General features: G+C 60.7%; 61 protein-coding genes (2 of these 61 cut by a window edge). 38 read left to right on the top strand and 23 right to left on the bottom strand.

What is annotated here, in order from left to right:
* The 5 genes from kdgD to AC07OV_RS12170 form a co-directional block, all read left to right on the top strand.
* Positions 1–546: the 3' portion of a 5-dehydro-4-deoxyglucarate dehydratase gene (gene kdgD / locus AC07OV_RS12190; protein ID WP_017138261.1), read on the top strand. Its footprint begins 366 nt before the window's first position; 546 of the gene's 912 nt are visible here — the last part of the coding sequence; the start codon falls outside the window, past its left edge; its stop codon occupies positions 544–546.
* 54 nt (positions 547–600) lie between these two features.
* Positions 601–2,046: an aldehyde dehydrogenase family protein gene (locus tag AC07OV_RS12185; RefSeq protein WP_494996558.1), complete on the top strand. Its 1,446-nt coding sequence runs from the start codon at positions 601–603 to the stop codon at positions 2,044–2,046.
* A 202-nt stretch (positions 2,047–2,248) separates the two neighbouring features.
* Complete coding sequence (locus AC07OV_RS12180; protein ID WP_176995098.1) at positions 2,249–3,613, top strand: MFS transporter; 1,365 nt, start codon at positions 2,249–2,251, stop codon at positions 3,611–3,613.
* 11 nt (positions 3,614–3,624) lie between these two features.
* Complete coding sequence (garD, locus tag AC07OV_RS12175) at positions 3,625–5,178, top strand: galactarate dehydratase (protein WP_495092308.1); 1,554 nt, start codon at positions 3,625–3,627, stop codon at positions 5,176–5,178.
* A gap of 231 nt (positions 5,179–5,409) precedes the next feature.
* The gene (locus tag AC07OV_RS12170; protein WP_495092307.1) at positions 5,410–6,351 is read left to right on the top strand and encodes an AEC family transporter; all 942 of its coding nucleotides are present in this window, start codon (positions 5,410–5,412) and stop codon (positions 6,349–6,351) included.
* A 109-nt stretch (positions 6,352–6,460) separates the two neighbouring features.
* Here AC07OV_RS12170 and AC07OV_RS12165 read toward each other — a convergent pair whose 3' ends face one another.
* From AC07OV_RS12165 to gatC, 6 genes are all read right to left on the bottom strand, one after another.
* Positions 6,461–6,844 carry a carboxymuconolactone decarboxylase family protein gene (locus AC07OV_RS12165; protein WP_053254400.1) on the bottom strand — a complete coding sequence of 128 codons (384 nt, stop codon included), beginning with the start codon at positions 6,842–6,844 and terminating at the stop codon, positions 6,461–6,463.
* The gene (locus tag AC07OV_RS12160) at positions 6,841–7,887 is read right to left on the bottom strand and encodes a calcium/sodium antiporter (protein ID WP_495092327.1); all 1,047 of its coding nucleotides are present in this window, start codon (positions 7,885–7,887) and stop codon (positions 6,841–6,843) included. Before AC07OV_RS12160 ends, AC07OV_RS12165 begins: the two co-directional genes overlap by 4 nt.
* Positions 7,888–7,945: 58 nt before the next feature.
* Complete coding sequence (locus tag AC07OV_RS12155; RefSeq protein WP_176995095.1) at positions 7,946–8,317, bottom strand: septal ring lytic transglycosylase RlpA family protein; 372 nt, start codon at positions 8,315–8,317, stop codon at positions 7,946–7,948.
* A gap of 165 nt (positions 8,318–8,482) precedes the next feature.
* Positions 8,483–9,928, bottom strand: a complete 1,446-nt coding sequence (gatB, locus tag AC07OV_RS12150) for an Asp-tRNA(Asn)/Glu-tRNA(Gln) amidotransferase subunit GatB (protein WP_495092306.1) — start codon at positions 9,926–9,928, stop codon at positions 8,483–8,485.
* Between the two features lie 10 nt (positions 9,929–9,938).
* Positions 9,939–11,390: an Asp-tRNA(Asn)/Glu-tRNA(Gln) amidotransferase subunit GatA gene (gene gatA, locus AC07OV_RS12145; protein ID WP_176995093.1), complete on the bottom strand. Its 1,452-nt coding sequence runs from the start codon at positions 11,388–11,390 to the stop codon at positions 9,939–9,941.
* A gap of 16 nt (positions 11,391–11,406) precedes the next feature.
* The gene (gene gatC / locus AC07OV_RS12140; protein WP_495092305.1) at positions 11,407–11,694 is read right to left on the bottom strand and encodes an Asp-tRNA(Asn)/Glu-tRNA(Gln) amidotransferase subunit GatC; all 288 of its coding nucleotides are present in this window, start codon (positions 11,692–11,694) and stop codon (positions 11,407–11,409) included.
* A 210-nt stretch (positions 11,695–11,904) separates the two neighbouring features.
* On the opposite strand from gatC, the gene mreB reads away from it, so the two are divergent.
* The 8 genes from mreB (at position 11,905) to tldD (ending at position 23,094) form a co-directional block, all read left to right on the top strand.
* Positions 11,905–12,942, top strand: coding sequence for a rod shape-determining protein MreB (mreB, locus tag AC07OV_RS12135; protein ID WP_002555108.1), 1,038 nt, complete (start codon positions 11,905–11,907; stop codon positions 12,940–12,942).
* A gap of 140 nt (positions 12,943–13,082) precedes the next feature.
* Positions 13,083–14,183: a rod shape-determining protein MreC gene (gene mreC / locus AC07OV_RS12130; protein ID WP_494996575.1), complete on the top strand. Its 1,101-nt coding sequence runs from the start codon at positions 13,083–13,085 to the stop codon at positions 14,181–14,183.
* Positions 14,183–14,671 carry a rod shape-determining protein MreD gene (gene mreD / locus AC07OV_RS12125; protein ID WP_003171788.1) on the top strand — a complete coding sequence of 163 codons (489 nt, stop codon included), beginning with the start codon at positions 14,183–14,185 and terminating at the stop codon, positions 14,669–14,671. Before mreC ends, mreD begins: the two co-directional genes overlap by 1 nt.
* Before the next feature lie 51 nt (positions 14,672–14,722).
* Entirely contained in the window at positions 14,723–15,319 is a 597-nt protein-coding gene (locus tag AC07OV_RS12120) for a Maf family protein (protein ID WP_495092304.1), read from the top strand.
* Positions 15,320–15,389: 70 nt separating this feature from the next.
* Positions 15,390–16,847, top strand: coding sequence for a ribonuclease G (rng, locus tag AC07OV_RS12115; RefSeq protein WP_010213134.1), 1,458 nt, complete (start codon positions 15,390–15,392; stop codon positions 16,845–16,847).
* 75 nt (positions 16,848–16,922) lie between these two features.
* Positions 16,923–20,738, top strand: a complete 3,816-nt coding sequence (locus AC07OV_RS12110) for a YhdP family protein (protein WP_495092303.1) — start codon at positions 16,923–16,925, stop codon at positions 20,736–20,738.
* Between the two features lie 48 nt (positions 20,739–20,786).
* Complete coding sequence (locus AC07OV_RS12105; RefSeq protein ID WP_494996562.1) at positions 20,787–21,635, top strand: carbon-nitrogen hydrolase family protein; 849 nt, start codon at positions 20,787–20,789, stop codon at positions 21,633–21,635.
* Between the two features lie 16 nt (positions 21,636–21,651).
* A complete protein-coding gene (gene tldD, locus AC07OV_RS12100; RefSeq protein ID WP_017529090.1) occupies positions 21,652–23,094 on the top strand; it encodes a metalloprotease TldD in 1,443 nt (480 codons plus the stop codon).
* A gap of 46 nt (positions 23,095–23,140) precedes the next feature.
* On the opposite strand, the gene yjgA is transcribed toward tldD, so the two are convergent.
* Positions 23,141–23,662: a ribosome biogenesis factor YjgA gene (gene yjgA, locus AC07OV_RS12095; RefSeq protein ID WP_176995088.1), complete on the bottom strand. Its 522-nt coding sequence runs from the start codon at positions 23,660–23,662 to the stop codon at positions 23,141–23,143.
* A 108-nt stretch (positions 23,663–23,770) separates the two neighbouring features.
* Between yjgA and pmbA the strand changes: the two genes are divergently transcribed.
* From pmbA to AC07OV_RS12065, 6 genes are all read left to right on the top strand, one after another.
* Positions 23,771–25,117, top strand: coding sequence for a metalloprotease PmbA (pmbA, locus tag AC07OV_RS12090; protein ID WP_494996563.1), 1,347 nt, complete (start codon positions 23,771–23,773; stop codon positions 25,115–25,117).
* A 147-nt stretch (positions 25,118–25,264) separates the two neighbouring features.
* A complete protein-coding gene (locus AC07OV_RS12085; protein WP_178922688.1) occupies positions 25,265–25,660 on the top strand; it encodes a FagA protein in 396 nt (131 codons plus the stop codon).
* Positions 25,653–27,029, top strand: a complete 1,377-nt coding sequence (locus AC07OV_RS12080; RefSeq protein ID WP_495092302.1) for a class II fumarate hydratase — start codon at positions 25,653–25,655, stop codon at positions 27,027–27,029. The genes AC07OV_RS12085 and AC07OV_RS12080 overlap by 8 nt, the downstream gene beginning before the upstream one ends.
* Before the next feature lie 27 nt (positions 27,030–27,056).
* Positions 27,057–27,500 (top strand): DUF2753 family protein, encoded by a 444-nt coding sequence (locus AC07OV_RS12075; RefSeq protein ID WP_495092301.1) that lies wholly within the window; start codon positions 27,057–27,059, stop codon positions 27,498–27,500.
* Position 27,501: 1 nt separating this feature from the next.
* The gene (locus AC07OV_RS12070) at positions 27,502–28,113 is read left to right on the top strand and encodes a superoxide dismutase (protein ID WP_176995083.1); all 612 of its coding nucleotides are present in this window, start codon (positions 27,502–27,504) and stop codon (positions 28,111–28,113) included.
* Positions 28,114–28,145: 32 nt separating this feature from the next.
* Positions 28,146–29,039: a ZIP family metal transporter gene (locus AC07OV_RS12065; RefSeq protein ID WP_494996565.1), complete on the top strand. Its 894-nt coding sequence runs from the start codon at positions 28,146–28,148 to the stop codon at positions 29,037–29,039.
* 106 nt (positions 29,040–29,145) lie between these two features.
* Here the strand turns inward: AC07OV_RS12065 and AC07OV_RS12060 are convergent, their stop codons facing one another.
* From AC07OV_RS12060 to AC07OV_RS12015, 10 genes are all read right to left on the bottom strand, one after another.
* Positions 29,146–29,418, bottom strand: coding sequence for an HPr family phosphocarrier protein (locus AC07OV_RS12060; protein WP_395609136.1), 273 nt, complete (start codon positions 29,416–29,418; stop codon positions 29,146–29,148).
* 16 nt (positions 29,419–29,434) lie between these two features.
* Positions 29,435–30,292, bottom strand: a complete 858-nt coding sequence (rapZ, locus tag AC07OV_RS12055; protein ID WP_495092300.1) for an RNase adapter RapZ — start codon at positions 30,290–30,292, stop codon at positions 29,435–29,437.
* A 2-nt stretch (positions 30,293–30,294) separates the two neighbouring features.
* Positions 30,295–30,759 (bottom strand): PTS IIA-like nitrogen regulatory protein PtsN, encoded by a 465-nt coding sequence (gene ptsN, locus AC07OV_RS12050; RefSeq protein ID WP_048723965.1) that lies wholly within the window; start codon positions 30,757–30,759, stop codon positions 30,295–30,297.
* A 10-nt stretch (positions 30,760–30,769) separates the two neighbouring features.
* Positions 30,770–31,075, bottom strand: a complete 306-nt coding sequence (gene hpf / locus AC07OV_RS12045) for a ribosome hibernation-promoting factor, HPF/YfiA family (RefSeq protein WP_003171804.1) — start codon at positions 31,073–31,075, stop codon at positions 30,770–30,772.
* 75 nt (positions 31,076–31,150) lie between these two features.
* Entirely contained in the window at positions 31,151–32,644 is a 1,494-nt protein-coding gene (locus tag AC07OV_RS12040) for an RNA polymerase factor sigma-54 (protein WP_176995080.1), read from the bottom strand.
* Positions 32,645–32,828: 184 nt separating this feature from the next.
* The gene (lptB, locus tag AC07OV_RS12035) at positions 32,829–33,554 is read right to left on the bottom strand and encodes an LPS export ABC transporter ATP-binding protein (protein ID WP_016974288.1); all 726 of its coding nucleotides are present in this window, start codon (positions 33,552–33,554) and stop codon (positions 32,829–32,831) included.
* Positions 33,554–34,087, bottom strand: coding sequence for a lipopolysaccharide transport periplasmic protein LptA (gene lptA / locus AC07OV_RS12030; protein ID WP_176995079.1), 534 nt, complete (start codon positions 34,085–34,087; stop codon positions 33,554–33,556). The genes lptB and lptA overlap by 1 nt, the downstream gene beginning before the upstream one ends.
* Positions 34,074–34,646, bottom strand: a complete 573-nt coding sequence (lptC, locus tag AC07OV_RS12025) for an LPS export ABC transporter periplasmic protein LptC (RefSeq protein ID WP_176995078.1) — start codon at positions 34,644–34,646, stop codon at positions 34,074–34,076. The genes lptA and lptC overlap by 14 nt, the downstream gene beginning before the upstream one ends.
* Positions 34,647–34,654: 8 nt before the next feature.
* The gene (locus AC07OV_RS12020; RefSeq protein WP_494996567.1) at positions 34,655–35,179 is read right to left on the bottom strand and encodes a KdsC family phosphatase; all 525 of its coding nucleotides are present in this window, start codon (positions 35,177–35,179) and stop codon (positions 34,655–34,657) included.
* Complete coding sequence (locus AC07OV_RS12015; protein WP_495092299.1) at positions 35,180–36,154, bottom strand: KpsF/GutQ family sugar-phosphate isomerase; 975 nt, start codon at positions 36,152–36,154, stop codon at positions 35,180–35,182.
* A gap of 310 nt (positions 36,155–36,464) precedes the next feature.
* Between AC07OV_RS12015 and AC07OV_RS12010 the strand changes: the two genes are divergently transcribed.
* The 10 genes from AC07OV_RS12010 to hisC all read left to right on the top strand — a co-directional run bounded on the left by AC07OV_RS12010 (position 36,465) and on the right by hisC (position 44,484).
* Positions 36,465–37,274, top strand: coding sequence for an ATP-binding cassette domain-containing protein (locus tag AC07OV_RS12010; protein ID WP_017738751.1), 810 nt, complete (start codon positions 36,465–36,467; stop codon positions 37,272–37,274).
* Positions 37,274–38,071 carry a lipid asymmetry maintenance ABC transporter permease subunit MlaE gene (gene mlaE / locus AC07OV_RS12005; RefSeq protein WP_176995075.1) on the top strand — a complete coding sequence of 266 codons (798 nt, stop codon included), beginning with the start codon at positions 37,274–37,276 and terminating at the stop codon, positions 38,069–38,071. Before AC07OV_RS12010 ends, mlaE begins: the two co-directional genes overlap by 1 nt.
* The gene (gene mlaD / locus AC07OV_RS12000) at positions 38,071–38,538 is read left to right on the top strand and encodes an outer membrane lipid asymmetry maintenance protein MlaD (RefSeq protein WP_005784855.1); all 468 of its coding nucleotides are present in this window, start codon (positions 38,071–38,073) and stop codon (positions 38,536–38,538) included. The genes mlaE and mlaD overlap by 1 nt, the downstream gene beginning before the upstream one ends.
* 11 nt (positions 38,539–38,549) lie before the next feature.
* Positions 38,550–39,200, top strand: coding sequence for an MlaC/ttg2D family ABC transporter substrate-binding protein (locus AC07OV_RS11995; RefSeq protein ID WP_176995074.1), 651 nt, complete (start codon positions 38,550–38,552; stop codon positions 39,198–39,200).
* Positions 39,197–39,502, top strand: a complete 306-nt coding sequence (locus AC07OV_RS11990) for an STAS domain-containing protein (protein ID WP_457404552.1) — start codon at positions 39,197–39,199, stop codon at positions 39,500–39,502. The genes AC07OV_RS11995 and AC07OV_RS11990 overlap by 4 nt, the downstream gene beginning before the upstream one ends.
* Before the next feature lie 114 nt (positions 39,503–39,616).
* The gene (locus tag AC07OV_RS11985) at positions 39,617–39,856 is read left to right on the top strand and encodes a BolA family protein (protein WP_495092298.1); all 240 of its coding nucleotides are present in this window, start codon (positions 39,617–39,619) and stop codon (positions 39,854–39,856) included.
* Between the two features lie 23 nt (positions 39,857–39,879).
* Positions 39,880–41,145, top strand: a complete 1,266-nt coding sequence (gene murA, locus AC07OV_RS11980; RefSeq protein WP_178922713.1) for a UDP-N-acetylglucosamine 1-carboxyvinyltransferase — start codon at positions 39,880–39,882, stop codon at positions 41,143–41,145.
* A 196-nt stretch (positions 41,146–41,341) separates the two neighbouring features.
* Positions 41,342–41,977, top strand: coding sequence for an ATP phosphoribosyltransferase (gene hisG, locus AC07OV_RS11975; RefSeq protein WP_003188599.1), 636 nt, complete (start codon positions 41,342–41,344; stop codon positions 41,975–41,977).
* A gap of 128 nt (positions 41,978–42,105) precedes the next feature.
* Positions 42,106–43,428 carry a histidinol dehydrogenase gene (gene hisD / locus AC07OV_RS11970; protein WP_176995071.1) on the top strand — a complete coding sequence of 441 codons (1,323 nt, stop codon included), beginning with the start codon at positions 42,106–42,108 and terminating at the stop codon, positions 43,426–43,428.
* Between the two features lie 3 nt (positions 43,429–43,431).
* Positions 43,432–44,484, top strand: coding sequence for a histidinol-phosphate transaminase (gene hisC / locus AC07OV_RS11965; RefSeq protein ID WP_494996568.1), 1,053 nt, complete (start codon positions 43,432–43,434; stop codon positions 44,482–44,484).
* A 126-nt stretch (positions 44,485–44,610) separates the two neighbouring features.
* Here hisC and AC07OV_RS11960 read toward each other — a convergent pair whose 3' ends face one another.
* Both AC07OV_RS11960 and upp read right to left on the bottom strand, forming a co-directional pair.
* A complete protein-coding gene (locus AC07OV_RS11960; RefSeq protein ID WP_176995069.1) occupies positions 44,611–45,885 on the bottom strand; it encodes a uracil-xanthine permease family protein in 1,275 nt (424 codons plus the stop codon).
* Between the two features lie 2 nt (positions 45,886–45,887).
* Positions 45,888–46,526 (bottom strand): uracil phosphoribosyltransferase, encoded by a 639-nt coding sequence (gene upp / locus AC07OV_RS11955; protein WP_105520868.1) that lies wholly within the window; start codon positions 46,524–46,526, stop codon positions 45,888–45,890.
* 164 nt (positions 46,527–46,690) lie between these two features.
* Between upp and AC07OV_RS11950 the strand changes: the two genes are divergently transcribed.
* The 4 genes from AC07OV_RS11950 to AC07OV_RS11935 all read left to right on the top strand — a co-directional run bounded on the left by AC07OV_RS11950 (position 46,691) and on the right by AC07OV_RS11935 (position 48,719).
* Positions 46,691–47,248, top strand: a complete 558-nt coding sequence (locus tag AC07OV_RS11950; RefSeq protein WP_176995068.1) for a hypoxanthine-guanine phosphoribosyltransferase — start codon at positions 46,691–46,693, stop codon at positions 47,246–47,248.
* Between the two features lie 3 nt (positions 47,249–47,251).
* Complete coding sequence (locus AC07OV_RS11945) at positions 47,252–47,719, top strand: WbuC family cupin fold metalloprotein (protein WP_495092297.1); 468 nt, start codon at positions 47,252–47,254, stop codon at positions 47,717–47,719.
* 35 nt (positions 47,720–47,754) lie between these two features.
* On the top strand, positions 47,755–48,240 hold the full coding sequence (locus AC07OV_RS11940) for a hypothetical protein (protein WP_495092296.1): 486 nt from the start codon (positions 47,755–47,757) through the stop codon (positions 48,238–48,240).
* 191 nt (positions 48,241–48,431) lie between these two features.
* A complete protein-coding gene (locus AC07OV_RS11935) occupies positions 48,432–48,719 on the top strand; it encodes a PA4642 family protein (protein ID WP_495092295.1) in 288 nt (95 codons plus the stop codon).
* Positions 48,720–48,788: 69 nt separating this feature from the next.
* On the opposite strand, the gene mqo is transcribed toward AC07OV_RS11935, so the two are convergent.
* A complete protein-coding gene (gene mqo / locus AC07OV_RS11930) occupies positions 48,789–50,297 on the bottom strand; it encodes a malate dehydrogenase (quinone) (protein WP_494999177.1) in 1,509 nt (502 codons plus the stop codon).
* A gap of 728 nt (positions 50,298–51,025) precedes the next feature.
* Positions 51,026–51,259 (bottom strand): hypothetical protein, encoded by a 234-nt coding sequence (locus tag AC07OV_RS11925; protein ID WP_176995064.1) that lies wholly within the window; start codon positions 51,257–51,259, stop codon positions 51,026–51,028.
* Positions 51,260–51,441: 182 nt separating this feature from the next.
* Between AC07OV_RS11925 and AC07OV_RS11920 the strand changes: the two genes are divergently transcribed.
* Positions 51,442–52,029: a YajG family lipoprotein gene (locus AC07OV_RS11920; RefSeq protein ID WP_176995063.1), complete on the top strand. Its 588-nt coding sequence runs from the start codon at positions 51,442–51,444 to the stop codon at positions 52,027–52,029.
* A gap of 57 nt (positions 52,030–52,086) precedes the next feature.
* On the opposite strand, the gene AC07OV_RS11915 is transcribed toward AC07OV_RS11920, so the two are convergent.
* On the bottom strand, positions 52,087–52,296 hold the full coding sequence (locus AC07OV_RS11915) for a hypothetical protein (protein WP_176995062.1): 210 nt from the start codon (positions 52,294–52,296) through the stop codon (positions 52,087–52,089).
* A 182-nt stretch (positions 52,297–52,478) separates the two neighbouring features.
* Between AC07OV_RS11915 and AC07OV_RS11910 the strand changes: the two genes are divergently transcribed.
* Positions 52,479–52,736: a hypothetical protein gene (locus AC07OV_RS11910; protein ID WP_176995061.1), complete on the top strand. Its 258-nt coding sequence runs from the start codon at positions 52,479–52,481 to the stop codon at positions 52,734–52,736.
* A 118-nt stretch (positions 52,737–52,854) separates the two neighbouring features.
* Here AC07OV_RS11910 and AC07OV_RS11905 read toward each other — a convergent pair whose 3' ends face one another.
* Entirely contained in the window at positions 52,855–54,018 is a 1,164-nt protein-coding gene (locus tag AC07OV_RS11905; protein ID WP_176995060.1) for a 1-acyl-sn-glycerol-3-phosphate acyltransferase, read from the bottom strand.
* A gap of 132 nt (positions 54,019–54,150) precedes the next feature.
* Between AC07OV_RS11905 and AC07OV_RS11900 the strand changes: the two genes are divergently transcribed.
* The 3 genes in view from AC07OV_RS11900 to AC07OV_RS11890 are tightly spaced (at most 37 nt apart) and all read left to right on the top strand, a layout consistent with a single transcriptional unit that may run on beyond the window.
* Complete coding sequence (locus tag AC07OV_RS11900; protein ID WP_494999176.1) at positions 54,151–54,333, top strand: CPXCG motif-containing cysteine-rich protein; 183 nt, start codon at positions 54,151–54,153, stop codon at positions 54,331–54,333.
* An 11-nt stretch (positions 54,334–54,344) separates the two neighbouring features.
* Entirely contained in the window at positions 54,345–54,605 is a 261-nt protein-coding gene (locus AC07OV_RS11895) for a putative signal transducing protein (protein ID WP_178922731.1), read from the top strand.
* Between the two features lie 37 nt (positions 54,606–54,642).
* Positions 54,643–54,998, top strand: partial view of an SOS response-associated peptidase gene (locus AC07OV_RS11890; RefSeq protein ID WP_176995057.1) — the 5' portion only. Its footprint extends 265 nt past the window's final position; the window shows 356 of its 621 coding nt (coding positions 1–356); its start codon is at positions 54,643–54,645; the stop codon falls past the right edge of the window.

The raw sequence follows: 54,998 nt of genomic DNA, 5'->3' as shown, positions 1-54,998 counted from the left end.
GTTGCCGCCCACGTTGAAGCCGTGTGCAAGTCGGTAAAAATCGGTGTGGTGGTGTACAACCGCAACGTCTGCCGCTTGACCGCGCCGCTGCTGGAACGCCTGGCCGAGCGCTGCCCGAACCTGATCGGCTACAAGGATGGCCTGGGTGACATCGAGTTGATGGTGTCGATCCGCCGTCGTCTGGGCGACCGTTTCAGCTACCTCGGCGGCCTGCCGACTGCAGAGGTTTACGCCGCTGCCTACAAGGCCCTGGGCGTGCCGGTGTACTCCTCGGCGGTGTTCAACTTCATCCCGAAAACCGCGATGGACTTCTACCACGCGATTGCCCAGGACGATCACGCCACCGTCGCCAAGATCATCGACAACTTCTTCCTGCCTTACCTCGACATCCGTAACCGCAAGGCCGGCTATGCCGTGAGCATCGTCAAGGCTGGCGCCAAGATCGCCGGCTACGACGCAGGCCCGGTGCGCACTCCGCTGACCGACCTGTTGCCGGAAGAATACGAAGCCCTGGCCGCGCTGATCGACAAGCAAGGTCCGCAGTAACTCATCAACAAGGCCGCTGAGCGATCAGCGGCCTTTTGCGTCAGGAGAAGATTTGTGTCCCAAGCCAAACGTTTTGATAACTACATCAACGGCGAGTGGGTGGCCGGTGCCGACTACTGCGTCAACATCAACCCGTCGGAGCTTTCCGATGCGATTGGTGAATACGCCAAGGCGGATGTAGCCCAAGTTAACGCTGCCATCGATGCGGCACGCGCTGCCTTCCCAGCCTGGTCGACTTCCGGCATCCAGGCGCGCCATGACGCCCTGGACAAAGTCGGCAGCGAAATCCTCGCTCGCCGCGAAGAGCTCGGTACCCTGCTGGCCCGGGAAGAGGGCAAGACTCTGCCCGAAGCCATTGGTGAAGTGACCCGTGCTGGCAATATCTTCAAATTCTTTGCCGGTGAATGCCTGCGCTTGTCCGGTGATTACGTGCCGTCGGTACGCCCGGGCGTCAACGTCGAAGTCACCCGTGAAGCCCTGGGTGTGGTTGGCCTGATCACCCCGTGGAACTTCCCGATTGCCATTCCCGCGTGGAAAATCGCCCCGGCCCTGGCCTACGGCAACTGCGTGGTGATCAAGCCGGCCGAACTGGTACCGGGCTGCGCCTGGGCCCTGGCAGAGATCATCTCCCGCGCCGGTTTCCCGGCCGGTGTGTTCAACCTGGTGATGGGCAGTGGCCGCGTGGTCGGTGACGTGCTGGTTAACAGCCCGAAAGTCGACGGTATCAGCTTTACCGGTTCGGTCGGCGTGGGTCGCCAGATCGCTGTCAGCTGCGTGTCGCGTCAAGCCAAAGTGCAGTTGGAAATGGGCGGCAAGAACCCGCAGATCATCCTCGACGACGCCGACCTCAAGCAGGCCGTCGAGCTGTCGGTACAGAGCGCGTTCTACTCCACCGGCCAGCGTTGCACCGCGTCCAGCCGCCTGATTGTGACTGCTGGCATCCATGACCAGTTCGTCGCGGCCATGGCCGAGCGCATGAAGTCGATCAAGGTCGGCCACGCACTCAAAAGCGGCACCGATATCGGCCCGGTGGTCTCCCAGGCCCAATTGGACCAGGACCTGAAATACATCGACATCGGCCAAAGCGAAGGCGCGCGGCTGGTCAGCGGTGGTGGCCTGGTGACTTGCGATACCGAAGGCTACTTCCTGGCGCCGACGCTGTTTGCCGACAGCGAAGCCGCCATGCGCATCAGCCGTGAAGAGATCTTCGGCCCGGTGGCCAACGTGGTGCGGGTGGCGGACTACGAGGCGGCGCTGGCCATGGCCAACGACACCGAGTTCGGTTTGTCGGCGGGTATCGCCACCACTTCGCTCAAGTATGCCAACCACTTCAAGCGCCACTCCCAGGCCGGGATGGTGATGGTCAACCTGCCGACCGCCGGCGTGGACTATCACGTTCCGTTCGGTGGCCGTAAAGGCTCATCCTACGGTTCGCGTGAGCAAGGTCGCTATGCGCAAGAGTTCTACACCGTGGTGAAGACCAGCTACATCGGTTCGTAATACGCAGTACCTGTAGGAACCGGTTCCTCTGGGAGCTGGCTTGTGTGGGAGCTGGCTTGCCTGCGATAGCATCACCGCGGTGTCACAGACACACCGAGGTGCCTGCATCGCGGGCAAGCCCGGCTCCCACATAAAGCGGTTCCCATGCTGAAAACAGAAAACCATTACCCGCAAAAAAAATAATTAGTGGGAGTACACCTTCATGCAAGCGACCAAGCCGACCCACGTCCGCTATTTGATCCTGCTCATGCTGTTCCTGGTGACCACGATCAACTACGCCGACCGGGCCACCATCGCCATTGCCGGCTCCAGCCTGCAAAAAGACCTCGGTATCGACGCGGTCACCCTCGGTTATATCTTCTCTGCATTCGGTTGGGCCTACGTGGCCGGGCAAATCCCCGGTGGGTGGCTGCTGGACCGTTTCGGCTCGAAAAAAATCTATGCCTTGAGCATCTTCACCTGGTCGCTGTTCACCGTGCTGCAAGGCTATGTGGGCGAGTTCGGGGTCTCCACTGCGATTGTCGCGCTGTTCATGCTGCGCTTTCTGGTGGGCTTGGCCGAGGCGCCTTCCTTCCCGGGAAATGCCCGTATCGTCGCAGCGTGGTTTCCTACGGCGGAGCGCGGCACCGCGTCGGCGATTTTCAACTCGGCGCAGTACTTCGCCACCGTGTTGTTCGCCCCCCTGATGGGCTGGATCGTCTACACCTTCGGCTGGCAGCACGTGTTTATCGTGATGGGCGGCATCGGCATCCTGTTCTCGCTGATCTGGCTGAAACTGATCCACGGCCCGCGCCAGCATCCGATGATCAACGAAGCGGAGTTCAACCACATCGCCGCCAATGGCGCGATGGTTGATATGGACCAGGACAAGGGCAAGGGTAAGAAAACCGACGGCCCGAAGTGGGATTACATCCGCCAGTTGCTGACCAATCGCATGATGCTCGGCGTATATCTGGGCCAGTACTGCATCAACGGCATTACCTACTTCTTCCTGACGTGGTTCCCGGTGTACCTGGTGCAAGAGCGCGGCATGACCATTCTCAAGGCTGGTTTCATTGCCTCGTTGCCGGCGATCTGCGGCTTCATCGGCGGCGTGCTCGGCGGGGTGATTTCCGACTACTTGCTGCGTAAGGGGCATTCCCTGACCTTCGCCCGCAAAGCGCCGATCATCGGTGGCCTGTTGATTTCCAGCAGCATCGTGGCGTGCAACTACGTGGATATCGAGTGGATGGTGGTGGGCTTCATGGCCCTGGCCTTCTTCGGTAAAGGCGTGGGCGCACTGGGTTGGGCGGTGGTGTCTGACACCTCGCCAAAACAAATCGCCGGCCTCAGTGGCGGTCTGTTCAACATGTTTGGCAACCTGGCGTCTATCAGTACGCCTATCGTGATCGGCTACATCATCAGCACCACCGGCTCGTTCAAATGGGCCCTGGTGTTTGTGGGCGCCAACGCGTTGCTGGCGGTGTTCAGCTACCTGGTGATTGTCGGCCCGATCAAGCGCGTGGTGCTCAAAGAGCCGCCAGCCAAGGGCCCTCAGTTGACTAACCTTACCGAAGCGCATTCCTGAGGGGCGATGACATGCAGTTGATTGAACATGCCGACTCACCGCGCTCGATTCGTTTGCACCCGCGCGACAACGTGGTGATCGTAGTGAACGACCAAGGCGTACCGGCCGGCACCGAGTTCCCGGACGGGCTGGTCACCGTGGACTTCATCCCCCAGAGCCACAAAGTGACCCTGGAAGATATCCCCGAAGGCGGGCAGATCATTCGCTACGGCCAGACCATCGGCTACGCCCTGGCGCCGATCCCGCGCGGCAGCTGGGTGCAGGAAGACCAGTTGCGCATGCCCACCGCGCCACCGCTGGACAGCCTGCCGCTGTCCACCGAAGTGCCGGAAACCCAGGCGCCGCTGGAAGGGTTTACCTTCGAGGGGTACCGCAACGCCGACGGCACTGTGGGCACGCGCAATATCCTCGGCATCACCACCACGGTGCAGTGTGTCACCGGGGTGTTGGACCATGCGGTCAAGCGCATCAAGGACGAGCTGCTGCCCAAGTACCCGCATGTCGATGACGTGGTGGCGCTGACCCACAGCTACGGCTGCGGCGTGGCGATCACCGCGACGGATGCCTACATCCCGATCCGTACCGTGCGCAACCTGGCGCGCAACCCGAACCTGGGCGGCGAAGCGCTGGTGATCAGCCTGGGCTGCGAGAAACTGCAGGCCGGGCAGGTGATGCACGACAATGACAGTTCGGTGGACCTGAGCGAGCCGTGGTTGTATCGGTTGCAGGATTCCAGCCACGGCTTTACCGAAATGATCGAGCAGATCATGGAACTGGCTGAAGCCCGCTTGAAGAAACTCGACCAGCGCCGCCGTGAGACCGTGCCGGCGTCGGAGTTGATCCTCGGTATGCAGTGCGGTGGCAGCGATGCGTTTTCCGGTATCACCGCCAACCCGGCGCTGGGCTACGCCTCGGACTTGCTGCTGCGGGCCGGGGCGACGGTGATGTTTTCCGAAGTCACGGAAGTACGTGATGCCATCTACTTGCTGACCTCGCGTGCCGAGACCAAGGCAATCGCCGAAGAATTGGTCCGGGAAATGGACTGGTACGACCGTTACCTGGCCAAGGGCGAGGCGGATCGCAGTGCCAACACCACGCCGGGCAACAAGAAGGGCGGGTTGTCGAACATTGTCGAGAAGTCCCTGGGCTCCATCGTCAAGTCCGGCAGCAGTGCGATCAACGGCGTGCTTGGCCCGGGTGAGCGTTTCAAGGGCAAGGGCCTGATCTTTTGTGCGACGCCGGCCAGCGACTTCGTGTGCGGCACCTTGCAACTGGCGGCCGGGATGAACCTGCACGTGTTCACCACCGGGCGCGGCACACCTTACGGGCTGGCGATGGCGCCGGTGGTGAAGGTGTCGACGCGCACGGAGTTGGCACAGCGCTGGCCGGACCTGATCGACATCGACGCGGGGCGAATTGCCACCGGGCGGGCGAGCATCGAGGAGCTGGGCTGGGAGTTGTTCCACTTCTACCTGGATGTGGCCAGCGGCAAGAAGCAGACGTGGGCGGAGCGCCATAAGCTGCACAACGACATCACCCTGTTCAATCCTGCGCCCATCACCTGATGGCTGGCACGGACCCTGTGGGAGCTGGCTTGCCTGCGATAGCGGTATATCAGTCGCAGATGTATCGGCTGACACACCGCCATCGCAGGCAAGCCAGCTCCCACATTTAAAGGTATTCACACATCAATAATGTGGGAGCGGGCTTGCCCGCGAAGGCGTCTTACCAGACGCTACAGGTCAGCATGGCTTATCATTAGCCACCTAACGACGCTCACCAAGGTTCTCCCCGGCATGCTGGCAATTTTCCTCACCACCCTCACCATCACCGCGCCGGTGTTTGCCATGCTGTTCCTGGGCGTGCTGCTCAAGCGTGTCAACTGGATCAACGACAACTTCATCCATGTGGCGTCGTCCCTGGTGTTCAACGTCACCATGCCGGCGTTGCTGTTCCTGGGCATCCTGCATGCCGACCTGCATTCGGCGCTCAAGCCGGGCCTGCTGATCTATTTTGCCGTCGCCACCCTGTTGAGCTTTGCCCTGGCCTGGGGCTGGGCGATCTTTCGCTGCCCGCGTGAAGACCGCGGCATTTATGCCCAGGGCGCGTTTCGTGGCAACAACGGGGTGATCGGCCTGGCACTGGCGGCCAGCATGTACGGCGACTACGGCATCTCCCTCGGCGCGATCCTCGCCGCGTTGGTGATTCTGTTCTACAACACCCTGTCGACCATCGTGCTGGCGGTGTACAGCCCAGTGATCAAGTCCGACCCGTGGAGCATCTGCAAAAGTGTGGTGGCCAACCCGTTGATCATCAGCGTGTTCGCCGCCACGCCCTTTGCGGTGTTCCAGATCGGTTTGCCCGGTTGGCTGGAGTCGTCCGGCCGGTACCTGGCGGACATGACCTTGCCGCTGGCGCTGATCTGCATCGGCGGCACCTTGTCTCTGGCGGCGTTGCGCAAAAGTGGCAGCATGGCGCTGAGTGCCAGCCTGGTGAAGATGATCGGTTTGCCCGTGTTCGCAACGCTGGGCGCGTGGCTGTTGGGGTTTCGCGGGCCGGAACTGGGGATTCTGTTCCTGTACTTCGGCGCACCCACTGCGGCGGCGAGTTTCGTGATGGCCCGGGCGGCGGAGGGCAATCATGAACTGGCGGCGGCAATTATCGTGATCACCACCTTGATGGCGGCAGTGACCACGAATATCGGGATCTTTGTGTTGCAGGCGGGTGGTTGGATCTGAGTTTTGCGCCGTCCTTGAGGGCCCATCGCCGGCAAGCCGGCTCCCACATTTTGATTTGTGAACACATTCAAAGGTGGGAGCTGGCTTGCCTGCGATGGCTATCTAACAGTCACTGCTGGTCAGCCTGATACGCCTCGATCACTTCCTGCGCCGCCCGAAACGCATCAATCGCCGCCGGCACACCGGCATACACCGCGCAATGCAGCAGCGCTTCACGAATCTCTTCTACGGTGCAGCCATTGTTCAGCGCCCCGCGCACATGGCCCTTGAGTTCCTGTGGGCACTTGAGGGCGGTGAGGGCGGCCAGGGTGATCAAGCTGCGGGTTTTAAGTGGCAACCCTTCGCGGTTCCACACACTGCCCCAGGCGTGCTCATTGACGAAATCCTGCAGCGGCTGGGTGAATTCGGTGGCGTTGCCCAGCGCACGGTCGACGAACACATCGCCCATGACCTGGCGACGCATCTCAACCCCGGGCTTCTTTTGATCGGTCATTGCGATTCCCTCTTGTGTTGGCGGCGCCAGGCTCGCAGCGTGCTGAACAACAGAAAAGCCACCAGCACTGGCAGGACGTAATACAGCATCAGGTGTTCAAGCTTGGTGGCCAGGGGCATGCCGGTGGTGAACGCCATCACATGCAGGCCATACGCCAGGTATAACCCGAGCAGCACCAGGCCTTCGGCGCGGGTCACGCGGTAGCCGCTGTAGAACACCGGCAGGCACAGCACCACCACACCGAGCATTACCGGCAGGTCGAAATCCAGAGCATTGGGCGATACCGACAGCGGTGAAGGCGCAAGCAGTGCGGTCAGCCCCAATACGCCCAGCAAGTTGAACAGGTTGCTGCCGATCACGTTGCCCACGGCGATTTCGCGCTCACCGCGCAGGGCGGCGATCAGCGATGTCGCGAGGCACGGCAGCGAGGTGCCGACGCCGATCAGGGTCAGGCCGATCACGCGCTCCGACAGGCCCAGGTCGCCGGCTACATCCACCGCTGCGCCGAGCAGCAGATGCCCGGCCAGTACCAGGATCAACAATCCGCCGAGCATCAGCAGCACGCTGCTCAGCCACGGCGCGCGGGCCACGGTGTCCAGTGTGCGCGGGCGGCGTGAATGGCGCGTCTGGTAATGCAGCACGCCAAGGTAGGCGACCAGCGCGACCAGCAGCACCAGGCCATCGGCCGGCGTCAGCTCTTCATTGGCCGCCAGGGTGAACACCAGCAGGCCGGCGAAGATCATCACCGGGATGTCCAGGCGCACCAACTGGCGCGAAACGCGCAATGGGATGATCAGCGCCGACAGGCCCAGGGTCACCAGGATGTTGAAGATGCTGCTGCCGATCACGCTGCCCACGGCGATGTCGGTGTTGCCGGCCAGGGTGGCTTGCAGGCTGACGGTCATCTGCGGCGCGCTGCTGCCGAAGGCGACGATGGTCAAACCGATGATCAGCGGTCGTACCTTGAGGCTGGCGGCCAGGCGCACGGCGGCGCGCACCAGGATTTCGGCGCCGACGATCAGCAGCACCAGGCCGCTGACCAGTTCCAGCAGGCTCCAGGGCGAGAGGGCGGTTAATCCGAAAATGGCCGGTCCTCCATCTTCAATTGCCCAGGGCTTGCACACGCACGCGCGCGGTGCCGCTGCTGATCATGCCCAATTGCTCGGCGGCCTTGCGTGAAAGATCGATCAAGCGTCCACGGGTATGCGGGCCGCGATCGTTGATGCGGACAACCACGGATTTGTCATTGTCGAGATTAGTGACCTTGACCTGGGTGCCAAAGGGCAGTTGCCGATGGGCGGCGGTCAGGGCGTTCTGGTTGAAGGGTTCACCGCTGGCGGTCTTGTTGCCATGGTGCTTGGCGCCGTAATAGGAGGCGGTGCCGGTTTCGTCGTAGCCGTTGGGGTTGATAACGCCGCTGGCGCAGCCGGCCAGCAGGGAGAACAGGGCCAGGAGGCCAAGTAGACGCTTCATGCAAGGTATCCTCCCGAATAAGTGGTCCCTGTAGGAGCTGGCTTGCCGGCGATGCAGGCACCTGGGTCTATCTGGAGCACACAGGTGATGCGATCGCTGGCAAGCCAGCTCCTACAGGGGGGGGCGGGTGGGAAGTGAAATTTCCGCCCGGCCCCTTCATTGCTGTCAGCCTTCGAGCTTGCTTTTGAGCAATTCGTTCACCTGTTGCGGGTTGGCCTTGCCCTTGGAGGCTTTCATCGCCTGGCCCACAAAGAAGCCGAACATCTTGCCGCGCTTGGCTTCGTCTGCCGCACGGTATTGCTCGACCTGCTCGGCGTTGGCCGCGAGCATTTCATCCAGCACGGCCGAAATCGCGCCGCTGTCGGTGACTTGCTTGAGGCCGCGCTTCTCGATGATTTCGTCGGCACTGCCTTCGCCTGCAGCCATCGCTTCAAACACGGTCTTGGCGATCTTGCCGGAAATGGTGTTGTCCTTGATGCGCAGCAGCATGCCGCCCAGTTGCTCGGCGGTCACCGGCGCTTCGTCGATTTCCAGGCCCTGCTTGTTCAGCAGGCTGCCCAGTTCAACCATCACCCAGTTGGCCGCCAGCTTGGCGTCGCCGGCAATGCTCAGAACCTTTTCAAAGTAGTTGGCTTGTTCACGGCTGGAGGCCAAGACGCTGGCATCGTAGACCGACAGGCCGAACTGCTCCTGGAAGCGCTCGCGTTTCTGCTGCGGCAGTTCCGGCAGGGTGGCGCGGATGTCGTTGAGGTACGCGTCCTCAAGCACCACCGGCAGCAGGTCCGGGTCGGGGAAGTAACGGTAGTCGTTGGCTTCCTCTTTACTGCGCATGGCGCGGGTTTCGTCTTTGTTCGGGTCGTACAGGCGGGTCTGCTGGATGACCTTGCCGCCGTCTTCGATCAGCTCGATCTGGCGACGCACTTCGGTGTTGATCGCCTTCTCGATGAAGCGGAACGAGTTGACGTTCTTGATCTCACAGCGAGTGCCGAACTCGACCTGGCCCTTTGGCCGTACCGACACGTTGCAGTCGCAACGCAGCGAGCCTTCGGCCATGTTGCCGTCGCAGATGCCCAGGTAACGCACCAGTGCGTGGATGGTCTTGACGTAGGCCACGGCTTCCTTGGCGCTGCGCATGTCCGGCTCGGAGACGATCTCCAGCAGCGGCGTGCCGGCACGGTTCAGGTCGATACCGGTGGCGCCCGGGAATTCTTCGTGCAGGCTCTTGCCGGCATCTTCTTCCAGGTGCGCGCGGGTCACGCCAACGCGCTTGATGGTGCCGTCTTCCAGCGGGATGTCCAGGTGGCCCTTGCCGACGATTGGCAGTTCCATCTGGCTGATCTGGTAGCCCTTGGGCAGGTCCGGGTAGAAGTAGTTCTTGCGTGCGAACACGTTGTGCTGGCCGATCTCGGCGTCAATCGCCAGGCCGAACATCACGGCCATGCGCACCGCTTCCTGGTTCAGCACCGGCAGAACGCCAGGCATGCCCAGGTCGACCAGGCTGGCCTGGGTGTTGGGCTCGGAGCCGAACGTGGTGGCGCTACCGGAGAAAATCTTCGATTGGGTGGCGAGCTGGGTATGAATCTCCAGCCCGATCACAACTTCCCATTGCATAGTGTTCTCCTCAGAAGCCGGTAGGGGTGCGGGTGTGCCAGTCGGTGTGCAACTGGTACTGGTGCGCCACATTGAGCAGGCGGCCTTCCTGGAAATACGGGGCGAGCAGTTGCACGCCAACCGGCAGGCCATCGACGAAACCGGCAGGCATGGACAAGCCCGGCAGGCCCGCGAGGTTGGCGGTGATGGTGTAGAGGTCTTCGAGGTAGGCAGCGACCGGGTCGCCGTTCTTGGCGCCGAGCTTCCAGGCCGGGTTCGGCGTGGTTGGGCCGAGGATCACGTCGACTTCTTCGAAGGCGGCCATGAAGTCGTTCTTGACCAGGCGACGGATTTTTTGCGCCTTGAGGTAGTACGCGTCGTAGTAGCCGGCCGACAGGGCGTAGGCACCGACCATGATGCGGCGCTGCACTTCAGCACCGAAACCTTCGCCACGGGAGCGCTTATAAAGGTCGGTGAGGTCTTTCGGGTTTTCGCAGCGGTAGCCGAAACGCACACCGTCGAAGCGCGACAGGTTGGAGGATGCTTCAGCCGGGGCGATCACGTAGTACGCAGGAATCGCGTGCCCGTTGTTCGGCAGGCTGATTTCCTTGATCACGGCGCCGAGCTTCTCCAGCTCCTTGACGCTGCTGTGCACCAATTCAGCGATGCGTGGGTCGAGACCGGCGCTGAAGTATTCCTTCGGCACGCCGATGCGCAGGCCCTTGATCGAGGTGTTCAGGCTGGCGCTGTAGTCCGGCACCGGCTCGTCGATGCTGGTGGAGTCCTGTTTATCGAAGCCGGCCATGCCTTGTAACAATATTGCGCAGTCTTCGGCAGTGCGTGCCAACGGGCCGCCCTGATCAAGGCTGGACGCGTAGGCGATCATGCCCCAGCGGGAAACGCGACCGTAGGTCGGCTTCAGACCGGTGAGGTTGGTGAAGGCGGCAGGTTGGCGGATCGAGCCGCCGGTGTCGGTGGCGGTAGCGGCCGGCAGGAAGCGCGCAGCCACGGCGGCAGCCGAACCACCCGACGAACCACCGGGCACGTGCTCCAGGTTCCACGGGTTTTTCACCGCGCCGTAGTAGCTCGACTCGTTGGCCGAGCCCATGGCGAATTCGTCCATGTTGGTCTTGCCCAGGGTCACGGCCCCGGCCGCCGCCAGCTTGGACACCACGGTGGCGTCGTAGGGCGCCTTGAAGTTGTCGAGCATCTTCGAGCCGCAGCTGGTGCGAATGCCCTGGGTGCAGAACAGGTCTTTGTGGGCGATAGGCGCACCCAGCAGCGGGCTGTTTTCACCGTTGGCGCGACGTGCGTCGGCAGCCTTGGCCTGGCTCAGGGCCAGTTCTTCGGTGAGGCTGATGAAGCTGTTGACCTTCGGATCGTGCTCGGCGATGCGCGCCAGCAGGGTCTTGGTCAGCTCTTCGGAAGAAAACTTTTTGTCGGCGAGACCGCGGGCGATCTCGGCCAGAGTCATGTGATGCATGAAAGGCTCTTTCCCTTTAGTCGATGACTTTCGGAACCAGGTACAGGCCGTTTTCGACCGCTGGCGCGATGGACTGGTAGGCCTCGCGATTATTAGGCTCGGTCACCACGTCTGCGCGCAGGCGCTGGCTGGCTTCCAGCGGGTGAGCCAGGGGCTCGATGCCGTCGGTGTCCACGGCCTGCATTTGGTCGACCAGCCCGAGAATGCTGTTCAGGGCTGCGGTGGTCTGTGGAAGATCGGCATCATTGAGGCCAAGCGAGGCCAGATGCGCGATTTTTTCCACGTCGGAGCGTTCAAGCGTCATGGGAATCTCCAGTGGAAAACAGAACGGAGGCTGTCCGTGTGTTAGATTGTCGGAACACTACCGCATTTCTACGGTCTTACGGCCGCGATTGTGGGGTTAGGTGCACAGAAAGTCGGCCAATTTAGCACATTGGCGCCTTGCCCAAAATCCCTGTCGTTGTTAGAGTTTGCCGCACTTTTTTACCCACGCGTTGCCTAGGGTCCCTTTCCCATGTTCAAGAAACTGCGTGGCATGTTTTCCAGCGATCTTTCCATTGACCTGGGCACTGCCAACACCCTTATTTACGTGCGCGAGCGCGGTATCGTCCTGAATGAGCCATCGGTTGTGGCTATTCGGACGCACGGTAACCAGAAAAGTGTCGTTGCCGTCGGCACCGAGGCCAAGCGCATGCTCGGCCGTACACCGGGCAATATTGCCGCCATTCGTCCGATGAAAGACGGCGTGATCGCCGACTTCAGCGTCTGCGAGAAGATGCTGCAGTACTTCATCAACAAGGTTCACGAAAACAGTTTCCTGCAGCCCAGCCCTCGTGTGCTGATCTGCGTTCCGTGCAAGTCCACCCAGGTTGAGCGTCGTGCCATCCGTGAGTCGGCCCTGGGGGCCGGTGCCCGTGAAGTGTTCCTGATCGAAGAGCCGATGGCGGCTGCGATCGGTGCCGGCCTGCCGGTTGAAGAAGCGCGCGGTTCGATGGTGGTGGATATCGGTGGTGGTACCACTGAAATCGCCCTGATCTCCCTGAACGGTGTGGTGTATGCCGAATCCGTGCGTGTGGGCGGCGACCGTTTCGACGAAGCGATCATCACTTATGTGCGTCGTAACTACGGCAGCCTGATCGGCGAATCAACCGCCGAGCGCATCAAGCAGGAAATCGGCACCGCTTACCCGGGTGGCGAAGTTCGCGAAGTTGATGTTCGCGGTCGCAACCTGGCCGAAGGCGTTCCACGTGCCTTCACCCTGAACTCCAACGAAGTGCTGGAAGCTCTGCAAGAGTCCCTGGCCACTATCGTTCAGGCAGTGAAGAGCGCCCTGGAGCAATCGCCACCGGAGCTGGCTTCCGATATCGCCGAGCGTGGCCTGGTGTTGACCGGTGGTGGCGCCTTGCTGCGTGACCTCGACAAGCTGCTGGCCCAGGAAACTGGCCTGCCGGTGATCGTCGCCGAAGACCCGCTGACCTGCGTTGCTCGTGGCGGCGGCCGTGCACTGGAAATGATGGATAAACACACCATGGACCTGCTCTCCAGCGAATAAGTCGTTGCTGGTTAGCCCATGTTTCGCCCGCAGGCAGCACTTTGCAGTGCTGCCTGTTGGCGTTTATCTTCTTCAATCTGCATCCAGGCCGGTTAGATGCCGTATGAATAAAGAGAACATTTGCCTGGGAGGAGCGGCTTATTAAACCGCTTTTCGCCAAAGGCCCCTCATTGGGCGTGCGCCTGCTGGTGCTGGTCGTGCTTTCGGTCGCGCTGATGGTGGTCGATGCCCGCTTTGCACTGCTCAAGCCCGTGCGCAGCCAGATGTCGCTGGTGTTGATGCAGACTTACTGGATCACCGACCTGCCGCAACGTCTCTACCAGGGCGTGGCCAGCCAATTCGGCAGCCGCACCGAGCTGGTTGCCGAGAACGAAAAACTCAAGACCGAAAACCTGCTGCTGCAGGGGCGCATGCAAAAGCTGGCGGCCCTCACCGAGCAGAACGTTCGGCTGCGCGAGTTGCTCAATTCTTCCGCGTTGGTCAACGAGAAGGTCGAAGTGGCCGAGCTGATCGGCATGGACCCCAACCCCTTTACCCATCGCATCATCATCAACAAGGGTGAACGTGACGGCGTGGTCCTCGGCCAGCCGGTGCTCGATGCGCGTGGCCTGATGGGCCAGGTGGTGGAGCTGATGCCCTACACCTCGCGGGTTCTGCTGCTGACGGACACCACCCACAGCATCCCGGTGCAAGTGAACCGTAACGGCTTGCGTGCGATTGCCAGCGGTACCGGCAACCCGGAACGCCTGGAGTTGCGCCACGTGGCGGACACGGCGGATATCAAGGAAGGCGACCTGCTGGTCAGCTCCGGCCTTGGTCAGCGTTTTCCGGCCGGCTACCCGGTGGCGACGGTCAAGGAAGTGATCCACGATTCCGGCCAGCCCTTCGCCATCGTGCGTGCCGTACCGACGGCGGCCTTGAACCGCAGCCGCTACCTGCTGCTGGTGTTCAGCGACAACCGTACGCCTGAAGAGCGAGCCAATGACGCCGCCCAGGCCCAGGAAGCGGAAGACAAGCAAAACGGTGTTGCGCCGATCGTGCCTGCAACCGTGCCAAAGCCGGCATTCGTGGGGCCGCCTGCGCCCGCACCTGCTGCGGCGGCACCCGTAGCCACTCCCGCCAAGCCTGCGGCTCACAGTACACGTGCGGCTAAACCGGCAGCGACCAAGCCACCGGCAGCGACGCCTGCGGTCAAGCCTGCGGCGACCGCCCCGGCAACCACACGGCAGAGGGAGGAATAATGGCCGGTACTCATTCGCGCAACGGCTGGATCGTCTGGCTGACCTTTGCCATCGGCTTGCTGCTCAGCGTTTCGCCACTGCCGCAATTCATGGAAATCCTGCGACCGCTCTGGCTGGCGCTGCTGCTGGCCTTCTGGTCGCTGAACCTGCCGCACAAGGTCGGCATGGTCACGGCGATGTTCCTGGGCTTGGCGGAAGATGTGCTCTATGGCACCTTGCTGGGGCAGAACGCGTTGATCCTCACGCTGATCACCTTTCTGGTGCTGTCGTTGCAACAACGGTTGCGCATGTTTCCGATGTGGCAGCAGTGCCTGGTGATCCTGGTGATCTTCGGCCTGGCGCAGTTGGTGCAGCTCTGGCTGAGCGCCTTGACGGGTAACCGTCAGCCAACGCTGGCGCTGGTATTGCCGGCGCTGGTCAGTGCGCTGCTGTGGCCTTGGATCAGTTTTGGCCTGCGTGGGTTACGTCGTCGCTATAAGATCAATTGAATGGATTGCGAGGCTCTGCCTGGTTATCGAACCCTACAGGGAGAGTCTGGAATGAATTCGCTTTATCTGGCCTCGGGCTCTCCGAGACGGCGTGAACTGCTGACCCAGATCGGTGTGCCCTTCACCGTGGTCAGCGCCGCTATAGATGAAACTCCTCTCACAAACGAACCTGCCGTTGCCTACGTCGAGCGCCTTGCGCGCGGCAAGGCGGCGGCGGGTTTTGCTGCGCTCGAAAACACCTCCGACGCTTGCGTGCTGGGGGCTGACACGGCCGTGATTGTCGATGGGAAGATCCTCGGCAAGCCCGTGGATCAAGCGGATGCCCTGGCCATGTTGATGGCGTTGGCGGGGCGTGAACATGAAGTCCTCACCGCCATAGCCCTGACTGACGGCCAACGTAGCGAAACTGTTTGTGTAAGCAGTCGTGTACGGTTTCGCGATATTTCTGTCGAAGAGGCTACAACCTACTGGCACATTGGCGAACCCCAGGATAAGGCAGGCGGCTATGCTATCCAGGGCTTGGGATCGGTGTTTGTGGTTGGGCTCAACGGTAGTTATTCCGCCGTGGTCGGCCTGCCCGTGTGTGAAACCGCGCAACTGCTCGGCCAATTCGGCATACCCTGTTGGCAAAACCTTACCGTGCGTTGAACGCCGTATTCCAGCGCCAAGCCTTTAGCGATCGGTCACTATTGTGAAAACGCCTGAACGAGACCCAGCCATGAGTGAAGAGATTCTGATCAATATCACGCCGATGGAATCACGCGTGGCGGTGGTAGAAAACGGTGTTCTGCAAGAAGTGCACGTTGAGCGCACCCAGAAGCGCGGGATCGTTGGCAACATCTACAAAGGCAAAGTCGTGCGCGTCTTGCCGGGCATGCAGGCGGCATTCGTTGATATCGGCCTGGACCGTGCCGCGTTTATCCATGCTTCGGAAATCTCCTTGCGTGAAGGCCCTGCGGTAGAAAGCATCAGCGCCCTAGTGCACGAAGGGCAGAGCCTGGTGGTACAAGTCACCAAGGACCCCATCGGTTCCAAGGGGGCGCGGCTGACGACGCAGCTGTCGATTCCCTCGCGCTACCTGGTGTACATGCCGCGCACCGCCCACGTCGGCATTTCGCTGAAGATCGAAGACGAAGCTGAACGCGAACGCCTTAAAAAAGTGGTCAGCGACTGCGTGGCCGCCGAAGGCATCAAGGAAGCCGGTGGGTTTATCTTGCGCACTGCTGCCGAAGGTGCCGGCGCTGATGAAATCCTCATGGACATCCGCTACCTGCGGCGCTTGTGGGACCAGATTGGTGCGCAGATCAAGACCATCGGCGCGCCCAGCGTGATCTATGAAGACCTGGGCCTGGCCTTGCGCACCCTGCGCGATCTGGTCAGCCCCAAGATCGAGAAAATTCGCATCGACTCGCGGGAAACCTTCCAGCGCACCACGCAATTTGTCGCCGAGCTGATGCCGGAAATTGCCGACCGCCTGGAACATTACCCGGGCGAACGGCCGATCTTCGACTTGTATGGCGTCGAAGACGAAATCCAGAAAGCCCTGGAACGCAAGGTGCCGCTCAAGTCTGGCGGCTATTTGGTGGTAGACCCGGCCGAGGCCATGACCACGATTGACGTCAACACCGGCGCGTTCGTGGGGCACCGCAACCTGGAAGAGACCATCTTCAAGACCAACCTCGAAGCGGCGACTGCGATTGCTCGCCAGCTGCGCCTGCGTAACCTGGGCGGCATCATCATCATCGACTTCATCGACATGGAAGATGAAGAGCACCAGCGCCAGGTACTGCGTACGCTCGAGAAGCAGTTGGAACGTGATCACGCCAAGACCAACATCATCGGCATCACCGAGCTGGGCCTGGTGCAGATGACCCGCAAGCGCACCCGCGAAAGCCTGGAGCAGGTCCTGTGCGAACCGTGCAGCAGCTGCCAGGGCCGCGGTAAATTGAAAACTCCGGAAACCGTTTGCTACGAGATTTTCCGGGAAATCCTGCGTGAGGCGCGAGCCTACCAGGCCGAGGGTTATCGGGTGCTCGCTAACCAGAAAGTGGTAGATCGGTTGCTGGATGAAGAGTCCGGTAACGTTGCCGAACTGGAAGGGTTTATCGGGCGCACGATACGCTTTCAGGTCGAAACCATGTATTCCCAGGAACAATACGACGTGGTGCTGCTCTGATCCCCATTCGCTTACTTCCACGAGACCGGCAGACCTTGATCTGCCGTCCGCCTACTGCCTTGAGGGTCGCCTGACATGGAGCGTCTGATACGCTTTTTTGCCGCTTTGACCCGTTGGGGCCTGGGCCTCTGTGCGTTGCTGCTGGTGTTGGCGGCGGTGTACGTGAGCCTGGGGCGTGAATTGACCCCACTGGTGGCCGAGTACCGCGCCGAAATCGAAGCCAAGGCCCAGGCTGCGGTGGATATGCCCTTGCACATCGGCAGCCTCGAAGGGCGCTGGAGCGGTTTCGCCCCGGTGTTGCTGGCCCACGACGTGATGCTGGGCGAGGGCAGCAGTGCCTTGCGCCTGGATCAGGTCGAAGTGGTGCCGGACATGTGGGCCAGCCTGATGGCGCGCGAAGTGCGTATCGCCCATCTGGAAGTCAGCGGCCTGCAATTGAGCGTGAAGGAAGACAAGGACGGCCACTGGGCGCTGCAAGGCTTGCCAGTGCAGGACGACCAGCCGCTCGACCCTGAGCAACTGCTCAAGCGCATGCAAATGATCAAGCGCGTGTCGTTGCTCGATAGCCAGGTGACCTTGCAGCCGTTCGACCAGGCGCCCATGACCCTGACTTATGTCGGCATGAGCCTGCACACCGGCATGACCCGCCAGCGCCTCGACGCCCGTCTGACCCTGCCGGACGGCCAGCCGCTGGCCGTGAGCCTGCGCACGCGCATACGCGCCAGCCAATGGAAAGATGCAGAGGTGCAGGCCTACCTCAGCTTGCCGCAGAGCGATTGGGCCAAATGGGTTCCGGCCAAGCTGACCCAGCAATGGAAACTTACCCAGTTCAAGGCAGGCGGCGAGTTCTGGCTGACCTGGGCCAAGGGCACTGTGCAAAGTGCCGTAGTACGTCTGAACTCACCCCAGGTGAAGGGCAGCTACGCCGACCGCAAGCCGGTCCACATTGAAAACCTCGCCCTCACCGCCTACCTGCAACGCAGTGACACGGGCTTGAGCGTGCTGTTGGATACGCTGGCGATGAACCTGGGGCAAACCCGTTGGGAATCGCGCGTGCAATTGCGGCAAACCCTGGCCACCGACAAAGACCTGGAGGTCTGGAAGCTGCAGGCCGATCGCCTGGACCTGACCCCGATTACGCCGCTGCTCAACGCCCTGGCGCCTCTGCCGGAAGGCTTTGCCAAGACCATCGACCACCTGAAGGCCACAGGCTTGCTGCGTAATGTGCTGGTGGATTTCCGTCCTCAAGACACCACCGATCAAAAAGTCAGCTTTGCCGCCAACCTTGAGCGGGTGGGCTTTGATGCCTACTTCGGTGCCCCTGCGGCGCGTAACGTGTCCGGCAGCATCAGCGGTGACCTGGGCCATGGCGAGTTGCGCATGGACAGCAAGGACTTTTCCCTGCACCTGTTTCCGATTTTCGCCAAGCCTTGGCAGTACATCCAGGCCAATGCGCGGCTGACCTGGAAGCTGGACAAACAAGGCTTCACGCTGATCGCGCCGTATATCAAGGTGCTGGGTGAAGAAGGCAAGGTGGCCGCCGACTTCCTGATCCGCCTGCATTTTGACCATGACCAGGAAGACTATATGGACCTGCGGGTCGGCATGGTCGATGGCGATGGCCGTTTCACGCCCAAGTACCTGCCAGCCGTCTTGAGCCCGTCATTGGATGAATGGCTGCGTACGGCGATTCTCAAAGGTGCTGTGGACCAGGGGTTCTTCCAGTACCAGGGATCGCTGAACCACGACGCGCTGCCGGCTGCGCGCAATATCAGCCTGTTCTTCAAGGTGCATGACGCCGAACTCGCGTTCCAGCCGGGCTGGCCACATGTGAGCAAGGTCAACGGCGAAGTGTTTGTCGAGGAGAGCGGCGTGCGCATCCTGGCCAGCAAGGGCCAGTTGCTCGACACCAAGGTCAAGGACGTCTACGTCAATATTCCTCACGCGCCTGCCGGCAAAGACAGCCATTTGTTGCTGACGGGTGGGTTTTCCGGTGGCTTGGGCGATGGCCTGAAGATTCTTCAGGAAGCGCCGATTGGTACGGCGTCGACCTTTGCCGGCTGGAAGGGCGAGGGCGACCTGCAGGGCAAGCTGGACCTGGACGTGCCTTTGGCCAAGGGCACCGAGCCGAAGATCGTGGTGGATTTCCAGACCGACAAGTCGCGCCTGCAACTGGCGGAGCCGACCCTCGACCTGACTCAGCTCAAGGGTGACTTCCGTTTTGACAGCGCCAAGGGCTTGAGCGGGCAGAACATCACGGCCCAGGCATTCGACCGACCGATCACTGCGCAGATCTTTGCCGATGGCAAGCCGGGCAATCTCAGCACCCGCGTGGCTGCCAAGGGCCAGGTCACGGTCAAGCGATTGACTGACTGGTTGAAGATCAGCCAGCCATTGCCGGTGTCGGGTGATATTCCGTACCAATTGCAGCTCACCCTGGACGGTGCCGACAGCCAGTTGATGGTCAGCTCCAACATGAAGGGTGTGGCCGTTGACCTGCCAGCGCCCTTTGGCATGCCTGCCAGCCAGGGCCGCGACAGCGTGTTCCGCATGACGTTGCAGGGCGCCGAGCGGCGCTACTGGTTTGATTATGGCGAGCTGGCGAACTTCACCTTTGCTTCGCCGCCGGACAAGTTCAACGACGGCCGCGGCGAGTTGTTCCTGGGTGATGGCGATGCGGTATTGCCGGCGGCCAAGGGTCTGCGTATTCGCGGTGTGTTGTCGGAGCTGGATATCGATCCCTGGAAGAAGCTGATTGATCGCTACGCCGGCAATGACCCGGGCGGCAGCGCCAAGCAATTGCTCAGCGGCGCCGACTTCAAGGTGGGCAAGGTTACCGGCTTTGGCACCCAGTTTGATCAGGTCAATTTGCTGCTCGATCGCAAGCCGGCCGCGTGGGGATTGCAGCTCGACAGCCAGCAAGCCAAAGGCACGGTGAACCTGCCGGATGTCAAGGGCGCGCCGATTGCCATCAACCTGCAGTACGTGAAGCTGCCGGCCGTGGACCCGACGGTGCAGGCCGACGAAAACGCGCCGGACCCCTTGGCCGACATCGATCCGAAAGATATTCCGGCGCTGGATATCGCCATCGACCAACTGTTCCAGGGGCCCGATCTGGTCGGCGCCTGGTCGTTGAAGATCCGGCCCACCGCCAAGGGCCTGGCCTTCAATAACCTGGACCTGGGGCTCAAGGGCATGCAGCTCAAGGGCGCCGGTGGCTGGGAAGGTGCGCCGGGCAGCAGCGGCAGTTGGTACAAGGGGCGTCTGGACGGCAAGAACATCGCCGATGTCCTCAAGGGCTGGGGCTTTGCTCCAACGGTGACCAGTGAGGACTTCCACTTGGACGTGGATGGCCGCTGGCCGGGCTCACCGGCCTGGGTCGGGCCGAAGCGTTTCTCCGGTAGCCTTGACGCCGCATTCCGTAAGGGGCAGTTCGTTGAAGTGGAGGGTGGGGCGCAGGCCCTGCGGGTGTTTGGCTTGCTCAACTTCAACTCCATCGGTCGCCGCTTGCGCCTCGATTTCTCGGACTTGCTCGGCAAGGGCTTGAGCTATGACCGGGTCAAAGGCTTGCTGGCGGCCAGCAATGGCGTGTTCGTGACGCGTGAGCCCATCACCATGACGGGCCCGTCGACCAATCTTGAACTCAACGGCACACTGGACCTGGTGGCTGACCGCGTTGACGCTAAATTGCTGGTGACCCTGCCAGTCACCAACAACCTGCCAATTGCCGCATTGATTGTGGGGGCGCCCGCCATCGGTGGTGCGTTGTTCCTGATCGACAAGCTGATCGGTGACCGTGTTTCGCGCTTCGCCAGCGTGCAGTACAAAGTGGAAGGCCCTTGGAAGGATCCAAAAATCACCTTCGACAAGCCTTTTGAAAAGCCAAACTGAGAGCCTGTGGAGTAGCATGGCCCCATGCCTTTTACGGAGTGTCGGCCCATGTCCTTTGCGGTAATTCAAATGGTCAGCCAGAGCGATGTGCTGGCCAACCTGGCCCAGGCTCGGCGTTTGCTGGAGCAAGCGGCGGCCGGTGGGGCGAAGCTGGCAGTGCTGCCGGAGAACTTCGCCGCCATGGGCCGTCGCGACGTGGCCGATATCGGCCGCGCCGAAGCCCTGGGCGAGGGCCCGATCCTGCCATGGTTGAAACAGACCGCCCGTGACCTCACCTTATGGATAGTGGCCGGCACGTTACCGCTGCCGCCCAAGGACCAGCCGAACGCCAAGTCCAATGCCTGCTCGCTGCTGGTCGATGATCATGGCGAAATCGTCGCCCGTTACGACAAGCTGCACCTGTTCGATGTCGACGTCGCCGATTCTCGGGGTCGTTATCGGGAATCCGACGACTATGCTTTTGGTGGCAACGTGGTGGTAGCCGATACCCCGGTGGGGCGTTTGGGCCTGACGGTATGCTACGACTTGCGCTTCCCGGAGCTGTACAGCGAATTGCGTGCAGCCGGAGCCGAATTGATTACCGCACCCTCGGCCTTTACGGCGGTGACGGGCGCTGCGCATTGGGACGTGCTGATCCGTGCGCGGGCCATCGAGACCCAGTGCTACCTGCTGGCAGCGGCGCAGGGTGGTGTGCACCCGGGCCCACGGGAAACCCATGGGCATGCGGCGATTGTCGACCCTTGGGGGCGTGTGCTGGCACAACAGGATAGAGGCGAAGCGGTGTTGTTGGCCGAACGCGACAGCAGTGAACAGGCGTCGATACGGGCGCGCATGCCGGTGGTCAACCATCGGCGCTTTTTCTCGCAGGGCGCACAGCGGCCTGCTTCAGAACGATGAATTTAAGGCCAAACCTATGAGCGAGTTGTTGTCCTCAGTCAGTGAACACCTCCTGGCACCCGGTGGCGTGACCATCGAAAGTTTGCAAACCGTGCTTGGCGATCTGGCCGGGCCCGGTATCGACGCGGCCGACCTGTATTTCCAGGGGCAGATCTCCGAGTCCTGGGCCCTGGAAGACGGCATCGTCAAGGAAGGCAGTTTCAACCTCGACCAGGGTGTGGGCGTGCGTGCGCAATCCGGTGAGAAAACCGGTTTTGCCTACAGCAACGCGATCACCCTGGAAGCCTTGGGCCTGGCGGCACGCGCTGCGCGGTCGATCTCCCGTGCCGGTCAAAATGGCACGGTGCAGGCGTTCAGTACCCAGGACGTGGCCCAGTTGTATGCGCCGGATAACCCCCTGGAAGTGATCAGCCGTGCCGAGAAGGTCGAGCTGCTCAAGCGTGTCGACGCCGCCACGCGTGCCCTCGACCCGCGTATCCAGCAAGTCACCGTGAGCATGGCCGGGGTGTGGGAACGCATCCTGGTGGCGTCCACCGATGGTGGGTTGGCGGCGGATGTGCGGCCGCTGGTGCGCTTCAACGTCAGCGTGATCGTCGAGCAGAACGGCCGCCGCGAGCGCGGTGGCCACGGCGGCGGTGGGCGTACCGACTACCGTTATTTCCTCGCCGAGGATCGTGCCATGGGCTACGCCCGTGAGGCGCTGCGCCAGGCGTTGGTGAACCTTGAAGCCATTCCGGCGCCTGCGGGTACGTTGCCGGTGGTGCTGGGTTCGGGCTGGTCCGGCGTGCTGCTGCACGAAGCCGTTGGCCATGGCCTGGAAGGTGACTTCAACCGCAAGGGCAGTTCGGCTTATAGCGGGCGCATGGGTGAAATGGTCGCGTCCAAGCTGTGCACCATTGTCGATGACGGCACCCTCGCGGGTCGCCGTGGTTCGCTGAGCGTCGACGATGAAGGTACGCCCACCGAATGCACCACGCTGATCGAAAACGGCGTGCTCAAGGGCTACATGCAAGACAAGCTCAATGCGCGCCTGATGGGCGTGGCGCGTACCGGTAACGGTCGCCGCGAGTCTTACGCGCACCTGCCGATGCCACGCATGACCAACACCTACATGCTCGGTGGCGAAAGCGACCCGGCTGAAATCATTGCCTCGGTAAAGCGCGGTATCTACTGCGCCAACCTCGGTGGTGGCCAGGTGGACATCACCAGCGGCAAGTTCGTGTTCTCCACCAGCGAGGCGTACTTGATCGAAGACGGCAAGATTACCGCGCCGGTCAAAGGGGCGACGTTGATTGGCAACGGGCCGGAGGCCATGAGCAAGGTGTCGATGGTCGGTAATGACCTGTCGCTGGACAGCGGCGTGGGTACGTGCGGGAAGGATGGGCAGTCGGTGCCGGTGGGTGTTGGCCAGCCGACGCTGAAAATTGATGCGATCACCGTGGGTGGCACGGGTTCGTAAGAAAGGGGGAGCTTCGGGTGGCGACGATCGCCACCCGGGGAAGGGATCAACGCAGGCCGCGTTGGGTCTCGTCCAGCTCACGGATGTACTTGAAGATTTTACGGCTGGTGGCCGGCGCCTTGTTATGCGCCAGTTCGTGTTGAGCCTGACGGATCAGGGAGCGCAGTTGCTGGCGGTCCGCGTCCGGGTACTCGGCCACGAATTTCTCCAGCACGGCGTCATCGCCCGCGATCAGGCGGTCACGCCAACGTTCCAGGTTGTGGAAGCGTTCGTTGTACTGGCGGGTGGAGGCATCGGTTTGATCGAGCAAGGCGAGAATGGCGTCAGTGTCCTGATCACGCATCAGCCGGCCGATAAACGCGATGTGACGTTTACGCGCGATATTCGCGGTGTGCTTGGGTGCATCGGCCAAGGCCCGGCGCATTTCGTCGGTCAGTGGCAGTTTTGCAATCAAATCCTTCTTGAGCGTTGTAAGGCGCTCGCCGAGGTCAACCAGAGCATGCAGCTCGCGTTTGACCTGGGATTTGCTTTTCTCCCCATCGAGGGAGTCGTCGTAAGAATCAACCATGGTGGCAGTCCGCAAAGAAACGCCGCCATGATAACCAGTCGGGGGCCGCTTGTCCGGCCCGGTCGCTCGATGGCCTTAACCGAAAGCAGAATTTGAGTGGAGAAAACCATGAGTGCAGCCCAAAGCGTCGGTCCGCAAGCGTTACCGGCACTGCAGGAACAAGTCGAGCAGATCCTTGCCGAGGCCAAGCGCCAGGGGGCGAGTGCCTGTGAAGTGGCGGTGTCGCTGGAGCAGGGGCTGTCGACTTCAGTGCGTCAGCGGGAAGTGGAAACCGTCGAGTTCAACCGCGACCAGGGCTTTGGCATCACCTTGTATGTAGGGCAGCGCAAAGGCTCGGCCAGTACCTCGGCCAGCGGCCCGGAGGCGATCCGCGAGACCGTCGCTGCCGCGTTGGCGATCGCCAAGCACACCTCCGAAGATGAAAGCTCGGGCCTGGCCGACAAGGCGTTGATGGCCAAGGATTTGAAGGATTTCGATCTGTTCCACGCGTGGGACATTACGCCGGAGCAGGCTATCGAACAGTCGCTGGCCTGTGAGGCGGCGGCGTTCGACGCTGATGCCCGCATCAAGAACGCCGATGGCACCACGTTGAGCACACATCAGGGTTGCCGTGTTTATGGCAATAGCCATGGGTTTATCGGAGGTTATGCGTCCACCCGTCACAGCTTGAGCTGCGTGATGATCGCCGAGGCCAATGGCCAGATGCAGCGTGATTATTGGTATGACGTGAACCGCCAAGGCGAACTGCTGGCCGATCCCGCCAGCATTGGCCAGCGCGCTGCACAGCGTGCCGCGAGCCGGTTGGGCGCGCGCCCGGTGCCCACCTGCGAAGTGCCGGTGCTGTTTTCGGCGGAACTGGCGGGTGGTTTGTTCGGGAGTTTCCTGGGGGCGATTTCCGGTGGGAACCTGTACCGCAAGTCTTCCTTCCTGGAAGGGGCCATCGGCCAGAAGCTGTTTCCGGAGTGGCTGACCATCGATGAGCGTCCGCATTTGATGCGCGCCATGGGCAGCTCGGCGTTTGATGGTGATGGCCTGGCGACTTATGCCAAGCCGTTCGTCGAGAAGGGCGAGTTGGTGTCCTACGTACTGGGCACTTACGCCGGACGCAAGCTCGGTTTGCCAAGCACTGCCAACTCGGGTGGCGTGCACAACCTGTTCGTGACCCATGGCGATGAAGATCAGGCCGCGCTGCTCCGGAAGATGGGGCGTGGGCTGCTGGTGACTGAACTGATGGGCCACGGCCTGAATATGGTCACCGGTGATTACTCCCGTGGCGCGGCGGGTTTCTGGGTGGAGAACGGTGAGATTCAGTTCGCCGTCCAGGAAGTGACCATCGCCGGCAACATGCGCGACATGTTCAAGCAGATCGTCGCCGTGGGTAATGACCTGGAACTGCGCAGCAACATTCGCACGGGCTCTGTGTTGATCGAGCGGATGACCGTCGCCGGCAGTTGATCCTCACACGCTAAACCAAAAGGCGCGCCATCTTGCAGAGGGCGCGCCTTTTTTCATGGCTGCGTTTCAGTCCGATTAAAGTGCCACTCTTGTTTTGATTCTCAATATCATTTAATAATAAATATCATTACCGAGTGAGTGTGGATCATGAGTTCTGTCCTGCATGAGGATCCGTACCTGGAAAGCTGGCGCTGGATGAGTCGTCAGATTCGCTGCGGCCTCGACCCCAATGAACCTCGCCTGATCGAACATTACCTCAATGAGGGGCGATACCTGGCGTGCTGCACGGCGACCCATCCGTGGACGATTGCCGAAACCTCGTTCCGCCTCCTGATCGACACCGCCACTGATATCGCGCTGCCTTGGCACTGGCGATCCCTGTGTCTGGACCAAGCCTGGCGCCCACTGCGCGACCTGGAAAAACTCTCTCTGTGTGCCTGCCGCCTCAAGCGCTGGCAGACCTTTGCCTGGCAATTGGCAACCTGCGAATTGCTGCCGTCTATTTCTCACTCCGACCTGGTGCAAGGATCTAACGATGAGTAACACCCGTATCGAACGCGACAGCATGGGCGAACTGCAAGTGCCGGCCGAGGCCTTGTATGGTGCGCAAACCCAGCGCGCAGTGAACAATTTCCCAATCAGTCATCAGCGTATGCCGGCGCAATTCATTCGCGCGCTCATCCTGGCCAAGGCAGCGGCCGCCAAGGTCAACGTCGACCTCAAGCAGATCAGCGAAGGGCAGGGCAAGGCCATCGTCGATGCCGCCCAGGGCTTGCTCGAAGGCGACTTCATGCCGCATTTCCCAGTAGATATCTTCCAGACCGGCTCCGGCACCAGCTCCAACATGAACGCCAACGAGGTGATTGCTACCCTCGCCAGCCGTTTGCTCGGTGAGGCGGTCAACCCCAATGACCACGTCAACTGTGGCCAGAGCAGCAACGACATCATCCCGACCACGATTCACGTCAGCGCTGCTTTGGTCCTGCACGAGCAAACTCTGCCGGCCCTGCTGCACCTTGTGCAGGTGATCGAACAGAAGGCCGAAGAGGTTCACCCGTTCATCAAGACCGGTCGCACCCACCTGATGGATGCCATGCCGGTGCGCATGAGCCAGGTGCTCAATGGCTGGGCGCAGCAACTGAAGGCCAATATCGGCCATTTGCAGGACTTGCTGCCGAGCCTGCAGGCATTGGCTCAAGGTGGCACGGCAGTGGGCACCGGGATCAACGCGCACCCTGAGTTCGCCGCGCGCTTCAGCCAGCAACTGAGCCATCTCTCCGGCGTGAAATTCACCCCGGGCAAAAACCTGTTTGCACTGATTGGCTCCCAGGACACCGCCGTTGCCGTATCCGGTCAACTGAAAGCCACAGCGGTCTCATTGATGAAAATCGCCAATGACCTGCGCTGGATGAACTCCGGTCCACTGGCGGGCCTGGGCGAAATCGAGCTGGAGGGCCTGCAACCTGGCTCTTCGATCATGCCCGGCAAGGTCAACCCGGTGATCCCGGAGGCGACCGCCATGGTGGCCGCGCAAGTGATTGGCAATGACACGGTGATCACCGTCGCCGGCCAGTCAGGCAACTTCGAGCTCAACGTGATGTTGCCGATCATCGCCCAGAACCTGCTCGGCAGCCTTGAATTGCTGGCCAACGCCAGTCGCTTGCTGGCAGACAAAGCCATCGCCAGCTTCAAGGTCAACGAAGGCAAGCTCAAGGAAGCGCTGTCGCGTAATCCGATCCTGGTCACTGCACTCAACCCGATCATTGGTTATCAAAAGGCCGCTGAAATCGCCAAGAAGGCCTATCAACAGGGCCGCCCTGTGATTGATGTCGCCCTCGAGCACACCGACTTGCCGCGCAGCCAGCTGGAGGTCCTGCTGGACCCGGAAAAGCTCACCGCTGGCGGCGTGTAACCACCGACCCTGCTTTGGAGGCTCACCATGGAGCACTGGAAACGCACGATCGAACGGGCCAATCGCTGCTTTATGGCGGGCGAATTGGTCGACGCTCGGGAGGCCTATTTGCAAGCCCTGGCCCTGGCTCAAGTGTTATTCGAGCGCTGGGCGGATGCCGACGAAGCAGTGGCGGCTTGCGTCATTTCCCATCACAACCTGGCGGACCTGCATTTGCGCCTGAACCAGCCGAAGGAGAGCGCGGAATACCTGTGCGCTATCCACCAGCGCCTGCTTCAGACCATGCAGGACCCGCGGCTGAGCCCGCAATTGCGCGAAGCAGCCCTGCGTCAGAGCAGCAAGACCTACGTCGAGTTGTTGAATTTCATCAGCGATCACGGTGAGTACCCGCGTACCCATCGCTTGCTGGGCGGCACTGCGGCGCAAACGGATGCGTCGATCCGCAACAGTCCTTATTACGGAGCTCATTGATATGACTTACACGTTGCCAGCCTTGCCCTACGCCTACGATGCTCTTGAGCCGCATATCGATGCGCAGACCATGGAGATTCACTACACCAAACATCACCAGACCTACATCAACAACCTCAACGCGGCGGTCGAGGGCACTGAGTTTGCGGGTTGGCCGGTAGAGCGGCTGGTGTCCAGCGTGCAGCAATTACCGGAAAAACTGCGGGCTGCGGTCATCAACCAAGGCGGTGGGCATGCCAACCACTCGCTGTTTTGGGCCGTGATGTCGCCCAAAGGTGGCGGCAAGCCAGAGGGCGCGTTGGGCAAGGCCATCGATGAGCAATTGGGTGGTTTTGACAGCTTCAAGGAAGCCTTCACCAAGGCCGCCCTAACCCGTTTCGGCAGCGGCTGGGCGTGGCTGAGCGTCACCCCGCAAAAGACGTTGGTGGTGGAAAGCAGCGGTAACCAGGACAGCCCGTTGATGAGTGGCAACACGCCGATCCTGGGTCTCGACGTCTGGGAGCACGCCTATTACCTGCTCTACCAGAACCGCCGCCCCGAATATATCAACGCCTTCTACAGCGTCATCAACTGGCCGGAAGTCGCCGCACGCTACCAGGCCGCGTTGGCCTGATATTCATCCAATAACAAGATCTAAGGCCGACTATGGGCACTGAAACACTGGCGATCAGCAGCGGGCGAATGTTTCGTTATGCGTTTGGCTCGCTGCTGCTGTTGGCAGGTACTGCATTGCTGGTGGCTCACGGGCTGGCCTGGCTGGATCTCGAACCGCGCATTCTGCGGGCACTGCAGGGCGGGGCGATTTGCGCGCTCGGCACTGCATTGGGTGCGGTGCCGGTGTTGGTGATTCGCCGGATGCCCGTCGCGCTCAGCGATACCTTGTTGGGTTTTGGCGCGGGTGTGATGCTCGCTGCCACAGCGTTTTCGCTGATCGTGCCGGGTATTACCGCAGCTGAAAGCCTGGGGCTTTCGCCTTGGGGCGCCAGTGGCTTGATCAGTTTCGGCATCATGCTGGGCGCCTTCGGGTTGTACCTGGTCGACCGCAAGGTCTCCGGCGCAAGCCCGGAAATGCTGGTGGGCACACCGGATAACCCTGTGATTCCCCCGCGCATCTGGCTATTCGTGTTTGCAATCATTGCCCACAACATCCCGGAAGGCATGGCTGTTGGTGTCTCGGCGGGCGGTGGTATGCCGGATGCGGACAGCCTGGCCATGGGCATAGCCCTGCAGGATGTGCCCGAAGGTCTGGTGATTGCGTTGGTATTGGCTGGGGCAGGGATGTCGCGGGTCAAGGCGTTCTTGATCGGCGCGGCGTCAGGTTTGGTGGAGCCGGTATTTGCCGTGCTTTGCGCCTGGCTGGTCAGTCTGGCCGAGGTGTTGTTACCGCTTGGGTTGGCGTTGGCGGCGGGTGCGATGCTGTTGGTCGTGACTCACGAGGTCATCCCGGAGTCGCGGCGCAATGGTCACGAAAAACTCGCCAGCCTTGGCCTATGCATCGGCTTTTGCTTGATGATGGTGATGGACACGGCCCTGGGATAAACCGCTTTCCGTAGGAGCCCGGCTTGCCGGCGATGGCGTCCTCAAGTCCAACACCTGACTCAAAGGCCTCATCGCCGGCAACCCGGGCTCCTACAAAGGGATGGGGCTATTCGCCTTCGTCGAAGAAGTTATTGATCAGCGCCACCAGCGCGGCCATGGCTTCGTCTTCCTGCTCGCCTTCTGTCTTCAAGTGAATCCTGGTGCCTTTGCCAGCCGCCAACATCATCATGGCCATGATGCTCTTGCCATCGACCATGGACTCCGGCGTGCGCCCGGCGCGGATCTGGCAAGGAAACTGCCCGGCCACGCCGACGAATTTGGCTGAGGCGCGGGCGTGCAGGCCCAGCTTGTTGATGATTTCAATTTCCAGAGCGGGCATCGCGCAGGTGTTCCTTTCAGCTAAGGTCGCGGTGGCGGACCTGGACGTTCTTGAGGGTTTGTTGCAGCACCTGGCCCAGGCGCTCAGTCAGGTAGACAGAGCGGTGGTGACCACCGGTGCAGCCAATGGCAATGGTGACATACGCGCGATTGCTCGCGGCAAAGCGGGGTAGCCATTTGAGCAGGTAGCTGGAGATATCCTGGAACATCTCTTCAACATCCGGCTGCGCGGCCAGGTATTCGGCTACCGGCAAGTCCAGCCCGGACTGTTCGCGCAGTTCCGGCTTCCAGTAGGGGTTGGGCAGGCAGCGCACGTCGAACACCAGGTCAGCGTCTACTGGCATGCCGCGCTTGAAGCCAAACGACTCCACGAGAAACGCAGTACCCGGTTCAGGCTGGTTGAGCAGGCGCAATTTGATTGCGTCACGCAGCTGGTACAGGTTGAGGCTGGTGGTGTTTATCTTGAGGTCGGCAAGGTCAATGATCGGGCCCAGCAGCTTGGTTTCATCCTCGATGGCTTCTGCCAGGGAACGATGGGGGCTGCTGAGGGGGTGACGTCGGCGGGTCTCGGAAAAACGCTTGAGCAGGGTCTCTTCGTCGGCGTCCAGGTACAGCACATCACAATGAATATGCTTGGCCCGCACTTCTTCGAGCAATAGTGGGAAGCGCTCAAGGTGGCTGGGCAGGTTGCGAGCATCGATCGAAACGGCAACCAGCGGCTGGGCCAGTTCGGTGTGGATCAGCGCGCGTTCCGCCAATTCCGGCAGCAGGCCGGCCGGCAGGTTGTCGATGCAATAGAAGCCGTTGTCCTCAAGAACATTGAGGGCGGTACTTTTACCCGAGCCGGAGCGGCCGCTGACGATGATCAAACGCATGATTACTGCCCGTTCTGTTCATCCAGGACAACCTGATAGAGCGCCTCGTTGCTGCTGGCGCTGCGCAGTTTGTCGCGTACTTCCTTGCGGTCGAGCATGCTGGCGATCTGCCGAAGCAGTTCCAGGTGCGCATCGGTGGCGGCTTGCGGGACCAGCAGGACAAACAGCAGGTCGACCGGAGCGCCGTCGATGGCGTCGAAATCGATGGGGGCATCCAGGTGGAGCAGGGCGCTCACCGGGGATTCACAGCCTTGCAGGCGGCAGTGGGGAATGGCGATGCCGTTGCCAAAACCGGTAGAACCGAGTTTTTCACGGGCGATAAGCGCCTCATACACAGCTTGCGTATCCAGCTCGGGCACTTCGCGGCCGATCAGGTTGGCAATTTGTTCGAGGGCGCGCTTTTTACTGCCGCCCGGCACGTTCACGAGGGAACGGCCGGGGGTCAGGATGGTTTCAAGTCGGATCATGGGGGGAGAGTTAACGACCTGTACCTTGCATCAGGTGCAGATTCTTTTCCTTATGCTTTATGAGTTGGCGGTCCAGCTTGTCGTAGAGCGAGTCGATCGCCGCGTACATGTCTTCATGCTCCGCATTGGCGACGAGCTTTGCATTCGGTACGTGCAGGGTGGCCTCGATTTTCTGCTTGAGCTTATCGACCTCCATGATGACCTGCACGTTGGTGATCTTGTCAAAATGCCCTGCCAGCTTGTTCAGCTTGCTCTCGGTGTATTCACGCAGGGGTTTGGTGACTTCCAGCTGGTGTCCACTGATGTTGACTTGCATACAGCTTCTCCTTCGTTGCCAGTGCATAAAGCGGCAGGCCGGGGTGCCTGCCACTGGAACGCTGTGGCCCGCCCGTCACATCAAACGCTTACGCTCGCTGGAAGGCGCGATCCCAAGGGATTCGCGGTACTTGGCGACGGTTCGACGGGCGACCTGAATGCCTTGTGCCTCCAGTAAACCAGCGATCTTACTGTCACTCAATGGCTTTTTCTGATTTTCCGCGGCAACCAGTTTTTTGATGATCGCGCGAATCGCCGTGGACGAGCATTCACCGCCTTCGGAGGTGCTGACGTGGCTGGAGAAAAAGTATTTCAGCTCATAAATACCCCGTGGGGTATGCATGAATTTCTGCGTGGTCACCCGGGAAATCGTCGATTCATGCATGCCCACCGCTTCTGCAATATCGTGCAGCACGAGGGGCTTCATCGCCTCGTCACCGTATTCCAGGAAGCCGCGCTGGTGCTCGACGATCTGGGTGGCAACCTTCATCAGGGTTTCGTTGCGGCTTTGCAGGCTCTTGATGAACCAGCGTGCTTCCTGCAACTGGTTGCGCATGAAGGTGTTGTCGGCGCTGGTGTCGGCGCGGCGTACAAAACCGGCGTACTGCGGGTTGACGCGCAGGCGTGGCACCGATTCCTGGTTGAGCTCCACCAGCCAGCGCTCGTTGTCCTTGCGCACAATCACATCAGGGACGACGTATTCGGCTTCGCTGGACTCGATTTGCGAACCTGGGCGCGGGTTGAGGCTCTGCACCAGCTCGATGACCTGGCGCAGGTCGTCTTCCTTGAGCTTCATACGACGCATCAGCTGGCTATAGTCGCGGCTGCCCAGCAGGTCGATGTAGTCATTGACCAGGCGTTGGGCTTCGGCGAGCCAGGGTGTCTTGGCCGGAAGCTGGCGCAGTTGCAGCAACAGGCACTCGCTGAGGGTGCGGGCGCCGATGCCTGCTGGCTCGAATTGCTGGATGCGGTGCAGGACGGCTTCGATTTCGTCCAGTTCAATGTCCAGTTCCGGATCGAAGGCTTCAAGAATCTCTTCAAGCGTCTCGTCTAGATAACCCTGGTTATTGATGCAGTCGATCAGGGTCACGGCGATCAGGCGATCGGTGTCGGACATCGGCGCCAGGTTCAGTTGCCACAGCAGATGGCTCTGCAGGCTCTCGCCGGCGGACGTTCGGGTGGTGAAATCCCACTCGTCATCATCATTGCTCGGCAGGCTACTGGCGCTGGTCTGGTAGACGTCTTCCCAGGCCGTGTCCACGGGAAGTTCGTTGGGAATGCGTTCGTTCCATTCGCCGTCCTCCAGGTTGTCCACCGTCGGGGCGGTTTCCTGATAGGAGGGTTCCTGCACGTCGGAATTGGGTTTTTGCTCGATGTTGTCGGCCAGCGGGTCTGCATTATCGAAGTCGTCGCCTTCTTCCTGGCGTTCGAGCATCGGATTGGACTCCAGGGCCTCCTGGATTTCCTGTTGCAGGTCCAGTGTGGACAATTGGAGCAGGCGGATGGCCTGTTGCAGCTGCGGTGTCATCGTCAGCTGCTGGCCCATTCTCAGGACTAGCGATGGTTTCATGGCAGGGGCTTAACACCTTATTCGCCGGCGCAATGCGCCATCCACGACAGGGCGCGTGAGCGCCAAACATAAGCAAATTATATGCCTGATATCGGGGGCTTTGCCTAGAGCGCGGTAACAATAAAAAGCCGGAGGTTTCTATTGACTCCCGCGCGTCTCGGCAAACGGCCTGACACCACGGTGTTTACAGGCGGAACTCGTGACCCAGGTACACTTCCTTGACCAGTTCGTTGGCCAGGATGGTGGCGGAATCGCCTTCGGCGATCAGCTGGCCATCGTTGACGATATAAGCGGTTTCACAGATATCGAGGGTTTCACGAACGTTGTGGTCAGTGATCAGTACACCGATGCCCTTGGCCTTGAGGTGGTGGATGATCTGCTTGATGTCGCCCACCGAAATCGGGTCGACGCCAGCAAAGGGTTCGTCCAGCAGGATGAACTTCGGTGCGGTGGCCAATGCTCGGGCAATTTCCACGCGACGACGCTCACCACCGGACAAGCTCATGCCCAGGTTGTCACGGATATGGTTGATGTGGAATTCCTGCAGCAGGCTTTCCAGTTCCTTGCGGCGGCCATCGCGGTCGAGCTCCTTGCGGGTCTCAAGGATCGCCATGATGTTGTCCGAAACCGACAATTTGCGGAAGATCGACGCTTCCTGGGGTAGATAGCCGATACCGGCACGAGCACGACCGTGCATCGGCTGGTGGCTGACATCCAGGTCGTCGATCAGAACGCGACCCTGATCCGCCTGGACCAGGCCGACAATCATGTAAAAACAGGTGGTCTTGCCGGCACCGTTGGGGCCGAGCAGGCCGACGATCTGGCCGCTGTCGATCGACAGGCTGACGTCGCGCACGACCTGACGGCTTTTGTAGGCCTTGGCCAGATGCTGGGCTTTCAGGGTTGCCATTACTCGGCCTTCTTCTTCGGCTGGATAACCATGTCGATACGCGGACGAGGTGCGGTGACCTTGTTGCCATTGGCGCGACCGGCGTTGGCGACCTGTTTCACAGTGTCATAGGTGATTTTTTCACCTTCCGTGGTGTTGCCGTCGGTGCTGACAACCTTGGCCTGGTCAATCAGGACAATGCGGTTCTGCTGGGCGTGATACTGGATGGTCTTGCCGTAGCCCTTCATCGGAGCGGTATCGGCAGGCGCCTGCTTCTGCTCGAAATAGGCCAGGTTGCCCACCGACGTCACGACGTCGATGTCGCCCGCCTTGGTGCGGGTCAGTGTCACGGTATTCCCGGTGATTTTCATCGACCCCTGGGTAATGATCACGCCACCGGTGTAGGTCGCGACACCTTGCTTGTCATCCAGCTGCGCATCGTCAGCCTGGATGTGGATCGGTTGCTGGCTATCGTTCGGCAGAGCCCAGGCGCTCACGCTTCCCAGTGCTGCGCCCAGACCGAGCAAAATAGGGAGAGTTTTAACGAGCCTCATACTGTCCTCTTACGTTCGATAGCAGGTGTATCCTGCTTTCTTTCAAATACGCTTTCATTCCCTTGCCAGTCGATACACCGCCAGCGCCGTCGATTCTAACGTCTTGCTCGGTCTGCGCATATTGCTTCTGCGGGAATACGGTCATGCGACTGCTGGTAATCACGGTGTCGCGGTTCTTGTCGTCGGTGCGCGCAACGCGCACCGAGTCGATCAGTTCCACCTGGGTGCCGTCCGGGTTGACCTCGCCACGCTTGCTGGTGACGTGCCACGGAAACTCGGTGCCGCGGTAGATGTTCATGTCCGGATTGGTGAGCAGGGTCACTTCAGTGGCCTTCAAGTGCTCGACCTTGTCCGATGTCATCTCGTACTGCACCTTGCCATCTGGCAGGAACTGCACGCTTTTGGCATTGATGGCGTAATAGTCGATAGCGCCGTCGTCAACCTGCGCGACAGGCTTGTCGAGGAAGCGCTCCGGGCTGATATTCCAGTAGCCCACCGCCAGGAATAGCGCGGCGATGACCCCGAATAGCAGGAAGTTGCGAATCTTTTTGCTCAGCATAAAACGCTCTATAAGTAGGCGGCGTGGGCGGATTCAAAGTTGCCCTGGGCACGCAGTATCAATTCGCAGAACTCACGTGCGGCACCTTCGCCGCCACGGGCCGTGGTGATGCCATGGGCGTGTTCGCGAACAAATGCCGCCGCGTTGGCGACAGCCATGCCCAAGCCTACCCGGCGAATCACCGGCAGGTCAGGCAGGTCGTCACCGAGGTAGGCGACCTGCTCATAGCTTAGGTTGAGTTGGCCAAGAAGCTCGTCCAGAACCACCAGTTTATCCTCACGGCCCTGATACAGGTGAGGAATCCCCAGGTTTTGTGCGCGCCGTTCCACTACCGGGGTCTTGCGGCCGCTGATAATGGCTGTTTGTACGCCCGAAGCCATCAGCATCTTGATGCCCTGGCCGTCCAGCGTGTTGAACGTCTTGAATTCGCTGCCGTCTTCGAGGAAGTAAAGGCGGCCATCGGTCAGCACGCCGTCAACGTCGAAGATCGCCAGCTTGATGTTTTTACCGCGTTGCAACAGGTCGCCAGTCATTTACATCACTCCCGCACGCAACAAGTCGTGCATGTTCAGGGCACCGATAGGGCGGTCATCGTCATTGACCACCACCAGCGCGCCGATCTTGTGGTCTTCCATGATCTTCAAGGCTTCAGCCGCCAGCATTTCCGGGCGCGCGGTCTTGCCGTGAGGGGTCATGACGGCATCAATGGTTGCGGTGTGGATATCAATGGTGCGATCCAGGGTGCGGCGCAGGTCGCCGTCGGTGAATACCCCGGCCAAGCGGCCATCGGCTTCCAGGATGACGGTCATGCCCAGGCCCTTGCGGGTCATTTCCATCAGCGCGTCCTTCAGTAGCGTGCCGCGCTGGACGTGGGGCAATTCATCGCCCGCATGCATGACATTTTCCACTTTCAGCAGCAGACGACGGCCCAGGGCGCCGCCCGGGTGGGAAAAGGCGAAGTCTTCAGCGGTAAAGCCGCGGGCTTCCAGCAGGGCAACGGCCAATGCGTCGCCCATGACCAGTGCGGCCGTGGTCGAGGAGGTCGGCGCCAGGTTCAACGGGCAGGCTTCGTGGGCCACGTGAACATTGAGGTTCACTTCGGCGGCCTTGGCCAGCGTCGACTCCGGGTTACCGGTAATGCTGATCATCTTGATGCCCAGGCGCTTGATCAGTGGCAGCAGGGTCACGATTTCGTTGGTGGTGCCGGAGTTGGACAGTGCCAGGATGATGTCATCCTTGGTGATCATGCCCATGTCGCCGTGGCTGGCTTCTGCCGGGTGCACGAAAAACGAGGTAGTCCCGGTGCTTGCCAGGGTGGCGGCGATCTTGTTGCCGATGTGCCCGGATTTACCCATGCCGACCACGACAACGCGGCCTTTGCTGGCCAGAATCATCTCGCAAGCGCGTACGAAATCCGCGTCGATATGGGCCAGCAAGCCGTCTACGGCTTCGAGCTCGAGGCGGATGGTGCGTTGTGCGGATTGAATAAGGTCGCTGGATTGGCTCATGTCTGAAATCGTATAGCCTGACGAAAAGTCGGCGATTATAGCGGTAATGATCAATTCCCTCACGCAAGTTCGTCAGGCTTTATTCACAAGGCGTCAGAGATTCCGCTCCCGGTAACACAGTCGGCAATGTTTTTCCCTGTCGCCAATCTGAACAAGCGCAGTTCCGGCCTTGGGGGCGCTGTACCAGCAGTGATATAGTTCGCCGCCAGTTCGGTTCACCCAACCCATGTGGCTACCTATTGCACATCCGTTGCAAACGAATGTCGCACACATGGTGTCTGAGTGAGAGGCTGCATCCCAAGGAGTTTAGATGAGTGCCGATAACGCCTACGCGGTCGAGCTGAAGGGACTTACCTTCAAGCGCGGGACGCGCAGCATCTTCAATAACGTCGATATTCGCATTCCCCGCGGCAAGGTCACGGGCATCATGGGGCCTTCAGGCTGTGGCAAGACCACCCTGTTGCGTCTGATGGGTATGCAATTGCGGCCCACTGCTGGCGAAGTGTGGGTCAATGGACAGAACCTGCCGACGCTCTCGCGCAGCGACCTGTTCGACGCGCGCAAGCACATGGGTGTGCTGTTCCAGAGCGGTGCGTTGTTTACCGACCTCGATGTTTTCGAAAACGTGGCCTTCCCGCTGCGGGTGCATACCCAGCTGTCCGATGAAATGATTCGTGACATTGTGTTGCTGAAACTGCAGGCCGTGGGCCTTCGCGGTGCCATCGACCTGATGCCTGACGAGCTGTCCGGTGGCATGAAGCGCCGTGTCGCGCTGGCGCGTGCCATCGCGCTGGATCCGCAGATCCTCATGTACGACGAACCTTTCGTGGGCCAGGACCCGATCGCCATGGGCGTGTTGGTGCGTCTGATCCGCCTGCTCAACGACGCGCTCGGCATCACCAGCATCGTGGTTTCCCACGACCTGGCCGAAACTGCGAGCATCGCCGACTACCTCTATGTCGTCGGTGATGGGCAGGTGCTGGGGCAGGGCACGCCAGAAGAACTCATGAATGCCGATAACCCGCGCATCCGCCAATTCATGACCGGCGATCCCGATGGCCCGGTGCCTTTTCATTTTCCGGCAGCGGACTACCGCTCAGATCTTCTGGGGAAGCGCTGATGCGCAAGACATCTCTCATCGAGAAGGTTCGCCTTTTCGGCCGCTCGGGCATCGACATTGTCGAGGTGCTGGGCCGTTCTACCCTCTTCCTGTTTCATGCGTTGCTCGGCCGTGGTGGTATCGGCGGCGGTTTTGGCCTGTTGATCAAGCAGTTGCACGCCGTGGGCGTGATGTCCCTGGTGATCATCGTCGTTTCCGGCGTGTTCATCGGTATGGTGCTGGCGCTGCAGGGCTTCAATATTCTGTCCAGCTACGGTTCGGAGCAGGCAGTAGGGCAGATGGTCGCCCTGACGTTGCTGCGTGAGCTCGGGCCAGTGGTCACCGCGTTGCTGTTCGCCGGGCGTGCCGGCTCTGCGTTGACGGCCGAGATCGGCAACATGAAGTCCACCGAGCAGCTGTCCAGCCTCGAAATGATCGGCGTGGACCCGCTCAAGTACATTGTTGCCCCGCGCCTGTGGGCCGGTTTCATTTCCTTGCCGCTGCTGGCAATGATCTTCAGCGTGGTCGGCATTTGGGGCGGTTCGTGGGTGGCGGTTGACTGGTTGGGCGTCTATGACGGTTCCTACTGGGCCAACATGCAGAACAGCGTGACCTTCAGCGGCGATGTGCTTAACGGCATCATTAAAAGCATCGTTTTCGCCTTTGTAGTGACCTGGATCGCCGTATTCCAAGGCTATGACTGTGAGCCCACTTCAGAAGGGATCAGTCGCGCCACCACCAAGACCGTTGTGTACGCCTCGCTGGCGGTACTGGGCCTTGACTTCATTTTGACCGCCTTGATGTTTGGAGATTTCTGATGCAAAACCGCACTGTGGAAATCGGTGTCGGCCTTTTCTTGCTGGCTGGCATCCTGGCTTTACTGTTGCTGGCCCTGCGGGTCAGTGGCCTGTCGGCCAGCCCCACCGCCGACACCTATAAACTTTACGCGTACTTCGACAATATCGCCGGTTTGACGGTCAGAGCTAAAGTGACCATGGCCGGCGTTACCATCGGCAAGGTCACGGCAATCGATCTGGACCGCGACAGCTTCACTGGCCGGGTGACCATGCAGGTGGACAAGAAGGTAGATAATCTGCCGACTGACTCCACTGCATCTATCCTCACTGCGGGTTTGCTGGGCGAGAAGTACATCGGCGTCAGCGTGGGCGGGGAAACTGCCCTGCTCAAGGATGGTTCGACCATCCACGACACGCAGTCGTCGCTGGTGCTTGAAGACCTGATCGGTAAATTCCTGCTCAATACGGTCAATAAAGACGCCAAATGAGGAATCTGTTCATGATCTCTACCTTGCGACGTGGCCTGCTGGTATTGCTTGCAGCGTTGCCGCTGCTGGCCAACGCGGCAGGTTCTGCGCACGATCTGGTGCAGGACACGACCAGCAAGATGCTGGCCGACCTGACTGCCAACAAAGAGCAGTACAAGCAGGACCCGAGTAAGTTCTACGACGCGCTTAACTCGATCGTGGGCCCTGTGGTTGATGCCGAAGGCATTTCCCGCAGCATCATGACCGTCAAGTATTCGCGCAAGGCGACCCCGGCGCAGATGCAGACCTTCCAGGAAAACTTCAAGAAGGGCCTGTTCCAGTTCTACGGCAACGCGTTGCTTGAGTACAACAACCAAGGCATCACCGTGGACCCTGCCAAGGACGAGTCGGGCGACCGTACCAGTGTCGGCATGACCGTCAAAGGCAACAATGGCGCGGTCTACCCTGTGCAGTACACGCTGGAGAAGGTCAACGGTGAGTGGAAACTGCGCAACGTGATCATCAACGGCATCAACATCGGCAAGCTGTTCCGCGACCAGTTCGCAGATGCCATGCAGCGCAACGGCAACGACCTGGACAAGACCATCAATGGTTGGGCCGGTGAAGTGGCCAAGGCCAAGGAAGAAACCGACAAGCAAGCTGCCGGGAAGTCCGCACAATGACCGAGTCGGCTGTTCGTCTCGGCGACGCCGGCGAGTTGTTCCTCAGCGGCGTGCTGGACTACCGCACCGGGCCTGACCTGCGCAAGCAGGGCCAGGCGCTGATCAAGACCAGCACCGCGCCTGCACTGGTGCTCGATTGCTCGGCGGTGACCAAGTCCAGCAGCGTTGGCTTGTCGTTATTGCTCTGTTTTATCCGTGATGCCGAGGCGATCAAAAAGCCGGTCAGCATCCGTGCAATGCCCGAGGACATGCGGGAAATTGCCGAGGTTTCCGGCCTGAGCGAGCTGTTGGCGCATCCTTAATCGCCATTATCCATAAAGCCCCCCGTCAGAGTCCTGCTATGCGGGGTTCGCAGGCGCGGGGCTTTTTTGTATGATGTGCGACCCGTGCGCACTGGGCGCCGATAGAGGTTGAGCATGCAGGCCCTAGAAGTTAAGAGCTTCCTTGAAGGAAAGCTGCCGGATACGAACGTAGAAGTTGAAGGCGAAGGCTGCAACTTCCAGCTGAACGTGATTAGCGATGAACTGGCGGCATTGAGCCCGGTCAAGCGTCAGCGGCAGGTCTACGACCATTTGAGCCCATGGATCACCGATGGCAGCATCCATGCGGTCACTATGAAATTTTTCAGCCGCGCGGCCTGGGCCGAGCGCACCTGAGCCCCCAAGGCGTCGAGATTCTTATGGATAAATTGATTATTACCGGCGGTGCCCGCCTTGATGGCGAGATCCGCATTTCCGGTGCGAAAAACTCCGCTCTGCCGATCCTGGCGGCGACCTTGCTGTGCGATGGCCCGGTTACCGTGGCCAACCTGCCGCACCTGCACGACATCACCACCATGATCGAGCTGTTCGGTCGCATGGGCATTGAGCCGGTGATCGACGAGAAACTGGCCGTCGAAATCGACCCGCGCACCATCAAGACCCTGGTCGCGCCGTACGAGCTGGTGAAAACCATGCGTGCCTCGATCCTGGTACTGGGCCCGATGGTTGCCCGTTTCGGCGAAGCCGAAGTGGCACTACCTGGCGGTTGCGCCATCGGCTCGCGTCCGGTCGACCTGCACATCCGTGGCCTCGAAGCCATGGGCGCGACCATCGACGTCGAAGGCGGCTACATCAAGGCCAAGGCGCCGGAAGGCGGCCTGCGTGGCGCCAACTTCTTCTTTGATACCGTCAGCGTGACCGGTACCGAGAACATCATGATGGCCGCTGCCCTGGCCAACGGCCGCAGCGTCCTGCAGAACGCCGCGCGCGAGCCGGAAGTGGTCGACCTGGCCAACTTCCTGATTGCCATGGGTGCCAACATCACCGGCGCCGGCACCGACACCATCACCATCGACGGCGTTAAACGCCTGCACTCGGCCACCTACAAAGTGATGCCGGACCGTATCGAGACCGGCACCTACCTGGTTGCCGCTGCCGTCACCGGTGGCCGCGTCAAGGTCAAGGACACCGATCCGACCATCCTGGAAGCGGTCCTTGAGAAGCTGCGCGAAGCCGGTGCCGAAATCACCACCGGTGAAGACTGGATCGAGCTGAACATGCACGGCAAGCGTCCTAAAGCCGTCAACGTGCGTACCGCTCCCTACCCGGCGTTCCCGACCGACATGCAGGCGCAGTTCATCTCCCTGAACGCGATTGCCGAAGGCACCGGTGCGGTTATCGAGACCATCTTCGAAAACCGCTTCATGCACGTGTACGAACTGCACCGCATGGGCGCCAAGATCCAGGTTGAAGGCAACACCGCCATCGTGACCGGCACCGAGAAGCTCAAGGGCGCGCCAGTGATGGCCACCGACCTGCGCGCCTCGGCGAGCCTGGTGATCTCGGCGCTGATTGCCGAAGGCGACACCCTGATCGACCGCATCTACCACATTGACCGTGGTTACGAGTGCATCGAAGAAAAACTGCAGATGCTCGGCGCGAAAATCCGCCGCGTACCGGGCTAGTTGCTGCTTGTAGTGAGCGGGCTTGCCCCGCGCCGCGGTGTATCAGGTATGTTTATGGCGCCCGACACACCGCAGCGCGGGGCAAGCCCGCTCACTACAGAAATTTGTTTAAAATCGAGGCTGTCATGGCCTCGATCTGTGTCTGGCGCCGTTTGCGACCGGACAGCAATAGCCTGATGAAGGACTGACGTTTCCCATGTTGACCATCGCACTGTCCAAGGGCCGCATCCTTGACGACACTTTGCCGCTTCTGGCTGAAGCGGGCATCGTGCCGACCGAGAATCCGGACAAGAGCCGCAAGCTGATCATCCCCACGACCCAGGACGACGTTCGCCTGTTGATCGTGCGGGCTACCGACGTGCCGACCTACGTTGAGCATGGCGCGGCCGACCTGGGTGTCGCCGGTAAAGACGTGCTGATGGAATACGGCGGCCAGGGCCTGTATGAACCTCTGGACCTGCGAATTGCCCTGTGCAAGCTGATGACTGCCGGCCGTGTCGGTGACGTTGAGCCTAAAGGCCGCCTGCGCGTGGCGACCAAGTTCGTCAACGTTGCCAAGCGCTACTACGCCGAGCAAGGTCGTCAGGTCGACATCATCAAGCTCTATGGTTCGATGGAGCTGGCCCCGCTGATCGGCTTGGCCGACAAGATCATCGACGTGGTCGACACCGGCAACACCCTGCGTGCCAATGGCCTGGAGCCTCAGGATTTCATCGCCGACATCAGCTCCCGCCTGATCGTCAACAAAGCGTCGATGAAGATGCAGCACGCCCGTATCCAGGCGTTGATTGACACCCTGCGCAAGGCAGTGGAGTCGCGACACCGCGGTTGACTTACCCGCGTAGCTGAAAGGCTGCGCCCGTCTATCCGCCTCATAGCCAGAATTCTCAGGTGCCCAAGCGGAAACGACTGCTAGTTTAGGGCGCCTGAGTTTTTGCCAATTCTATTGAGGCCCTCGCTATGACCACGTCCACTGCAATTGCCCGACTCAACGCTGCCGACCCGGATTTCGCCCATCATCTGGATCATCTGCTGAGCTGGGAAAGCGTGTCCGACGATTCGGTCAACGGGCGGGTGCTCGACATCATCAAGGCCGTGCGCGAGCGCGGTGATGCGGCGCTGGTGGATTTCACCCGTCAGTTCGATGGCCTGGACGTCAAGTCCATGGCCGACCTGATCCTGCCCCGCGAACGCCTGGAGCTGGCCCTGACGCGCATCACTGCGCCCCAGCGCGAAGCCCTGGAAGTGGCGGCGGCGCGGGTGCGCAGCTACCACGAGAAGCAAAAGCAGGATTCCTGGAGCTACACCGAAGCCGACGGCACTGTGCTGGGCCAGAAGGTCACGCCGCTGGACCGTGCCGGCCTGTACGTACCAGGCGGTAAAGCATCCTACCCATCGTCGGTACTGATGAACGCCATTCCCGCCAAGGTGGCTGGCGTGACCGAAGTGGTCATGGTGGTGCCAACTCCGCGCGGTGAAATCAACGAGCTGGTGCTGGCGGCGGCGTGCATCGCCGGTGTCGACCGTGTGTTCACCATCGGTGGCGCACAGGCCGTCGCGGCCCTGGCCTATGGCACCGAAAGCGTGCCGAAGGTCGACAAGGTGGTCGGCCCTGGCAACATCTACGTTGCCACTGCCAAGCGCCATGTGTTCGGCCAGGTCGGTATCGACATGATCGCCGGCCCGTCGGAAATCCTCGTGGTATGCGACGGCCAGACCGACCCGGACTGGATCGCCATGGACCTGTTCTCCCAGGCTGAGCATGACGAAGACGCCCAGGCGATCCTGGTCAGCCCGGATGCCGAGTTCCTCGACAAGGTCGCCGCCAGCATCAACAAGCTGATGCCGACCATGGAGCGCGCCGAGATCATCGAGAAGTCGATCAATGGCCGCGGTGCGCTGATCCTGGTGCGTGACATGGAACAGGCCATCGAAGTGGCCAACCGTATCGCGCCGGAACACCTTGAGCTGTCCGTGGCCGACCCACAAGCCTGGCTGCCGTCGATTCGCCACGCCGGTGCAATCTTCATGGGCCGCCACACCAGCGAAGCCCTGGGTGACTACTGCGCAGGCCCGAACCACGTGCTGCCGACCTCCGGCACCGCACGCTTCTCGTCGCCGCTGGGCGTGTATGACTTCCAGAAGCGTTCGTCGATCATCTTCTGCTCGCCGCAGGGCGCTTCCGAGCTGGGCAAGACCGCTTCGGTACTGGCCCGCGGTGAGTCCCTGAGTGCCCACGCCCGCAGCGCCGAATACCGCATCCTTGAAGAGAAGGGGAACTGAGACATGAGCAAATTCTGGAGCCCTTTCGTCAAGGACCTCGTGCCTTACGTACCCGGCGAGCAGCCGAAGTTGACCAAGCTGGTCAAGCTCAACACCAATGAAAACCCCTACGGCCCATCGCCCAAGGCGTTGGCCGCGATGCAGGCCGAGCTGAACGACAACCTGCGCCTGTACCCGGACCCCAACAGCGACCTGCTCAAGCAGGCCGTGGCCAAGTATTACGGCGTGGATGCCGGCAAGGTGTTCCTCGGCAACGGTTCCGACGAAGTCCTGGCGCACATTTTTCACGGCCTGCTCCAGCACGATCTGCCGCTGCTGTTCCCGGATATCAGCTACAGCTTCTATCCGGTCTACTGCGGCCTGTATGGCATCCAGTCGGCCCCTGTGCCGTTGGATGAGCAGTTCCAGATCCGGGTAGCGGATTACGCCAAGCCCAACGGCGGGATCATCTTCCCCAACCCGAACGCGCCCACGGGCTGCGTGCTGGCGCTGGATGCGGTGGAGCAGATCCTCAAGGCCAGCCCGGATTCGGTGGTGGTGGTCGATGAGGCCTATATCGACTTCGGCGGTGAAACCGCGATCAGCCTGGTGGATCGTTACCCGAACCTGCTGGTGACCCAGACCCTGTCCAAATCGCGCTCACTGGCCGGTTTGCGCGTGGGCCTGGCCGTGGGCCACCCGGACCTGATCGAGGCGCTGGAGCGGGTCAAGAACAGCTTCAACTCCTACCCGCTGGATCGCCTGGCGATTGTCGGCGCGGCGGCGGCGTTCGAGGACCGTGAGTATTTCGAGAAGACGTGCCAACTGGTGATCGACAGCCGCAACAAAGTGGTCGCGCAGCTGGAAGGCAAGGGGTTTGAGGTATTGCCGTCGGCGGCCAACTTCATCTTTGCCCGTCACCCCAAGCACGACGCGGCCGGCCTGGCGGCCAAGTTGCGTGAGCAGGGTGTGATCGTGCGGCACTTCAAGCAGGCGCGGATTGCCCAGTTCCTGCGGATCAGCATCGGTACGCCGGAGCAGAACCAAGCGCTGATCGACGGCCTGGGCGAGCTCTAACTACCACTGAAATAAAATGTGGGAGCTGGCTTGCCTGCGATAGCGGTGTATCAAACGACACCTATGTCGACTGTTACACCGCTATCGCAGGCAAGCCAGCTCCCACACTGATTTGCGTCTTAGCTGTTAGATCAACGGCTCATCCGACTTCTTGTTCTTCCAGCCATCATTGCCCGGCAGCAGCAGGTTCAAACCAATCGCCACCACCGCACACAGGGCAATGCCCTTGAGGCCGAAATCATCCGGGCCGGTGCCGGTGCCAACCAGCACACCGCCAATCCCGAACACCAGCGTCACCGACACAATCACCAGGTTGCGGGCTTCGCCCAGGTCGATCTTGTGGCGGATCAGCGTGTTCATCCCCACCGCGGCAATCGAGCCGAACAGCAGGCACAGAATTCCGCCCATCACTGGCACGGGAATGCTCTGCAGCAACGCGCCGAACTTACCGATAAACGCCAGGCTGATGGCAAAGATGGCCGCCCAGGTCATGATTTTCGGGTTGTAGTTCTTGGTCAGCATCACTGCACCGGTCACTTCGGCGTACGTGGTGTTCGGCGGGCCGCCAAACAGGCCGGCTGCCGTGGTGGCGATGCCGTCACCCAGCAGGGTGCGATGCAGGCCGGGTTTCTTCAGGTAGTCGCGACCGGTCACGCTGCCCACCGCAATCACGCCACCAATGTGTTCAATCGCCGGGGCCAGGGCCACGGGGACGATAAACAGGATGGCCTGCCAGTTGAATTCCGGCGCGGTGAAGTGGGGCAGGGCGAACCACGGCGCGGCGGCGATCTTTGCCGTGTCGACCACACCAAAGTAGAACGACATGGCAAAACCGACCAGCACGCCGGAGATGATCGGCACCAGGCGGAAAATGCCTTTGCCGAACACCGCCACGATCAACGTGGTCAGCAGCGCCGGCATCGAGATCATCATCGCCGTCTGGTAATGGATCAGCTCGCTGCCATCACCGGCCTTGCCCATCGCCATATTGGCCGCAATCGGTGCCATGGCCAGGCCAATGGAGATGATCACCGGGCCGATGACCACAGGGGGCAGCAACCGGTCGATAAATCCGGTGCCCTTGATCTTCACCGCCAGGCCCAGGAAGGTATAAACGAAACCGGCTGCCATCACCCCGCCCATGGTCGCGGCGAGGCCGAACTGGCCCTTGGCGAGAATGATCGGCGTGATGAACGCAAAGCTCGATGCCAGGAACACCGGCACCTGCCGGCCTGTCACCACCTGGAACAACAACGTGCCCAGGCCGGCGGTGAACAGTGCAACGTTTGGATCAAGACCTGTGATCAGCGGCATCAACACCAGCGCGCCAAATGCCACAAAGAGCATTTGTGCGCCAGACAGGATCTGGCGCCAAAGCGGGTCGTTGAATTCATCCTGCATGCTCACGCGTCCTTCTGCTTGGTGCCGAAGATCTTGTCACCGGCATCGCCCAGGCCCGGGATGATGTAGCCGTGCTCGTTCAGACGCTCATCAATGGACGCGGTGTAGATCTGCACGTCCGGATGGGCTTTCTCGACAGCGGCGATACCTTCCGGCGCGGCGACCAGCACCATGGCACGGATGTCCTTGCAGCCGGCTTTTTTCAGCAGGTCGATGGTGGCAACCATGGAACTGCCGGTGGCGAGCATCGGGTCGATGATCATGGCCAGGCGCTCGTCGATCTCTGGGACGAGTTTTTCCAAGTAGGTGTGTGCTTCCAGCGTCTCTTCATTGCGGGCCACGCCCACGGCGCTGACCTTGGCGCCTGGGATCAGGCTGAGGACGCCTTCGAGCATGCCGATACCGGCGCGCAAAATAGGCACCACGGTGATTTTCTTACCGGCGATCTTCTCGACCTGGACGGGACCGGCCCAACCGGGGATCTCGTAGGTTTCCAGGGGCAGATCCTTGGTGGCTTCGTAGGTGAGCAACGCTCCGACTTCCTGAGCAAGCTCACGGAAATTCTTCGTGCTGATGTCGGCGCGGCGCATAAGGCCGAGTTTGTGTCGGATCAGCGGGTGGCGGATCTCGCGAGTGGGCATGGGAAAGGCTCCGGCGGCGGGCAAAAAAACCGGCCTAGATTAATCTATCCGAGGGTGTTGTCCTATAGACATCTAGTACGTTAGTCCATTAAGGCTTGCTCGGAGCGCACGAGAAGCGTACCTTCGCCCGCTTTTCTTGCCACAGCACCCCCTTGGAGAGCGCCATGTCCGCTGATCTTGAGCATATCCGTCAAATCATGCGTGAGGCTGACTGCCTGTACACCGAAGCGCAAGTCGAAGCAGCGATCGCCGAGGTCGGCGCACACATTACTCGCGAAATGGCCGACACCAACCCGGTGGTCTTCTGCGTGATGAACGGCGGCCTGATTTTCGCCGGCAAATTGCTGACCCACCTGCAATTCCCGCTGGAAGCGTCCTACCTGCACGCCACCCGTTATCGCAACGAGACCAGTGGCGGCGACCTGTTCTGGAAAGCCAAGCCGGAAGTTTCGTTCATTGACCGTGACGTGCTGATCATCGATGACATCCTCGACGAAGGTCACACCCTGGGTGCGATCATCGACTTCTGCAAACACGCCGGCGCGCGCAAAGTGCACACCGCCGTGCTGATCGATAAAGACCACGACCGCAAGGCCCGCCCAGACCTGAAAGCCGATTACGTGGGCCTGCCCTGCATCGATCGCTACATCTTCGGTTACGGCATGGACTACAAAGGCTACTGGCGCAACGCCAACGGTATCTACGCCGTCAAAGGGATGTAAGCCATGACCCGCTTTCTTGATCAGACGCTGTTTGCCGAATTGGCCGAGAAAGCGGGCGCGAACCCCCGTGGCCGGACCCATCACAACTTCCACCAGATGGAAGAGCCCTGCCATCGCATGGCGGTTGGGCTGCAACCCAACACCTATGTGCCACCTCATCGGCACCTGAGTGCTGACAAGGCAGAAACGTTGCTGGTGCTTCAGGGCAGCCTGGGTTTGCTGGTGTTCAGCGAAACCGGCGAAGTGATTGCCAAGCGCGTGATGCGGGCCGGTGGCGACTGCTCCGGCGTGGATCTTGCGCCCGGGGTTTTCCATGGCCTGGTGGTGCTTGAGCCCAACACGGTGATGTTCGAATGCAAGGCCGGTCCTTATCGGCCGGTGGGCGAGGGCGAGCAGCCTGAGTGGGCGCCTCGTGAAGGCGATGCCGGCGTGGCCGAGTATCAACGCTGGATGCTTGCCCAGTTCGATTGAGCTACAGTGCTCGGCCACCTTCTCTGGAGCGGCCCATGAGCCTGTTGATACGCACTTGCGCCGCCCTGGCGCTGACCCTCAGCCTGCCGTTGGCGGCTGCGCCGGCGGTGATGCACAGCCAGTTTTTGCCGCCCGACGACCTGACTCTGCGCGCAGAGGCTGCCGACCAGCAGCAACTGCTGCAAGTGACCGAGTACGCGGTTGTCGTCGGCAACCAGCGTCAATCCACCCAGCAACCGATTCCGGTGACGTCGCCATTGATGATCCGCCTCAAGGGTAAATCCCTGAACAAGGGCGCGACCATCGCCCAAGTGGTGCTCAATTTCGATGCCGAAAGCAAAAGCCTCAAAAAGCCGGCCTACGACGACAAGACCAAAACCCTGACCTTGTCCTACCCCGTGGCCCAGTACCGGGTGATTGTCGACTTGCTGCGCAATGAGACGGTGTATGTGCAATTCCTCAGCTACGCCAATGGGCATGTTTGGGCGGACTTGCATACCGGCGCTGTTCGCGCCAAGTAATCAAGCGACGCAGCGGTCAGTGTAGGAGCTGGCTTGCCAGCGATAGCGGCGGATCATCTGGCCCATTTGTTACTGACCCACCGCTATCGCCGGCAAGCCAGCTCCTACAGGTGTGTTTGGTTGTTTTCGAAGGTGGTGTCCGGCAGGTAGACTTCAAGCCCCGTGTAAATGTCTGCAGGCTGGAGTCGGTAATGCGTAAAGATAAGAAACAGGTGATTGGTGACGAGATCGGCGACGACCAGATCAAATTGTTCCTGGACTTCGAACCGGTTGATGCGACGTCGCCGTCCCTGCACAAACTGATCAAGGCCTACCGTGGCCTGCGTATCGACGATTTCGAGCGGTTCCTGGGCTTCTTCAAGGAAGCGGGCCTGGACCTCAATGGCAAGGACGAGCATGGCCAGACCTTCGTCGACCTGATCAAGGACCAGCGCAACGCGGACGAGTACATCGAGCTGATCGAAAACGCTCGCGGCTGATTATCCGAGGCATAAAAAAACGCCCCGTTCTCATGCAGAGAGCGGGGCGTTTTTTATTGCGTCAACGCTTCAAGCGTAGCTCTCGGTCTCGGCGGCAGGCTCAACCAGCTCCAGGCTGATGTTGTTCTGCGCGTTGATCTTGCGATACAGCTCGGCGTCCGTTTCGAGGACTTTTTCCCGCGCCGGGAAGATCTCGTGCAGCTTGGCTGCCCACTCACCCGCGGCTTTTGCCGGGAAGCACTTCTCGATCAGTTCCAGCATGATCGAAACGGTCACCGAAGCACCCGGAGAGGCGCCCAGCAGGGCGGCCAGCGAGCCGTCCTTGGCCGCGACCAGCTCGGTGCCGAATTGCAGCACGCCGCCTTTCTTCGGGTCTTTCTTGATGATCTGCACCCGTTGGCCGGCCACTTCCAGGCGCCAGTCTTCGGCTTTGGCTTCTGGGTAGAAGCGACGCAGGGATTCCAGGCGCTGCTCCATCGACTGACGCACTTCGCTGACCAGGTACTTGGTCAGGTCCATGTTGTCACGGGCCACGGCCAGCATCGGGCCGATGTTGCCGGCGCGGATCGACATTGGCAGGTCAAGGAACGAACCGTGCTTGAGGAACTTGGTGGTGAAACCGGCGTAGGGCCCGAACAGCAGGGATTTCTTGCCATCGACCACGCGAGTGTCCAGGTGCGGCACGGACATCGGCGGCGAACCCACGGCGGCCTGGCTGTAGACTTTGGCCTGGTGGTGCTTGACCACGTCCGGGTTGTCGCAACGCAGCCACTGGCCGCTGACCGGGAAGCCGCCAAAGCCTTTGCTTTCTTCGATACCCGACGCTTGCAGCAGAGGCAGGGCCGCGCCACCGGCGCCGAGGAACACGAACTTGGCGTCCACTTCACGGCTGTTGCCGCTGTTGACGTCCTTGATGCTCACGGTCCAGCCGGCGCCGTTGCGCTTGAGGCCGGTCACGCGCTTGCTGTACTTGACCTGGGCGTCTGGCGAGCTGGTCAGGTGGCTGAGCAGCTGGTTGGTCAGGGCGCCGAAGTTCACGTCGGTGCCATTCATCACACGGGTGGCCGCGATTTTTTCGTCGAGCGGGCGGCCCGGCATCATCAGGGGCATCCACTCGGCCATCTCGCTGCGGTCTTCGGTGTAGTGCATGTCCGAGAATGCGTGGTGCTGGCTGAGGGTCTCAAAGCGCTTCTTGAGGAAGGAAACGCCTTTGTCGCCCTGTACGAAGCTCAGGTGTGGCACCGGGCTGATAAAGGACTTGGACGAGCCAAAGGTGCCCTTTTTGGTCAGGTACGCCCAGAACTGCTTCGACACCTCGAACTGGGTGTTGATGTGCACGGCTTTCTTGATGTCGATGGAACCATCGGCGGCCTGCGGCGTGTAGTTCAGCTCACACAGCCCGGCATGGCCGGTACCGGCGTTGTTCCACGGGTTGGAACTCTCCGCGGCACCCGAATCCATCAGCTCAACGACTTCCAGCTTGAGGCCGGGGTCGAGCTCTTTGAGCAGTACGGCCAGGGTGGCACTCATGATGCCGGCCCCTACCAGTACTACGTCGACTGCTTCGTTATGCGCCATTTAACGCGTCTCCAAAATCTGCAGCACCAAATTGACGGCATGGCTGCCAGGAGTGACGGGGCGGTTCACGTGTTGCCCCAGGTTACCCATGGCCAGGATCGCCATGTCCGATTCGCAATTCTTTGCACCTTCAGCACACGCTTCCTGCCGGGCTAATTTGCCTATGAACGCATTCATGGGCGCCTGTGGCAATTCGACTTATGGTCAAAGCGTGTGATTCGTGCAACCAATCCGTAGCGGACAGGCTCAAGCTCCGGTTGTTGAGGCGTGCTCGGTCCTGTGTGGTTGGGCTGTTCCAGACGCTGATGATGCTTGTACAAACGCCAAACTATTCATTTGCTCGCCACACTCTTGTGAAGTTGTGAAAACCCGTTTTTTTCACGCTCTTTTGAAGACGTGAACCTCAAAAAAGGGCTGCCCCAGCCTGGCACCTGGCCCGGTTACCTTGCCGACACGCGGCAAAAACGGGCAAACAACACAAGTGGCCGAGCGCAATGGCAGCTCTGGCAGATGCGATATAAAGAGGGGTGGTTTGCAACGAAAGCAGCAAGCACGCCAGCTCTATTCGATCTGTGTGGGCGGCTCTCTGTGGGCGATTGGGGAGTTAATACCGAGGCATTAACGATGCTGCGAGGCCCGATCAGGAGACGTCCTTATAATCGGGGGGAGATTGTAGCGAAGAACGCTAGGGAAATGGGCGTGTTTTATGACTTTTATTAAGGCTTTGGTCAGGAAGCCAGCGCGTGACGCGGGTGCCCGTGCGTCGCCATCGAATTCACCCGGGCGCTGGCCGGCAGCGGACGGTGCATCCAGCCCAGGTGGGTCTCTGCCACTTCCACCCAGCCTTCGCCGACGGGAGGCTGGCTGCACTGTTTGAACGCCAGGCAATGGCCGTGCACGTCAAGCAAGGCATAGTGGCGATGACGGGCGTTGGGCATGAACAGCGATTTGAGAAGGCGCATGGCTTTGTACCTATTTCGTTACATGCTCGAAGGTTGCCAGTGTGCCATGACATTGAAATGACGGATTTATGCAAAATTGTAATTTCAACCCGGCTTCAGCTGCCGTTCAGGATGGCTGGTGAGTGGCGTGCGAGCACCGTTATACTGCTGGCCTGTTTGCGCCTAGTCCTGGAGAAATGAGTATGTTGCAACGCCTGTTGTTCGGTTTGATCACTGTGACCAGTTTGACCCTGGTTGGCTGCGCCAACAGCCCGCAACAACTCAGCCCAGAGCCGAAAGTGACCTCGCAGTTGGCGCCTGTCGGGCATGGTCAGCCGGTGTCGGTGCGTGTGGTCGATGGCCGTCCGTCGCCTACCCTTGGTTCGCGCGGTGGCTTGTACCCTGAAACCGCTTTGGTTTCTGTGAATGCCCAGGACGTACTGCCCAAGCTTCAGGCTCAGGCGGAAGCCGCCGTACGCCTGCTGGGCTTCACGCCAAGCCCCAATGCGCCGGGTGCGCCGCAGCTGACCATCACCCTGGCCGAGCTGAAGTACCAGTCGCCTAAAGAAGGCCTGTACGTCACCGAAGCGTCCATTGGCGCCACCTTCAAATCCGACGTCACCGCCGGCACCCGCCGCTACAGCGGCCGTTACGGTGCGTCCCTGAACCAGCGTTTTGGCATGGCGCCGAACCAGGAAACCAACACCAAGCTGGTCAGCGATGTGCTGAGTGACGCCTTGACCCGCCTGTTCAAAGACCCAAGCATCGGCCAACTGCTCAGCTCGCAGTAACCGCTTATAAAAAAACCGGGCTCAGTGATGAGCCCGGTTTTTTTACGCCTGTAGCCTTCATGCAGCCGTTTCGACATAAAAGTCCAGCACACTCACGCCAGTGAGCAGGTCCTGCTCCGGCAGGTCGGCATGCTGGTGCCCGCCGAGCGCGCAATACACCAGCCAATGACGGTCTTGAACGTTGAAGGCGAGGCCGCCGACGAGTGCTTCCTGCTCATCGCTTTGAGCAATCAGATACAGCCGATCCTGGTTTTGCGCGTGCAGCATGACGAGCTCCCGAACGTTCGAAGGGCAACAGAGTGGCTTGTTAAGGTGACGTTCAGGTGACGATGTAAATTACTGGATACATTAGCCGTTAATGGGGGACGGAGCGGGTAGGCGCAGGAGGCGACTATCGTTCAGGTTTGTATCTGAACTGATACCTGGATACTGATTCACCGAGGTTTGCGATGGCGCTGCCCGCACTGTTGATCAATGCTGTTGCCTTGTTGGTGGCCTGCCCGGCTGCCGCGCTGTTGTTTATTACCCGCCTGCGCGAGCAGCGAGCGATGGCCGACCTGACCGCCCAAAGCGAAGATCGCGCGATCGACCAGCCCATGCTGTTTCTGGATGTGCGCACCGAACGGGCGCATCGGTTGGCTTACCGCATCGGGTTCGCCTGCCTGGGCCTGGCGCTGGCCGTTTCCTGGATCAGCACCCGCCTGTAAGAACACTGCAAAACAACTGTGGGAGCTGGCTTGCCTGCGATGGCATCGCCTCGGAGCCACTGATGCACCGAGGCGCCTGAATCGCAGGCAAGCCAGCTCCCACAGTTTGAATCGGTGTTTACAGAGGGATCCCCGCCTTCACCCGATACTGATTGCGCACGGGCGTTGCATATTGCACCACCAGGAACGGCCGGTGCTCGGCCGGGCACTCGTTCAAGCGTCGCTCCCATTCCGCCTTGGCCTTGGCCAGTTCATCCGCCGGGAATACCTCGGCTGCCGTCGGCACCTGCAATTGCGGGTCGGCGTCGCTCCACTGTGCGTAAGCCAGGTAATGCACCGGGAACAACCGATAACCGCCGAGAATCTGGCGGTCCATTTCCACCGCCAGCAACTTGGTGTCTTCGAAGCGCTCGGTGATCGGCGGTGCGAAGTTCACGTGCACGCGGCCCTTGTAGCCGGTGATGCCCAGCGCAATGCTCACGTCGTCTTCGCCCGGGGCCTTGCTGTAGGTGCCGGTGGTGGCGCGGATGTACAGCTCGCGGGCCTTGGCTGAATCACACGGGTCATATTCGTAGCTGATGGACACCGGCGTCAGGTTCAGCGATTGGATCACCTCGGCAAACGGCTCGTCCTTGCGGCTGACGTGGAACATCTTGAGGATCGCCGACTCAGTGCGATCATCCCCATCCTTGGCACGGCCTTCGGCCTGGGCGATCCAGATCGACGCACCGTCGTTGCGGATCGAATGGTTGATGTAGGCCGACAGCAATTGGTAAGCCGCCATCTTCTCCTTTCGCCCGGTGATCGAGCGGTGCACGATGAAGCTTTTGTTCAGGCGCATCAGGTCGCTGACAAACGGCTTTTGCAGCAGGTTGTCGCCAATGGCGATGCGCGGCGTCGGCAGGCCGGCGTGGTACACGGCGTAGTTGACGAAGGCCGGGTCCATCACGATGTCGCGGTGGTTGGCGAGGAACAGGTAGGCGGTGCCCGACTTGAGCTGCTCGACCCCGGTGTAGGTCACGCCGTCGGTCGCACGGTCGATGGTGTGGTCGACGTAATACTCGACTTTGTCCTGCAGCGTGGCCACGGTGGTGACGCCGGCGAACTCACGGCGCAGTTTGCGGGCGATCATCGGCTTGAGCAGCCAGCCCAGGGCGCCGGCAAAGCGCGGGAAGCGGAAGTGGGTCAGGATGTCCAGAAAGGCCTTGTCACTGAACAGACGTGCCAGCACTGCCGGGACTTCGCTGTCGTTGTAAGGTCGGATGGTATCGAATTCGCCCATCATGCTCTCTTGTTAGAAACGGCTAGGGTAAGTAAAGGAAATACCAGGGTGCGGCCCGAGTAATGGGCTCGGCCGAAAATAGCCCTGTAAATAGACCGGCGATTATACGCACAAGTCACCTTGGAGGCTGCGATGCTGGAAAACGCGACGTACGATTGTCCTTATTGTGGTGAAGCGGTTGATACAACGGTGGACCTGTCCGGAGGGGATCAGACCTACATAGAGGACTGCCAGGTGTGTTGCAAGCCGATCGTTTTTAATCTGCAGGTCCACGGGGATGAGTGGATGCTTGAAACCCGTACTGAAAACGACTGACAGGTACGCCCATGCAGCGAATCTACGAACCGGAAAACCTGATGGAGGGCGAGCTGCTGCAGCAGATGCTCGCCAGCGAGGGCATCGAGGCGCACCTGGTGGGCCGCCATTTGCTCGGCGGCACCGGTGAACTGCCGATTTTCGGGCTGCTGGGCCTGGAAGTGGACAACGACCGCGCCGTCTACGCGCGCGAGTTGATCACCGCCTATATCGGCGCCCAACCCATGCCCGGTGATGAACCCGACAGCTTCCCCGACGTGCTGGTCTGTTAGGCTGTCACTCGGTTTACCCCAAGAGTCGTGTTGCCCCATGTGTGGACGTTATGCACTGTTTCGCTGGAACCCTGCCTTTGCTGCCTTGCCGGGCTTTCCAGCCGACCAGCAAGCCCAGTGGAACATTTCCCCGAATGATTCGGTGCTGATCCAGCGCGCCACCGACGGCCAGCGCACCTTGGCCCGTGCGCGCTGGGGGCTCACGCCGCCTTGGCTGACGGACCTTTCCCGCACGCCCGCCCACGCACGCGCCGAAACCCTGGCCGAGCAGCCGATGTTTCGCGAGGCCTTTCGCCAGCGCCGTTGCCTGTTGCCCGCCAATGGCTTCTACGAGTGGCGCGGCACCCAGCGCAAGCGCCCGTATTGGCTGACGCCGGGGGAGGGGTCCACGCT

This window comes from Pseudomonas sp. GW821-FHT09A09, from assembly GCF_059418405.1.
The sequence above is the reverse complement of the archived record's forward strand: the minus strand, read 5'-3'. Positions and strand labels throughout refer to the sequence as shown.

Coding starts and splice junctions, on each gene's coding strand:
- AC07OV_RS11995 (WP_176995074.1), top strand. CDS start 38,550: ATGATCTCTACCTTGCGACGTGGCCTGCTGGTATTGCTTGCAGCGTTG.
- AC07OV_RS11945 (WP_495092297.1), top strand. CDS start 47,252: ATGACCCGCTTTCTTGATCAGACGCTGTTTGCCGAATTGGCCGAGAAA.
- AC07OV_RS12070 (WP_176995083.1), top strand. CDS start 27,502: ATGACTTACACGTTGCCAGCCTTGCCCTACGCCTACGATGCTCTTGAG.
- pmbA (WP_494996563.1), top strand. CDS start 23,771: ATGAGTGCAGCCCAAAGCGTCGGTCCGCAAGCGTTACCGGCACTGCAG.
- murA (WP_178922713.1), top strand. CDS start 39,880: ATGGATAAATTGATTATTACCGGCGGTGCCCGCCTTGATGGCGAGATC.
- rng (WP_010213134.1), top strand. CDS start 15,390: ATGAGTGAAGAGATTCTGATCAATATCACGCCGATGGAATCACGCGTG.
- AC07OV_RS12020 (WP_494996567.1), bottom strand. CDS start 35,179: ATGACTGGCGACCTGTTGCAACGCGGTAAAAACATCAAGCTGGCGATC.
- AC07OV_RS11950 (WP_176995068.1), top strand. CDS start 46,691: ATGTCCGCTGATCTTGAGCATATCCGTCAAATCATGCGTGAGGCTGAC.
- mlaE (WP_176995075.1), top strand. CDS start 37,274: ATGCGCAAGACATCTCTCATCGAGAAGGTTCGCCTTTTCGGCCGCTCG.
- lptC (WP_176995078.1), bottom strand. CDS start 34,646: ATGCTGAGCAAAAAGATTCGCAACTTCCTGCTATTCGGGGTCATCGCC.
- AC07OV_RS12110 (WP_495092303.1), top strand. CDS start 16,923: ATGGAGCGTCTGATACGCTTTTTTGCCGCTTTGACCCGTTGGGGCCTG.
- AC07OV_RS12010 (WP_017738751.1), top strand. CDS start 36,465: ATGAGTGCCGATAACGCCTACGCGGTCGAGCTGAAGGGACTTACCTTC.
- upp (WP_105520868.1), bottom strand. CDS start 46,526: ATGCCCACTCGCGAGATCCGCCACCCGCTGATCCGACACAAACTCGGC.
- rapZ (WP_495092300.1), bottom strand. CDS start 30,292: ATGCGTTTGATCATCGTCAGCGGCCGCTCCGGCTCGGGTAAAAGTACC.
- AC07OV_RS12180 (WP_176995098.1), top strand. CDS start 2,249: ATGCAAGCGACCAAGCCGACCCACGTCCGCTATTTGATCCTGCTCATG.
- AC07OV_RS12085 (WP_178922688.1), top strand. CDS start 25,265: ATGAGTTCTGTCCTGCATGAGGATCCGTACCTGGAAAGCTGGCGCTGG.
- AC07OV_RS12080 (WP_495092302.1), top strand. CDS start 25,653: ATGAGTAACACCCGTATCGAACGCGACAGCATGGGCGAACTGCAAGTG.
- gatB (WP_495092306.1), bottom strand. CDS start 9,928: ATGCAATGGGAAGTTGTGATCGGGCTGGAGATTCATACCCAGCTCGCC.
- AC07OV_RS12170 (WP_495092307.1), top strand. CDS start 5,410: ATGCTGGCAATTTTCCTCACCACCCTCACCATCACCGCGCCGGTGTTT.
- hisG (WP_003188599.1), top strand. CDS start 41,342: ATGTTGACCATCGCACTGTCCAAGGGCCGCATCCTTGACGACACTTTG.
- AC07OV_RS11910 (WP_176995061.1), top strand. CDS start 52,479: ATGGCGCTGCCCGCACTGTTGATCAATGCTGTTGCCTTGTTGGTGGCC.
- AC07OV_RS12105 (WP_494996562.1), top strand. CDS start 20,787: ATGTCCTTTGCGGTAATTCAAATGGTCAGCCAGAGCGATGTGCTGGCC.
- ptsN (WP_048723965.1), bottom strand. CDS start 30,759: ATGATCCGACTTGAAACCATCCTGACCCCCGGCCGTTCCCTCGTGAAC.
- AC07OV_RS12120 (WP_495092304.1), top strand. CDS start 14,723: ATGAATTCGCTTTATCTGGCCTCGGGCTCTCCGAGACGGCGTGAACTG.
- mreD (WP_003171788.1), top strand. CDS start 14,183: ATGGCCGGTACTCATTCGCGCAACGGCTGGATCGTCTGGCTGACCTTT.
- AC07OV_RS12075 (WP_495092301.1), top strand. CDS start 27,057: ATGGAGCACTGGAAACGCACGATCGAACGGGCCAATCGCTGCTTTATG.
- AC07OV_RS12040 (WP_176995080.1), bottom strand. CDS start 32,644: ATGAAACCATCGCTAGTCCTGAGAATGGGCCAGCAGCTGACGATGACA.
- mreB (WP_002555108.1), top strand. CDS start 11,905: ATGTTCAAGAAACTGCGTGGCATGTTTTCCAGCGATCTTTCCATTGAC.
- AC07OV_RS11895 (WP_178922731.1), top strand. CDS start 54,345: ATGCAGCGAATCTACGAACCGGAAAACCTGATGGAGGGCGAGCTGCTG.
- hisD (WP_176995071.1), top strand. CDS start 42,106: ATGACCACGTCCACTGCAATTGCCCGACTCAACGCTGCCGACCCGGAT.
- mqo (WP_494999177.1), bottom strand. CDS start 50,297: ATGGCGCATAACGAAGCAGTCGACGTAGTACTGGTAGGGGCCGGCATC.
- AC07OV_RS11905 (WP_176995060.1), bottom strand. CDS start 54,018: ATGGGCGAATTCGATACCATCCGACCTTACAACGACAGCGAAGTCCCG.
- AC07OV_RS12165 (WP_053254400.1), bottom strand. CDS start 6,844: ATGACCGATCAAAAGAAGCCCGGGGTTGAGATGCGTCGCCAGGTCATG.
- mlaD (WP_005784855.1), top strand. CDS start 38,071: ATGCAAAACCGCACTGTGGAAATCGGTGTCGGCCTTTTCTTGCTGGCT.
- lptA (WP_176995079.1), bottom strand. CDS start 34,087: ATGAGGCTCGTTAAAACTCTCCCTATTTTGCTCGGTCTGGGCGCAGCA.
- yjgA (WP_176995088.1), bottom strand. CDS start 23,662: ATGGTTGATTCTTACGACGACTCCCTCGATGGGGAGAAAAGCAAATCC.
- AC07OV_RS12060 (WP_395609136.1), bottom strand. CDS start 29,418: ATGCCCGCTCTGGAAATTGAAATCATCAACAAGCTGGGCCTGCACGCC.
- AC07OV_RS12065 (WP_494996565.1), top strand. CDS start 28,146: ATGGGCACTGAAACACTGGCGATCAGCAGCGGGCGAATGTTTCGTTAT.
- AC07OV_RS12015 (WP_495092299.1), bottom strand. CDS start 36,154: ATGAGCCAATCCAGCGACCTTATTCAATCCGCACAACGCACCATCCGC.
- AC07OV_RS11990 (WP_457404552.1), top strand. CDS start 39,197: ATGACCGAGTCGGCTGTTCGTCTCGGCGACGCCGGCGAGTTGTTCCTC.
- lptB (WP_016974288.1), bottom strand. CDS start 33,554: ATGGCAACCCTGAAAGCCCAGCATCTGGCCAAGGCCTACAAAAGCCGT.
- AC07OV_RS11920 (WP_176995063.1), top strand. CDS start 51,442: ATGTTGCAACGCCTGTTGTTCGGTTTGATCACTGTGACCAGTTTGACC.
- tldD (WP_017529090.1), top strand. CDS start 21,652: ATGAGCGAGTTGTTGTCCTCAGTCAGTGAACACCTCCTGGCACCCGGT.
- AC07OV_RS11960 (WP_176995069.1), bottom strand. CDS start 45,885: ATGCAGGATGAATTCAACGACCCGCTTTGGCGCCAGATCCTGTCTGGC.
- gatC (WP_495092305.1), bottom strand. CDS start 11,694: ATGACGCTTGAACGCTCCGACGTGGAAAAAATCGCGCATCTGGCCTCG.
- AC07OV_RS11935 (WP_495092295.1), top strand. CDS start 48,432: ATGCGTAAAGATAAGAAACAGGTGATTGGTGACGAGATCGGCGACGAC.
- AC07OV_RS11925 (WP_176995064.1), bottom strand. CDS start 51,259: ATGCGCCTTCTCAAATCGCTGTTCATGCCCAACGCCCGTCATCGCCAC.
- AC07OV_RS11940 (WP_495092296.1), top strand. CDS start 47,755: ATGAGCCTGTTGATACGCACTTGCGCCGCCCTGGCGCTGACCCTCAGC.
- AC07OV_RS12155 (WP_176995095.1), bottom strand. CDS start 8,317: ATGAAGCGTCTACTTGGCCTCCTGGCCCTGTTCTCCCTGCTGGCCGGC.
- gatA (WP_176995093.1), bottom strand. CDS start 11,390: ATGCATCACATGACTCTGGCCGAGATCGCCCGCGGTCTCGCCGACAAA.
- garD (WP_495092308.1), top strand. CDS start 3,625: ATGCAGTTGATTGAACATGCCGACTCACCGCGCTCGATTCGTTTGCAC.
- hisC (WP_494996568.1), top strand. CDS start 43,432: ATGAGCAAATTCTGGAGCCCTTTCGTCAAGGACCTCGTGCCTTACGTA.
- AC07OV_RS11915 (WP_176995062.1), bottom strand. CDS start 52,296: ATGCTGCACGCGCAAAACCAGGATCGGCTGTATCTGATTGCTCAAAGC.
- hpf (WP_003171804.1), bottom strand. CDS start 31,075: ATGCAAGTCAACATCAGTGGACACCAGCTGGAAGTCACCAAACCCCTG.
- AC07OV_RS11900 (WP_494999176.1), top strand. CDS start 54,151: ATGCTGGAAAACGCGACGTACGATTGTCCTTATTGTGGTGAAGCGGTT.
- AC07OV_RS11985 (WP_495092298.1), top strand. CDS start 39,617: ATGCAGGCCCTAGAAGTTAAGAGCTTCCTTGAAGGAAAGCTGCCGGAT.